Origin of the sequence: Aeromicrobium fastidiosum (assembly GCF_017876595.1) — a bacterium.
Taxonomy (GTDB): Bacteria; Actinomycetota; Actinomycetes; order Propionibacteriales; family Nocardioidaceae; genus Aeromicrobium; species Aeromicrobium fastidiosum.
The window spans coordinates 2,022,945-2,080,615 of the sequence record NZ_JAGIOG010000001.1; the positions used below are offsets into that span (position 1 = coordinate 2,022,945).

Below are 57,671 nucleotides of genomic sequence, written 5' to 3' on the forward strand. Positions count from 1 at the left end.
ATCGTCCGCGACATGGTCACGGGAGAGATCGAGACGCACACGGCCGACGCGGTCGTGCTGGCCACCGGCGGCTACGGCAACGTGTTCTTCCTGTCGACCAACGCCATGGGATCCAACACGACGGCCACGTGGCGCGCGCACCGCAAGGGCGCGTACTTCGCCAACCCCTGCTACACGCAGATCCACCCCACCTGCATCCCGGTGTCCGGTGACTACCAGAGCAAGCTGACGCTGATGAGCGAGTCGCTGCGCAACGACGGCCGCATCTGGGTGCCCAAGAAGATGAACGACGAGCGCCTGGCCAGCGAGATCCCCGAGGACGAGCGCGACTACTACCTCGAGCGCATCTACCCGGCGTTCGGCAACCTGGTGCCCCGCGACATCGCGTCGCGCGCCGCCAAGTACCAGTGCGACGCCGGCAAGGGCGTCGGTCCCGGCGGGCTCGGGGTCTACCTCGACTTCGCCGAGGCGATCGACCGTCTGGGCCGTCCGGCCGTCGAGGCCAAGTACGGCAACCTGTTCGACATGTACGCGCAGATCACCGGCGAGGACCCCTACTCCGAGCCCATGCGCATCTACCCGGCCGTGCACTACACGATGGGCGGACTGTGGGTCGACTACGACCTGCAGAGCAACCTGACGGGTCTGTTCGTGGCCGGCGAGGCCAACTTCTCCGAGCACGGTGCCAACCGGCTCGGCGCCTCGGCCCTCATGCAGGGCCTGGCCGACGGCTACTTCGTCCTGCCGAACACGCTGGCCAACTACCTGGCCGACGGCCCCTTCGAGAAGGTCGCCGACGACCACCCAGCGGTCGTCGAGGCCAAGCAGGCCGTCGAGCAGCGCATCGCGACGTTCCTCGGCATCAACGGCACCCGCACGGTCGACTCGTACCACAAGGAGCTCGGCCAGATCATGTGGGACTACTGCGGCATGGAGCGCACCGAGGAGGGCCTGACCAAGGCCATCGGCATGATCCGTGACCTCAAGACCGACTTCTGGGCCAACGTCAAGGTCACCGGAGTCAACGAGGAGCTCAACCAGACGCTCGAGCGGGCCGGCCGTGTCGCCGACTTCTTCGAGCTCGGCGAGCTCATGTGCATCGACGCGCTCAACCGCCGCGAGTCGTGCGGCGGCCACTTCCGCGCCGAGAGCCAGACCGAGGACGGCGAGGCGCTGCGTCACGACGACGAGTTCGCCTACGTGTCGGCCTGGGAGTACGGCGACAAGCAGCCCACGCTGCACAAGGAACCACTCGAATACGAGTACGTCGAGATGAAGTCGAGGAGCTACAAGTGAACATCACCGTGCGCGTCTGGCGCCAGAAGAACGCCGACGACAAGGGCAAGATGGTCACGTACGGCGTCGAGGACGTCAGTGAACACATGTCGTTCCTCGAGATGCTCGACGTCCTCAACGAGCAGCTGACGCTGAGCGGCGACGACCCGATCGCCTTCGACCACGACTGCCGCGAGGGCATCTGCGGTGCGTGCGGCGTCGTCATCAACGGTCAGGCCCACGGGCCGCAGACCACGACGACGTGCCAGCTGCACATGCGCAGCTTCGAGGACGGTGCCGTCATCGACATCGAGCCGTGGCGCGCCGGTGCGTTCCCGGTCGTCAAGGACCTCGTCGTCGACCGCGGCGCGTTCGACCGCATCATCCAGGCCGGTGGCTTCATCTCCGCGCCGACCGGATCGGCACCCGAGGCCAACAACCTTCCCGTCCGCAAGGAAGACGCCGACCACGCCTTCGAGTCGGCCGCCTGCATCGGCTGTGGTGCCTGCGTCGCGGCGTGCCCCAACGGCTCGGGCATGCTGTTCACGGCTGCCAAGATCACGCACCTGGGCCTGCTGCCGCAGGGTCAGCCGGAGCGCGACTCCCGCGTCATCGGCATGATCGAGCAGCACGACCACGAGGGCTTCGGCGGCTGCACCAACATCGGCGAGTGCACCTCGTCGTGCCCCAAGGGCATCCCGCTCGACACCATCAGCCGCCTCAACCGCGACCTCCTCGGAGCGCTCGCCAAGGGCAAGGCGTAGCGGCGCGCGGCTTCGCCGCATCCGCTGTTCGTCCCTCACAGCGGCCAGGCTTCGCCTGGGCGCCTGTCTTCGCTCGCTGCGCTCGCTCGACCCATGGTCGGGCGGGCGCAGCTGGCGTCTGACGCCTAGGCTTCGGGGATGAGTTCTGCTCCTACGTCCTCGCTGGATGGGTGGGTGGTGTCGTCGTTCACGGGCGGCGAGCTCACCCACGACTGCTACGAGAAGGGCAGCGGACCTGGTGTCGTCCTGATCCCCGAGATCCCCGGCATGACGCCCGAGGTGCTGGGCCTGGCCGATCACCTCGTCGACCAGGGCTTCACGGTCGTCGTGCCGTCGCCGTTCGGCACGCCCGGTCGTGGGATGTCGGCCGGCTACGCGGTCGGCGTGATGGCGCGCCTGTGCGTCTCGTCGGAGTTCCGGGCGTTCGCGACCCGGTCGGCTCGTCCGATCAGCGAGTTCCTGCGGGCGGTCGCCCGCGACCTCGACGCCCGCACGCCCGGAACCGGCGTCGGCGTCATCGGGATGTGCTTCACGGGCGGGTTCGCGCTCGCCGCAGCCGTCGACGACTCGGTAACGGCTCCGGTCATGAGCCAGCCGTCGGTGCCGTTCCCGATCGGCGGTGCCCGGCAGGCCGACGTGGGCCTGTCGCCGGACGAGCTCGCGACCGTCAAGCGGCGGGTCGTCGACGACGGACTCTGCGTGATGGGCCTACGGTTCAGCGAGGACAGGGCGGTCTCGCCCAAGCGGTTCGCCGCCCTCCGGGAGCACCTGGGGGACGCCTTCGAGGTCATCGAGCTCGACTCGTCGGAGGGCAACGCCGGCGGGTTCTCCAAGAGCGCCCACTCCGTCCTCACCCACGAGGTGCGCGAGGGCAACGAGGCCATGGCCGCCCGTGACCGCGTCGTCGCCTTCCTCCACGAACGCCTCACCCCTGCACCCCCCTCTCGCTGACGCGTGGGTTCCGCCCCGCCGACGCGTGGCTTTCGCCATGCGTCGGCGGGCGCGACCCACGCGTCAGGGAGGCGGAACCCGCGCCTCGACATGTGGTTAGCGTGGGTAATTTGTTATGCTAAGGATATGCCCACCGATGCTCATCAGCTCGCCCGGGCGGTGGCACGGCTCAACCGGCGCCTCCGCCAGGAGCGGCACAGCGACCTGACGCCCACCCAGCTGTCCGTGCTCGGCGCGATCCGTCAGCTGGGTCGCGCGACGCCGACCGCGATCGCCGCGCACGAGCGCGTCCAGCCCCCGTCGATCACCCGATCCCTCAACTGCCTCGTCGACGACGGGTACGCGATCCGCGAGCCCCACCCCGACGACGGCCGGCAGGTGCTCGTCTCGGTCTCCGAGCAGGGGGAGGCGGTGCTGGCGGAGGAGCGCGAACGCCGCGACCAGTGGCTCGCACACGGTCTGGCCGAGCTGACCGAGTCCGAGCGCGCCACCCTGGAGGAGGCTGCCGCGCTGCTGGAACGGCTGTCCGCCCGGTGAGCCCCACGTTCAGCGCGCTGGCGGTGCGCAACTACCGCATCTACATCCTCGGCGCGATCGTCTCCAACACCGGCACCTGGATGCAGCGCATCGGCCAGGACTGGCTCGTGCTGCAGCTCACGAACAGCGGCACGGCGCTCGGCATCACGACGGGGCTCCAGCTGCTGCCGGCGCTGCTGTTCTCGCCGATCGCCGGGGTCGTCGCCGACCGGGTGCCCAAGCGGACGATCCTGCGGTGCACGCAGATCGCGATGGCGGTGCCTGCCGCGCTGCTGGGCATCCTTGCCGTCACGGGCGTCGTGCAGGCGTGGCACGTCTACCTCCTGGCGTTCGTCTTCGGCATCGGGACGGCCTTCGACGCCCCCGCACGCCAGTCGTTCGTCGTCGAGATCGTCGGCCCCAAGGACCTCGCCAACGCCGTAGGCCTCAACTCGGCCTCGTTCAACCTGGCCCGCATGATCGGCCCCGCCGTCGCGGGCCTGTTGATCGCCGCGCTCGGCTCGGGCGTGCGCGCCGCCGGATGGGTCATCCTCGTCAACGCCGTGAGCTATCTCGCGGTGCTGACGTCGCTGCAGCTGCTCGACCCCCGCCACCTGACGCCGTCGGAGGTCACCGGCACGCGCAAGCACGCCGTCCGCGACGGCATCACGTACGTGCGGTCGCGCCCCGACCTCGTCCTGATCCTCACCTGCGTGTTCTTCGTCGGCACGTTCGGCATGAACTTCCAGATGACCAGCGCCCTCATGGCCACCCAGGTCTTCGGCAAGGGGGCGGGGGAGTACGGGCTGCTGGCCTCGATCATGGCGCTCGGCTCGCTCGCGGGTGCGCTGCTGGCCGCCCGTCGGGCGCGTCCCCGGCTTCGGTTCGTGGTGCTGGCCGGCGCAGCCTTCAGCGTCACCGAGATCGTCGCCGGACTGATGCCGACCTACGTCACCTTCGCCGCCGTGCTGCCGGTGCTGGGCCTGTGCGCCCTCACGATGGTGACGTCGGCCAATGCCACGATCCAGCTGACGTCCAGCCCCATGATGCGCGGACGCGTCGCAGCGCTCTACCTCATGGTGTTCATGGGAGGGACGCCCGTGGGGGCGCCGCTCGTGGGCTGGGTCGGCGAGACCTTCGGGGCCCGCTGGATGCTGCTGGGCGGCGGGGGCGTGACCCTCCTCGGCATCGCCGCGGCGACCGCCTGGTACTTCGGCACGCAGGACGCCCAGCGCGAGGAGTTGCGCCGCGGCCTGCGGGACCTACCGTGGAGTCATGCACGTCGAGCGCACCTTCACGGTGTCGAGATCCGTTGAGGACGTCTTCGACTACCTCAGCGACTTCGAGAACACCAACCACTGGGACCCCGGCACGATCCAGACGCGTCGCACGGGCGGTGACGGCGGCATCGGCACGACGTACGCCAACCGGTCGTCGTTCGCGGGCCGAGAGGTCGAGCTGACGTACGAGACGATCGGCTTCGACCGTCCGACGTTCTTCTCGGCGCGGGGCACCAACCGGCAGTCGACCGCGACCGACACCATGACGTTCACGCGCGACGGCGACCGCACCCAGATCCACTACCGGGCCGACTTCCAGTTCCGCGGCATCGTCAAGTACCTCGCCCCGCTCGTGGTCAAGCCGAAGCTCGCGGCGCTCGCCGACGAGACCGTCGAGCACATCCGCGGCGCGCTCGAGGGCGAGGGCGGGCTAGCCTGAGGGAATGTCCCCGTCCCTGGCCGAGTCGATCGCCCGCTCCATCGACGTGGTCACGCCCGACCTGATCGAGGTGCGCCGCGACCTGCACGCCTACCCGGAGCTGTCGTGGCACGAGGAGCGGACGACTGACATCGTGGCCGTCTGGATGGACAAGCTCGGGGTGTCGTACGAGCGCTTCGAGGGCACCGGCCTGATGGCCGAGATCGGACCCACGGAGGGTCCCATCGTGGCCCTGCGCGCCGACCTCGACGCGCTGCCCGTCATCGACACCTCGCAGGACCCCTGGAAGTCGACGGTTCCCGGCGTGTCCCACTCGTGCGGCCACGACGTCCACGTGTCGGCGCTGCTGGGTGCCGCGGTGGCGCTGGCGCACGTCCACGCCGAGCACGGTCTGCCGGTGCGGGTACGGCTGATCTTCCAGCCCGCCGAGGAGGTCATGCCCGGTGGCGCGCTCAAGCTGCTGGCCGCCGGTGCCCTCAAGGGCGTGTCGCGCATCTTCGCGCTGCACTGCGACCCGTCGCTCGACGTCGGGCAGGTCGGTCTGCGCGAGGGACCCATCACGGGCGCGTCCGACCACATCGTGGTGCACCTGAGCGGTCGCGGCGGGCACACGTCGCGCCCCCACCTGACCGAGGACCTCACGTACGCGCTCGGCAGCCTGCTGACCCAGCTGCCGGCCGTGCTCTCGCGACGGTTCGACCCCCGCGCCGGGGCCAGCATGGTGTGGGGCCAGATCCGCTCCGGCAACGCGGCCAACGTCATCCCGTCCACGGGCGAGCTCAGCGGCACGCTGCGCATGCTCGACGCGGCCGCCTGGCACCAGGCCGAGCACCTCGTCCGCGGCCTCATCAGCGACATCATCGAGCCGTTCGGGGTCAGCGCCGACGTCACGTACACGCGCGGCGTCCCGCCCGTCGTCAACGACTTCGGGGCCACCGAGATCCTGCGCCGCGCGGTCTCGCAGGCCGTCGGTCCCGCGGGTGTCGCGTCGACCGCCCAGAGCCTCGGCGGCGAGGACTTCGCGTGGTACGTCGAGGCGGTTCCCGGGTCGATGGGACGCCTCGGCACCCGCACCCCCGACGGGCCGACGTACGACCTGCACCAGGGCAACCTGCGGGTCGACGAACGGGCGATCGCGGTCGGCGCGAAGGTGCTGGCCATCGCCGCCGTCAGCTGATCGGTCCCTCCTGACGCTCGGCAGGTGAAGAAACGGTTACAGCGCCCGGCAATCCCTGCGAGGCCCTCCCGAACGACCCGCCCGGACACTAGGGTCGGTCACGAGTGCCGGGCTTCCCGGCTCCGTATCAAGGAGGAACTGTGCGTCGATTGACCAAGCTTTCCGCCGTCGCCGCCGTGGCCGCGCTCGCTCTCGCGGGCTGCGGAGGCAGCGACAGCAAGGGTGGCGGAGGCGACAAGCCCGCTGCCAGCGACGACGTCTGCAAGACCGCCGACGGTGACGGCCCGAAGATCGGCCTGGCGTACGACGTCGGCGGACGCGGCGACCAGTCGTTCAACGACTCGGCCTACGCGGGTCTCGAGAAGGCCGTCAGCGACTTCGACGCCACCTGCATCGAGGGCGAGGCGACCGACGGCGAGGCCGAGTCGGCCCGCGAGGACCGTCTGCGCAACATGGCCGAGAACGGTGCCACCGCGGTCGTCGGCGTGGGCTTCGCCTACAGCGAGTCGGTCAACGCCGTGGCCCCCGACTTCCCCGAGGTCAACTTCGCGGTCATCGACGGCTTCGACCCCGACGACAAGGCCAACGACAACGTGGCCTACCTCGGCTTCGCGGAGGAGCAGGGCTCGTACCTCGTCGGCGTCGCCGCCGCCGAGAAGAGCAAGACCGGCACGATCGGCTTCGTCGGTGGTGTCAACAACGAGCTGATCCAGAAGTTCGAGGCCGGCTACACCGCGGGCGCCAAGGCCGCCAAGCCCGACATCAAGGTCGAGGTCGCCTACATCCAGGAGTCCGACCTGTCGGGCTTCGGTGACCCCGCCGGCGGCAAGGCTGCTGCCACGGGCGAGTTCGACAAGGGTGCCGACGTGGTCTACCACGCGGCCGGTGGCTCGGGCTCGGGCGTCTTCGACGCCGCGGTCGAGGCCGGCGAGGGCAACTGGGCGATCGGTGTCGACTCCGACCAGTACCTCACGGCGACCGCTTCGCAGAAGCCGTTCATCCTGACGTCGATGCTCAAGCGCGTCGACACCGCGACCTACGACTTCGCCAAGTCGATCGACGCGGGCAAGCCGCTGGTCAGCTACACGGTCTATGACCTCAAGCAGGACGGCGTCGGCTACTCGACGTCCAACGAGTCGGCGATCAGCGACCTCACGGCCGGCATCGACGAGTACAAGGCCAAGATCATCTCCGGAGAGGTCACGGTCCCGACCAAGCCGTAGTGCACGGTCGACAGCAGCACAGCAGGATCAGCACCATCAGCACGTGACGACGAACCTGGGCTGGCGCGGTAGCGTTCAGCCCAGGTTCGTCGTCGTCCGAGCAGCAGCGAGTGCCCAGCCACCGACCTCGTCGAGGCCGGCCCAGAGAAGTCGTACGTAGGGAGTGTCCGTGCCGTCTGCAGTCGATGCAGTACAGCTGCGGGGGATCGGCAAGCGGTTCCCCGGAGTCATCGCCAACCATGATGTCGACGTCACGATCCGTCCCGGGACCGTCCACGCCCTGATCGGCGAGAACGGCGCCGGCAAGTCGACGCTGATGAAGATCCTCTACGGCGTCCAGCGTCCCGACGACGGCACCATCACGATCGAGGGCAAGCCGGTCGTCCTCAAGTCGCCGACCGAGGCCATCGAGGCCGGTGTCGGCATGGTGTTCCAGCACTTCATGCTGGCCGACAACCTCACGGTGCTCGAGAACATGGTTCTGGGTGCCGAGAAGCTGCACGGCATCGGCGACGGTGCGCGCACCGAGATCCGTCGCATCTCCGACCGGTTCGGCTTCGACCTCGACCCCGACGTGCTGGTCGAGAAGCTCGGCGTCGCGGCCCGGCAGCGCCTCGAGATCGCCAAGGTGCTCTACCGCGGCGCCCGCATCATCATCCTCGACGAGCCGACCGCCGTCCTGGTTCCGCAGGAGGTCGACGCCCTGTTCGTCAACCTCCGCGAGCTCAAGGCGGCCGGCAACTCGGTGCTGTTCATCTCGCACAAGCTCGACGAGGTGCTCGCGATCTCCGACGACATCACGGTCATGCGCCGTGGCACGACGGTCGGCACCGCCGATCCGGCGACCGCCACCAAGCACGAGCTGGCGGAGCTGATGGTCGGCTCCGAGCTGCCCTCGCCCGAGACCGAGGAGTCGACCGTCACCGACACCGTGCAGCTGTCGCTGTCCGGCGTCACCCTGACCGACGAGGCAGGCCGCAACCTGCTGACCGATCTGTCGCTGACGATCCGTCGCGGCGAGGTGCTCGGCATCGCAGGCGTCGAGGGCAACGGTCAGGCCGAGCTGGTCGAGACCATCATGGGCATGCGCATCCCCACCGCGGGCCGCATCATGCTGGGCGACGAGGACGTCACGCACTGGCACACGCGTCAGCTGCGCGAGGCCGGCATCGGCTACATCCCCGAGGACCGGCACCGCCACGGCCTGCTGCTCGACGCGCCGCTGTGGGAGAACCGCATCCTGGGTCACCAGACCCGGCCCCCCAGCTCGAAGGGCATGTGGATCAACCGCAAGGGTGCGCGCAAGGACACCGAGCGCATCGTCGCCGACTACGACGTCCGCGCCCCCGGCATCGACACGCCGTCGCGAGCGCTCTCGGGCGGCAACCAGCAAAAGCTCATCGTCGGCCGCGAGATGAGCGGCGACCCCGTGCTCCTGATCGCGTCGCACCCCACCCGCGGCGTCGACGTCGGCGCGCAGGCGGCGATCTGGGACCACATCAAGCGGGCCCGCCGGGCCGGCCTGGCGGTGCTGCTGATCTCGGCCGACCTCGACGAGCTGATCGGCCTGTCCGACACGATCCAGGTCATCCTGCGCGGACGCTTCGTGGGCACCTTCGACCCGGCGAGCGTGACCCCGCAGGACCTCGGCACGGCGATGACAGGAGGAGCGGCATGACGAGTCGCGTGAAGTCGATCGGCCTGGCGCTGCTGGCACCGGCCATCGCGGTGCTGCTCAGCATCCTGGTCACGACCCTGGTCATCGCGGCCGTCGGCAGCTCGCCGGGCGAGTTCTGGTCGACGATGTTCGAGGTGCCCAAGCCGCGCCTGCGCGTCGACATCGTCAATCAGACGGCGATGATCTACATCGCCGCGGTCGCCGCGGCGATCGGATTCCGGATGGGGCTGTTCAACATCGGCCTCGAGGGCCAGTACACGATCGCCTCGTTCGCCGCCGCCTCGTTCGCGGGTGCGGCCTATCTCGGCGGCTTCGCCAACGTCATCGCCTCGCTCGCCGTCGCGATGCTCGTGGGAGCGGCGTGGTCGGGCATCGCGGGCATCCTCAAGACGACCCGCGGGGTCAGCGAGGTCATCTCGACGATCATGCTCAACGCGATCGCCGTGACGCTCGTCGGCTACTTCCTCAACAACTACGGGGTCAAGGAGGGCAACAGCGTCCACACCAAGAACCTGCCCGACGGCACGACGCTCGGCGGCTGGTCGCCGTTCGAGGACCGTGACGGGGAGATCTGGGCCCTCGCGATCATCGCGGTGCTCGTCGGCGTGGGCTTCTGGGTGCTGCTCAACAAGACCCGCTTCGGCTTCGACCTGCGCGCCAGCGGACAGTCCGAGAGCGCCGCGCTGGCCAGCGGCATCAACCCCAAGCGGATGATCCTGATCTCGATGATGCTCTCGGGTGCCGTGGCGGGTCTCATCTGGATGCCGGCCCTGTTCGGCGGTGCGCGCAACTACGGCACGTCCTTCCAGGTCGGCCTCGGCTTCCTCGGCATCGCGGTGGCCCTGCTGGGCCGCAACCGTCCGGTGGGGATGCTGTTCGGCGCGCTGCTGTTCGCGTTCCTCTCGGTCAAGTCCAACGACCTGACGTTCGGCACCGACGTGTCGCCGAGCATCGTCCAGATCACCCAGGGAGTCGCCGTGCTGGCGGTCGTCGTCACCTACGAGGTCGTGCGCCGATGGCGCACCCGGCTCGAGCAGCGAGCCGTCAGCCGTGAGCTGACCGGCACGACGGGAGCGACCGCATGAGCACCGCGACCGCATCGCGCAGGAGCGCGATCGTCGAGCGGCTCACCAAGAGCTGGCTCTACATCGGCCTGATCGGCATCGGCGTCGTGTCGTTCGTCCGCATCATCACCGACACCAACGACCTCACGGGGGCCGGCACGATCCGCGCCGCGATCATCGCGACGTGCCCCATCCTCGCCGCGGCACTGGGCGGGCTGTGGGCCGAGCGCGCGGGCGTCGTCAACATCGGCCTCGAGGGGCAGATGATCCTCGGCACGTGGGGTGCGGCGTTCTTCACGTACCACTACGGGCCGTGGGTCGGCATCCTCGGCGCGGCGCTGCTGGGCCTGATCGGTGGCCTGCTGCACGCCATCGCGACGGTCACGTTCGGCGTCGACCACATCGTGTCGGGCGTCGCGATCAACCTGATCGGTGCGGGTGCGGCGACGTACCTCGCCGAGGCGATCTTCCCCGAGTACGAGGGGGGCGGCCCGCGTCAGCTCAACGGGCTGGAGGCGCCGGCCCAGGTCACGATCCCCGGGGTCTCCGACCTGGCCAACACGATCGCCGACACGCACTGGTTCTTCGTCTCCGACGTCGCCTCGGTCGTCCAGGCGCTGACGACCAACATCTCGACGCTCAGCCTGCTGATCTTCGCCCTCGTGATCGTCTCGGCCCTCGTGCTGTGGCGGACGTCGTTCGGCCTGCGACTCCGGTCGTGCGGCGAGAACCCGCAGGCCGCCGAGACGCTCGGCATCAACGTCTACCTCTACAAGTACGTTGCCGTGCTCATCTCGGGCGCGCTGGCCGGCATCGGTGGTGGCTTCCTGGCGCTCGTCGCGTCCAGCGGCTTCAGCAACGGGCAGACCGGCGGCCGCGGCTACATCGGCCTGGCGGCGATGATCTTCGGCAACTGGCGTCCCGGCGGTCTGCTGGCCGGCGCGCTGACGTTCGGCTACACCGACTCCCTGCGGCTGCGCGACACCCAGTCGGTGCACTCTCTGCTGCTGCTCGTCGCGATCGGCCTGCTGGCCTTCGCGGCGTGGCGTGCCTACCGCCGTCAGGTCAAGGGCGCGCTGGTCGTCGCGGCGGCCGGTGCGGTGGTGCTGGCCTGGTTCCTGCTCACCGACAGCGTGCCGCGCGAGTTCACCGTCATGACGCCGTACGTCACGACGATGTTCGTGCTGGCACTGGGATCACAACGACTGCGCATGCCGGCGGCAGACGGCAAGCCCTACCGACGAGGGAGTGCCGGCTGATGGCGCTGGGCATCAACGGACCGGACGACCCGATCGACTGGGCATCGCTGACGAAGTACGCCACCGAGGTCATGGGGCGCGCCTATGCGCCCTACTCGCACTACAAGGTCGGCGTAGCGGGTCTCGTCGACGACGGCCGGGTCGTGCTGGGCTGCAACGTCGAGAACGCCGCCTACGGCGTGGCGCTGTGCGCCGAGTGCGGCATGGTCTCGGCGCTGCACTCGACCGGCGGCGGACGACTCATCGCGGTCGCGTGCGTCGACTCGCGCGGTGTCGCGCTGATGCCGTGCGGACGCTGCCGCCAGCTGTTGTGGGAGAACGGCGGGCCCGACATGCAGCTCATGACCCCCAGCGGCGTCAAGACCATGAACGAGGTGCTCCCTGACGCCTTCGGTGCCGACGACCTCGCCGCCGGACGTCCGGGCACCGCCGACCCGGTCGCGGAGTGACGCGCTACGCCGTGCAGCTCGACCCCGGGTCGCCGGCCTTCATCGCCGATCCCTACCCGGTGCTGGCGTCGCTGCGCGCGAGCGGCCCCGTGCTGTGGCACGAGCCGATGGGCACGTGGCTCGCGACGACGCACGACGCCGTCAGCCAGGTGCTGCGCGACCGCTCGTTCGGCAGGCTCTGGACCGACTGGGAGCCGGCCTCGCAGATGGAGCCGTTCAACGCCCTGCACCGCAACCAGATGATGGAAAATGAAGGTCAGACACACCGTAGGTTGCGGGCGTTGGTCTCGAAGGCATTTGGTCGCGGCCACGTCGAGCGCATGCGGCCCCGGATCGAGGCGTTGGCGGCGTCGATGGTCGCCGACCTGCCCGATGGCGAGCCCTTCGACCTGCTCGGCGACTATGCCGAGCCCATGCCGGTCTACGTCATCGCCGATCTGCTGGGCGTGCCCCGCGACGACCACACGAAGCTGCGCGACTGGTCGCAGGCCATCGTCCACATGTACGAGCCGGGCGTCGGGGCGCTGACCAAGGCGGCCGCGATCGAGGCCAGCACGGCGTTCTCCGACTACGTGCGCGGCGTCGTCGAGCAGCGTCGGTCCTCGCCGGGCGACGACCTCATCACCGATCTCATCGCGGCACGCGATCATGGGCACAGTAGTGCCCGTGACGAGGGATCCAAGCTCAGCGACGACGAGCTCGTCGCCTCGGTCGTGCTGCTGCTCAACGCGGGCCACGAGGCGTCCGTCAACGTCTTCGGCAACGGGTTCCACGCCCTGCTCGAGCACCCCGAGCAGCTGCGGCGCATCGTCTCGGGAGAGGTGTCGGTCGAGACCGCGCTCGAGGAGCTCATCCGCTACGACGCACCCCTGCAGCTGTTCGAGCGCACCGCGACCGCCGACGTCGAGGTCGCCGGCCAGCTCGTGCGGTCGGGCCAGCGGATCGCGTGCCTGATGGGATCGGCCAACCGCGACGCCGAGGTGTTCGCCGACGCCGACGTGTTCGACGTCGGGCGCGACCCCAACCCCCACGTCGGCTTCGGCATGGGCCTGCACTTCTGCCTGGGCGCGCCGCTGGCCCGCCTCGAGCTGCAGATCAGCATCCGCGCCCTGCTCGACCGATTCCCCGAGCTGCGCCTCGCGGGGGAGTCCCCGCGTCGCCCCACCTGGGTGCTGCGCGGCTACCAGAGAATCCCCGTCTCATCCTGACCCCGGAGGTCCCCATGACAGGCTCCACCCGCACCGAGGCCTTCGACGCCGTCGAGGTCATCGCCGCCAAGCGCGACCGCCACGAGCTCACCGATCCGCAGATCGACTGGGTCGTCGACGCCTACACGCGCGGCATCGTCGCCGACGAGCAGATGGCGGCGCTCGCGATGGCGATCCTGCTCAACGGCATGAACCGTCGTGAGATCAGCCGGTGGACGAACGCCATGATCGACAGCGGCGAGCGCATGGACTTCTCGTCGCTGTCGTGGGCGACGTCCGACAAGCACTCGACCGGCGGCGTCGGCGACAAGATCACGCTGCCGCTGGCGCCGCTCGTGGCGGCGTGCGGCGTGGCCGTCCCGCAGCTGTCGGGCCGCGGGCTGGGGCACACCGGCGGCACGCTCGACAAGCTCGAGGCCATCCCCGGGTGGCGTGCGGCGCTGACCAACGACGAGATGATGGCGCAGCTCGAGGACGTCGGCGCGGTCATCTGCGCCGCTGGTGCGGGCCTGGCCCCGGCCGACAAGAAGCTCTACGCGCTGCGCGACGTCACGGGCACCGTCGAGGCGATCCCGTTGATCGCGAGCTCGATCATGAGCAAGAAGATCGCTGAGGGCACGGGCTCGCTGGTGCTCGACGTCAAGGCCGGCTCGGGTGCCTTCATGAAGGACCTCGACCAGGCCCGCGAGCTGGCCGAGACGATGGTCGCGCTCGGCACCGACGCGGGCGTGCGCACGGTCGCGCTGCTCACCGACATGTCGACCCCGCTCGGGCTCACGGCGGGCAATGCGTGCGAGGTCGCCGAGTCGGTCGAGGTGCTGGCGGGCGGCGGACCGGCTGACGTCGTCGAGCTGACGGTCGCCCTGGCCCGCGAGATGCTCAGCGCCGCGGGCAAGGACGACAAGGACCCGGCCGACGTCCTGGCCTCCGGCGCGGCGATGGACGTCTGGAAGCGGATGATCTCGGCGCAGGGCGGCGACCCCGACGCCGCTCTGCCGACCGCTCGCGAGACGCACGTCGTCACGGCACCCGAGTCGGGCACGCTGACCCGTCTCGACGCCATGGCGGTCGGCGTCGCCGCCTGGCGGCTCGGAGCGGGCCGCTCGCGACCGGGCGAGCAGGTACAGGCCGCCGCAGGTGTCGTGATGCACGCCAAGCCCGGCGACGCCGTCACGGCCGGTCAGCCGCTCATGACGCTGCACACCGACACGCCCGAGCGCTTCGACCGTGCGATCGCTGCGCTCACAGGCGGGTACGACATCGGTGCCGCCGGTGCGCGGACATCCAGCGTGGTCCTCGACCGGATCGGTTAGGTTCGCACGATGCGCATGTTCAACAACAGCAGTGAGATCGCAGCGGCCGCGGGCGAAGAGCTCGGCGTCAGCGAGTGGGTCGGCATCACGCAGGACCGCATCGACATGTTCGCCGACGCGACCGGTGACCGCCAGTGGATCCACGTCGACACCGAGCGCGCCGCGCAGGGCCCGTTCGGGGCGACGATCGCCCACGGCTACCTGACCCTGTCGCTCATCCCGTTCCTCGGGGCGCAGGTCTTCGCCTTCGCGGGCGACATGGCGCGGGTCAACTACGGACTCAACAAGGTGCGGTTCGTCTCGCCCGTCACGGTGAAGTCGAAGGTGCGCAGCAGCGTGTCGATGCTCGACGTCACCGACATCGAGAAGGGTCAGCAGGTCACGCTGCAGCACACCATCGAGATCCGCGGCAACGACAAGCCGGCCTGCGTCGCGGAGACCGTCACGCTGCTCATGGCGTCGTGACACGATGACCTGGTGACTGCCACCACCGAACAGATTCAGAAGGCCCCCAAGGTCGCGCTCCACGAGCACCTCGACGGCGGGGTCCGCCCTGCCACGATCGTCGAGATCGCCGCCGAGATCAGGCACGACCTGCCGGCCGAGGGTGCCGCGGCGCTCGGCACGTGGTTCGAGGAGGCGTCCAGCTCAGGCTCGCTGGTGCGCTACCTCGAGACCTTCGTGCACACCGTCGCGGTCATGCAGCGTCCCGAGGACCTCGCCCGTGTTGCCCGCGAGTCGGTCGTCGACCTGGCCACCGACGGATGCGTCTACGCCGAGCTGCGCTGGGCCCCCGAGCAGCACCAGTCGGCGGGACTCTCCCTGCACGAGGCCGTCGAGGCCGTGCAGGCCGGCATCGACGAGGGACGCGCCGAGGCCGAGTCGCTGGGGCACCCCATCGTGGTGGGTCAGCTGCTCACGGCGATGCGGCACGCCAAGCGCGGCATGGAGATCGCCGAGATCGCGGTCGAGTACCGCTCGCGGGGCGTCGCGGGCTTCGACATCGCGGGGGCCGAGGACGGCTTCCCGCCGATCCTGCACCTCGAGGCCTTCGAGTACCTGCGGCGCGAGAACGCGCACTTCACGATCCACGCGGGCGAGGCGTTCGGGCTGCCGTCCATCTGGCAGGCGATCCAGCGGTGCGGGGCCGAGCGCCTCGGCCACGGCGTCCGCATCGTCGACGACATCGACTGGGACGCCCCGGGCGGTCCCGTGCTGGGCGACCTCGCCGCCTACATCCGCGACCGGCGCATCCCGCTCGAGATGTGCCCGTCGTCCAACCTGCAGACCGATGCGGTCCCCGGCATGACCTCGATCGCCGACCACCCGATCGGCAGGCTCAAGGACCTCGGCTTCAGGGTCACGGTCAACTGCGACAACCGGCTCATGAGCGGCACGTCGATGACGCGGGAGTTCGAGCTGCTCGTCGACGCCTTCGGCTACGACCTCGACGACGTCCGCTGGTTCACGATCAACGCCATGAAGAGCGCCTTCCTGCCCTTCGACCAGCGGCTCGCGCTGATCAACGACGTCATCAAGCCGGGGTACGCGGCCCTCGCACGCTGAGCCTGACGTTCTGACCGACACGCCGACGGCGTGTCTGCAGAAACGTCAGGCCCAGCGGGGGTCAGGCCGCCTGCTCGCTGCGCTCGCTCGCCACGTCCTCCAGGGCGTAGGCCAGGATCTCGGCGACGTCGGCGACCGGCCGCACGTCGAGCTCGGCCAGCACCTCGTCCGGGACGTCGGCCAGATCGACCTCGTTGCGAGCGGGGATGAAGACGGTCTTCAGCCCGGCACGCTGCGCGGCCATGAGCTTCTGCTTGACGCCGCCGATCGGCAGCACCCGCCCGTTGAGCGTGACCTCGCCGGTCATGCCGACGTCGGCGCGCACGTTGCGCCCGAGGGCCAGTGACGTGAGCGCCGTGACCATCGTGACGCCCGCGGACGGTCCGTCCTTGGGCACCGCGCCGGCCGGCACGTGCAGGTGGATCGACCGCTCCAGCGTCGCCGGGTCGATGCCGATCGCCTCGGCGTGCGACCTGACGTAGGTCAGTGCGATGTGCGCCGACTCCTTCATGACGTCGCCGAGCTGACCCGTGATGGCCAGCGACCGCTCTCCCTCGAACGAGCTGGCCTCGATGAACAGCACGTCGCCGCCGAGACCCGTGACCGCCAGCCCGGTCGAGACGCCCGGGACCGCCGTGCGCTCCTCGACCTCGGGGACGAACCTCGGACGTCCGACGTAGTCGACGAGCGTCGACTCGTCGACCACGATGGGCTGGACGGTGTCGGGGCGGGTCAGCTGGGTCGTGACCTTGCGGAACACCTTGGCCAGCAGCCGCTCCATCTGCCGCACGCCGGCCTCGCGCGTGTACGACGCGGCGATGAGGCGCAGGGCCTCGTCGGTGACGGTCACCTCGTCGGCGGTCAGCGCCGCACGCTCGAGCTGGCGGGGTGCCAGGTACTGCTTCGCGATCTGCACCTTGTCGTCCTCGGTGTAGCCGTCGAGCTGCACGAGCTCCATGCGGTCGAGTAGGGCCTCGGGGATCTGCTCGACGACATTGGCCGTGGCCAGGAACAGCACGTCCGACAGGTCGAGGTCGAGATCGAGGTAGTGGTCGCGGAACGTGTGGTTCTGCGCCGGGTCGAGCACCTCGAGCAGTGCCGCCGCGGGGTCGCCGCGGTGGTCGGAGCCGACCTTGTCGATCTCGTCGAGCAGCACGACGGGGTTCATCGAGCCGGCCTCGCCGATCGCCCGCACCAGGCGTCCGGGCAGCGCCCCGACGTAGGTGCGACGGTGCCCGCGGATCTCGGCCTCGTCGCGCACGCCGCCCAGGGCGACGCGGACGAAGTTGCGTCCGAGGGCGCGCGCCACGCTCTCGCCCAGCGACGTCTTGCCGACGCCGGGAGGGCCGACGAGCGCCATGACGGCGCCCGAGCCGCGTCCGCCGACGACCTCGAGGCCGCGCTCCTGCCGACGGGCGCGCACCGCGAGGTACTCCACGATGCGGTCCTTGACGTCGTCGAGGCCGTGGTGGTCGGCGTCGAGCACCTCGCGTGCCGCCGCGATGTCGGTGCGGTCGTCGGTCGTGATGCCCCACGGCAGCTCGAGCACGGTGTCGAGCCACGTGCGGATGTAGCCCGCCTCGGGGTTCTGGTCGCTGCCGCGCTCGAGCTTGCCGACCTCGCGCAGCGCGGCCTTGCGGACTTCATCGGGCAGATCTGCCTCCTCGACGCGCTCGCGGTAGTCCTTCGTGTCCTCCGGCTCGTCGTCGCCGAGCTCCTTGCGGATCGCGGCGAGCTGCTGGCGCAGCACGAACTCCCGCTGGTTCTTGTCGATGCTCTCCTGCACCGACTCGGAGATCTTCTCGTTGACCTCGGCCTCGGCGAGGTAGTCGCGAGCCCAGCCGATCAGGACGGTCAGGCGCTCGCCGACGTCCTCGGTCTCGAGCAGTTGGCGCTTCTGCCCGTTCTCGAGGTACGAGGCGTAGCCCGCGGTGTCGGCGAGCTCGCCGGGATCGGACAGGCGCTGCACCGAGTCGATGACCTGCCACGCGTTGCGCTTCTGCAGGATCGCGACGAGCAGGCCCTTGTACTCCTGCGCGAGGTCGAGGACTGCCTCGGTCGGCTCGGCGTCGTCGACGAGCTCGGCCTCGACCCACAGCGCAGCGCCGGGGCCCGTGACGCCGCCCTGGATGTGGGCGCGCTGCTCGGCCCGGAGCACGGCCCCGGGACCGCCGCCGGGGAGCCGGCCGACCTGCTGGATCGTGGCGATGACGCCGTGCGTGGCATAGCGGTCCTCGAGCCTCGGGGCCACGAGAAGGCGGTCAGAGTTGCTGGTGCGGGCGGCGTCGACCGCGGCACGCGCGGCGTCGTCGAGCTCGATCGGGACGACCATCCCGGGGAGGACGACGACGTCCTCGAGGGCCAGGACGGGGAACTGCTGGAGTGTGCTCACAAGTGCTCCTACATGAGTTGAGTCTGTCGGGCTCAACTAGCCTGAGTCGGAGCTTGTTCCGTGGGGTGTTCACTGTTCGCTGAGGGCGGACGTCAGCCGGCCAGCAGCTCGCGGGCGCGCCGCGGCGACATCGGCGTGCACCCGTGGGCCACGGCCTCGGCGACGATGCGGGGCTCGTCCTGCATCAGCCGCCAACCACGCCGCACGAGCACCCACGGGGCCTTGCGGCCCTCCCTCAGGTCGCGGAACAGGCGCAGTGCGAACGTCACCAGGCGGTGCCGGTGCAGGCAGATCGCCCGGTCGAGCAGCCCGGCCTCACGGCAGGCGTCGACGATGACCGGGGCGAACAGCCCCTCGGCGATGAAGCGCCCGGACGGGGCCTCCAGCACCTGCGACCCCGTGCGCCGGCTCGTCGCGATGTCGTAGACCGGCACCTCTGCGGTGCCCGAGGCGCACAGCTCGGCGATCGCGCCGACCGCGGCGACGGCGTCCCACGAGTCGGGGTGGTCCCAGTCGACGATGCCGAGGCTCGAGCGGGGCATGCCGGGGGCGTCGACGTCGCGGTAGAAGTCGTCGAGGCGCAGCACCGACCACCCGAGGCGTGCCGCGAGGTGCGACTTGCCCGATCCCGAGGGCCCGGCGACGATCACGACTCCGGAGGATGCGGCCACCGCACGAGGATAGTCGGACGCCCCTCCTAGGATGGACCGCATGTCCTCGACCGTCACCGTCGCCGAGATCGCCGCGACCATCGACCACGCCATCCTCAAGCCCGAGCTGACCCGCGACGACGTCGACGAGCAGCTCGCCCTGGTCGCTCGCTACGGCGTCTTCAGCGCGTGCGTGCGACCCAGCGACGTCTCGCACGCCTACGAGGTGCTCGAGGGCAGCGGCGTCGCGGTCTGCGCGGTCATCGGCTTCCCGCACGGCACCACGAGCACGCAGGCCAAGGTGGCCGAAGCCGTCCAGGCGCTCGACGACGGGGCGCGCGAGCTCGACATGGTGCTCAACATCGGACGACTGCGCAGCGGCATGCTCGACGACGTCGAGGCCGACATCCGCGCGGTCGTCACGGTGGCCGGCGAGCACGTCGTCAAGGTCATCCTCGAGACCGCCTACCTGAACGACGATGAGATCGTCGCGGCCTGCCGGGCGTCCGAGCGCGCCGGTGCCGCGTTCGTCAAGACGTCGACGGGCTTCGCCGGGGGAGGGGCCACGGTCGAGCACCTGAGGCTCATGCGGTCCACGGTCTCCGACGCCGTCCAGGTCAAGGCGTCCGGTGGCGTGCGCGGGCTCGACACCCTGCTCGAGATGCGTGACCTCGGCGTCACCCGCTTCGGCACCAGCGCCACCGGCACGATCCTCGACGACGTGGCGGCCCGGGCGAGCGGCCTGGCAGCGTCCGGCGGCACCGACGAGACGTCGTACTGAACTTCACCGACTCGTCACCTGCAGTGCCCCGCAGATGCGTTGACATATCCGTCGCTCCGAGATGTGCTGTCGGGACGACTTCCTGAGACGACTCTCAGGCAGGCACACCATCGGGGGTGAGCCGTTGGACGGTGCCTCCGATCTCTCGGAGAGGCACCTGCGTGAAGCATCTGCCCCGCCGCCTGATGGCCGTCGCCACCGCGACGCTCCTCGGCGCACCGCTGCTGGCCGTGACCCCGGCCACCGCAGCCGACGACGTCACGATCAACCTGGTCGGCATCAACGACTTCCACGGCCGCATCGACTCGGCCACGGTGCAGTGGGCGGGCACGATCAAGCAGCTCGAGGCCGAGGCACCGGGCAACTCGCTGCTCGTCTCGGCGGGAGACAACATCGGTGCCTCCCTGTTCACGTCGGCCGTCGACGACGACAACCCCACGATCGACGTGCTCAACGCCGTGGGCCTCGACGCATCGGCGACCGGCAACCACGAGTTCGACAAGGGCTACGCCGACCTGGTCAACCGTGTCGTCCCGCGCGCGGACTTCCCGATCCTGGGCGCCAACGTGACGAAGAAGTCGGACGGGTCCGCGGCCCTTCCGGCGTCGAAGACCTTCACGATCGACGGGGTCAGGATCGCCGTCATCGGCGCGGTGACGCAGGAGACGTCGACCCTCGTGAGCCCCGACGGCATCGCGGACCTGACGTTCGGCGACCCCGTCGAGGGCATCAACGCCGAGGTCGACAGGCTCGAGGCCCTGGACGACTCGGAGCGACCCGACGTCATGGTCGCGTCGTTCCACGAGGGTGCTCCCGACGGGACGCTGACCCTGCCGCAGGCCGTCGCCGGCAGCTCGGTGTTCCGCCACCTCGTCGAGGACACGTCGCCCGACGTCGACGCGATCTTCATGGGCCACACGCACCAGAAGTACGCCTACGAGGCACCTGTGCCCGGTGCGTCGGGCAAGACCCGTCCGATCATCCAGACCGGCAACTACGGCGAGAACGTCGGCCAGATCAAGCTGCAGGTCAACCCCGACTCGGGCGAGGTCACGAGCTTCACGCTCAAGAACACCGCACGCCTCGCGGCGTCCGACGCCGACCTGATCAAGCTCTACCCCGACCTCGCGGAGGTCAAGTCGATCCGTGACGCGGCCGTCACCGCCGCCGACAAGGTCGGCAGCGTGCCGAAGGGCGAGATCACCGGCGACATCACCCGCGCCTTCACCGGCGGCACGACCGAGGACCGCGGGTCGGAGTCGACGGCCGGTGGCCTGGTCGCCGACGCGCTGCTCGAGACCGTCGCCGCCGAGCCCGCCGGCGCCGACATCGGCATCGTCAACCCGGGCGGCCTCCGTCCGCCCGACCTGACGTATGCCGGGGTGCCGGGCAGCACGACCAACACCGACGGCGTCGTGACGTTCGCCGAGCTCAACTCGGTGCTGCCGTTCGCCAACAACCTCAACTCGGTGCGCCTGTCGGGTGCCTCGCTCAAGAAGGTGCTCGAGCAGCAGTGGCAGCGCGACGCCTCCGGCAACGTCCCGACGCGCGCCTACCTGCAGCTCGGTGTGTCGAAGAACGTCCACTACACCTTCGACGCGACCCGTCCCGAGGGCAGCCGCATCACCTCGGTGACGATCGACGGCAAGCCGCTCGAGGCCGACCAGCAGTACAAGGTCGCGACGTTCTCGTTCCTGGCCACGGGAGGTGACAACTTCCGGGCCTTCAAGGAGGGCGTCAACACCGACACCGGCCTGGTCGACCGCGACGGCTGGGTCGCCTACTTCGAGAAGAACAGCCCGGTCTCGCCCGACTTCGCGAAGCGCTCGGTCGAGGTGCGCGGCGTCGCCGCCAAGTACGGCGTCGGCACGAAGGGCTCGGTCACGTTCCCGCGGCTCGACCTGACCTCGCTGGGCAGCCCGGCCAACACGCGCATCTACTCCAAGATCGTCTACGGCGACGGCGCGACGGCCTCGGTGCCGTCGCAGCCCGTGTCGTCCGGCGCGGCGACCGTCCCGTTCACGCTGCCCGAGGGCAGGAGCGGAGCCATGCGCCTCGAGTCCGAGGCGTTCCCGAGCCGCACCAAGATCGTCGTCCCGCTCGATGTCACGGGTGCGACGGTCACGGCGACGGCTCCGAAGGCGACGTTCGGCGATGACGTCCCGGTGGCGGTCACCGTCACGGGCCCGTCGGGCACCCCGGCCGGCGAGGTCACGCTGACGAACGGCGACACGAAGCTGGGCTCCGGCACGCTCAGCGACGGCGGGACGGCGACGATCCCCGTCGACAGCGAGGATCTCGGTGCCGGCACCACCACGGTCACTGCCACCTACGCCGGCGACGGCGCCGGCTACCCCGCGACGAGCGGCAGCGTCGACGTCGTGATCGCCAAGGCGGGCACGACCACGACGGCTCCCGATCCCGCGCCGACCAAGGTCAGCGATGACGCGAAGGTCGCCGTGACGGTCGAGTCGTCCACCGGCACCGAGCCCACGGGGGCTGTCACGGTCAGCGACGGCACCAGGGTCATCGGCTCGGCACAGCTCGCCGAGGGGTCGGCGAGCGTCAGCGCAGACCTGGCGGGCCTGTCCGTCGGCCCGCACGAGCTGACGGTCGCCTACGCCGGCGATGCCGACCACGAGGCCTCGACCACGACGGTCGACGTGGACGTCGTCAAGGGATCGGCCGGGCTGACGGCCACGGCCACCGGTTCGCCGTACGGGACGTCGACCGTCGTCCAGGTCGTCGGCGCTCCCGGTGCCACCGGCGTGGTCTACGTCGGCAACGGCTCGACCGTGGTCGGCATCGGCTTCCTGGTCGACGGCAAGGGCTCCGTGGCGCTGCCTGCGACGGCGCTGGTGCCGGGCACCTACGCCCTCGGGGTGTTCTTCGGCGGCAGCGACTCGTACGACGCGGTCGACACGACGGTCGGTGTCACGATCGCCAAGGGGGCGACGAGCACCCGCAAGGTCTCGGTCAGCCCGCGCACGATCGTCCGCAACCGCACCAAGCCGTTCGTGACCGTCACGGTCACGGGTGAGGGCTTCACGGTCGACGGCGGCACCGTCACGCTGCGGCAGGGCGGCAAGAGCTACCGGGGGACGGTCAAGGGCGGCAAGGCACGCATCCGTCTCGGCAAGATCACGTCGTCCGGCAAGGCCAAGAAGGTCACGGCGACGTACTCCGGCAACGGCGTCGCCAACGGCTCGTCGACGAGCTTCACGGTCAAGGTGCTCAAGAAGAAGTAGCCCAGCGCTGCCCGGGGCGGTCATCGGCCGCCCCGGGCACTGCGCCCGCACGTCCACGCGTGTGGACGCGTCACCGGATCCATCATCTGCAGGACCAGCATCGGGGAGCTCATGAACACGTCGATCATCACGCGAGGTGCGGCCGCAGCGGCCGTGGCCATCGCCTCACTCATCGCCCTGCCCGCCACTCCGGCCTCGGCCGCGGGGGCCGGGGTCGTCATCAACGAGATCTACCCCAACGGCGGCAGCGGTGGGGGCACGTACCAGGGCCGCTTCTACGAGCTGTACAACTCGACCGATCAGGCGGTCAGCGTCGACGGATGGTCGCTCCAGTACCGGTCGCCGCTCAACGTGACCTCCGACTTCGGCCAGGTCTCGGCGCTCGGCGACACGACGATTCCCGCGGGCGGATACCTGTTGATCGCCGGCCCGGGCAACGGGGCCAACGCCAAGCCGTTGCCGAAGGCCGATGTGACCAGCTCCATCACCGCGGGTGCCGGTGGCGGCCAGATCGCGCTCAGCACGTCGATCGATCCTCTGCCCGGCGACGACGTGCTGGGTGCGGACGACCTGGTGGATCTGGTGGGCTACGGCACCGCGAAGGTCTTCGAGGGCACCGCGGTGGCTCCTACGGGCAGCGCGACCAACGGCATCACGCGGGCGTCCACCCACGCCGACACCGACGACAACGCCGCCGACTTCTCGTCGGCGGAGGCCACCCCGTGCAGTCTGGCCGGGTGCGCCACGGTCACCCCGCCCGACCCGCCGGTCGCCACGACCATCGCCGAGGTGCAGGGCACCGGCTTCACGAGCCCGCTGGTCGGCACCAACGTCACCGTGAAGGGCGTCGTCACGGCGACGTACACGTCCGGTGCCTTCGACGGCGCGTACATCCAGACCGAGGGCACCGGCGACGTCGACCTCGCCGACCACAAGGCGTCCGACGGGGTGTTCGTCTCGTCGCTCGCGTTCGCCAAGGACGTCGAGAAGGGTGACTTCGTCTCGGTCACCGGCATCGTGTCGGAGTCGTTCGGTCTGACGCAGATCGCCACGCCCGATGGCGGGTGGTCGGTCATCGACAGCGAGCAGCACGATCCGGTCGAGCCCGCCGCCGTCACGTTCCCGCTGACGTCGGCCCAGCGGGAGTCGCTCGAGGGCATGTTGCTCGACGTCGAGGGCACCTACACCGTCACCAACAACTACACGACCGACCGCTTCGGCGACATCGGTCTGGTCGACGGCGACGAGCCGCTCGACCAGCCCACCAACGTCGTCGCACCCGGCGAGGCCGCCAAGGAGCTGCAGGCACGCAACGACGCTCGCCTCATCACGCTCGACGACGGGGCGGACATCGACCGCTTCACGACCGACAAGAACATCGCGTTGCCGTGGCTGACGAAGACCAACCAGCTGCGCGTGGGGGCCAAGGCCACGATCGACGAGCCCGTCATCCTCGACTACCGCCGCAGCCTGTGGCGGCTGCAGCCGACCGAGCGACTCGTGGCGGGCGAGGAGCCGGCGACGTTCACCAGCACGCGCTCCGCGAAGCCCGCGGCCGTCGGCGGCGACGTCACGATCGGCACGTTCAACGTGCTCAACTACTTCACGACGACGGGCCAGGCCTACGAGAAGCAGTCGGGCGAGAAGTGCGAGTTCTTCGCCGACCGGGCGGGTACGCCCATCGCGGTCGACGACTGCGGCGACGGTCCTCGCGGTGCCGCGACGTCGGAGAGCCTCGAGCGCCAGCAGGCCAAGATCGTGACCGCGATCAACACCCTGGGTGCCGATGTCGTGTCACTGGAGGAGATCGAGAACTCCGCGCGGCTCGGCCTGCCGCGCGACACCGCGCTGAGCGCGCTCGTGACGGCCCTCAACGCCAAGGCCGGAGACGGCACGTGGGCGTTCGTCCCGTCGCCGACCGCCGTGCCGACCGGTGAGGACGTCATCCGGACCGGGTTCATCTACAAGCCGGCAGCGGTCGAGACCGTCGGCGGCTCGACGATCCTCACGACCGCCTCCGCGTTCGACAACGCGAGGGAGCCCCTGGCGCAGACGTTCAAGGTCGCCGGTGGCACGGACGACTCGAGGTTCGCGGTCATCGTCAACCACTTCAAGTCCAAGGGATCCGGATCGGGCACCGACGCCGACAGCGGCGACGGGCAGGGTGGTTCGAACGCGTCGCGCACGGCGCAGGCCACGGCGCTGGTCGGATTCGCCCAGGACGTCGCGGACGATGCCGGCACCGATCGTGTCTTCCTGACCGGTGACTTCAACTCCTACAACAAGGAGGATCCGGTCGACATCATCGAGAAGGCGGGCTTCGTCAACGTCGCGGCCGAGCTGACCGACAAGGAGACGTACCAGTTCGAGGGACAGGTCGGATCGCTCGACCACGTCTTCGCCTCCGGCCCGGCCTTCGGTGACGTGACCGGTGCCGACATCTGGAACATCAACTCGTACGAGTCACCCGGTCGGGAGTACAGCCGCTACAACTACAACCTCGTCGACCTGTTCGACGGCACCACCCCGTTCCGCGCATCCGACCACGATCCCGAGCTGGTCGGCTTCGACGCCGAGAAGGTCGAGCGGGCGACCGTCGCGGTCGACGCGCCGGCGACGATCCGCGCGGGTCAGGCGTTGAGCCTCGGGGTGACGGTGTCGGGCGGCGACGCGACGCCCACCGGGACGGTCGCGGTCGTCGAGGGCGAGAAGGTCCTGGCGTCGGCATCGCTGAAGGGCGGTGCGGCCCAGCTCGCGGTGCCCGACCTGCCGATCGGCTCGCACGTGCTGTCAGTCCGCTACTCCGGCGACGAGGGGCATGCCGCGTCGAGTGCTTCGGTCTCCACGACGGTGCTCAAGACGGCCAGCACCCTCACCGCCTCGGCAGCATCCGGCACCTACGGAACGAGCGCCGTGCTGTCGGTCACGGGATCGCCGGGTGCCTCGGGTCTGGTCTACGTCGCGGCGGGTGACCAGCTCGTCGGCCTCGGCACGATGTCGGACGGTCGGGCCACGATCAACCTGTCGAGCACGTTGCCGGTCGGCACGACGCCCCTGACGGTCTTCTACGCCGGAGATGCGACGGTCGACCCGACGTCAACCACGACGACGGTGACCGTCGCCAAGGCCGCGACCCGGACGAGGGTGGGGTCGGTCAAGCCGACGCGCATCGTGCGCAACCGCACCAAGCCCTTCGTCGAGGTGCGCGTGACGGCCGACGGCTTCGTGGTCGATGGCGGCACCGTCACGCTTCGCTCGGGCGGCAAGATGTCAACCGCCACGGTCCGCAATGGCAAGGCGCGGGTGCGGCTCGGCACGTTCACGTCGTCCGGATCCGCCAAGAAGGTGCGGGTGACCTACTCGGGCAGCTCGGTGGCCGAGGGGTCGACCTCGACGTTCACCGTCAGGGTGCGGCGGAGGTAGCCGGTGACGCCCGAGCCGCCGTCCACCGCGGCTCGGGCGGACTACGACGGGGGCGTGATGTGATGACGCCATGACCGAGGTGCTCCACGTCGTCGCCGTCGTCCTGACGGGGCTGTCCGCCGGGTTGTTCGCGACCTTCTCGTACGTCGTGATGCCCGGCCTGCGGCGCGCCGACGACGCGACGTTCGTGCAGACCATGCGCTCGATCAACGTCGCGATCCTCAACCCCGTGTTCGCCGTGGTGTTCGGCGGCGCTGCGGTGGCCCTCGTGGCTGCGCTCGTCGCGACTTGGAGCATGGATGCCCGCCCGTGGCTGATCGTGGCGCTGCTGCTCTACGTTGCCGGTGCCTTCGTCGTGACGGGTGCCGTCAACATCCCGCTCAACGACGCGCTGGCATCCGGTGCCGGCGCGCCCGCGCCGCTGAGGCAGTCCTTCGAGGCGCGCTGGGTGCTCTTCAACCACGTGCGTGCGGTGCTGACGGTCGCGGCCTTCGCCTCCGCGACGATCGGCCTGGTTGTCTGAGCGGCGGCCGCGGTGGGAGCTGGTCGGAGCTTCTCAGGACCCGCTGCTCCTGCTGTTGATGCGCAGACGCCACTCCTCGCTCCGCTGTCGGGTCCACTCGGCGGAGGGGACGACCGCTGCGACGGGAATCGACGAGGTGAGATCACTCAGGAGGTCTGGGCTCAGCCGGACGCTCAAGCGGTCTCCTTCGTCGCTGAGGCTCGCAAGGAGCTTCATGTCCTCCGTCCAGGCGTCGGCGGCGAAGGCGTAGGGAGCGAAGGTCGTGAAGGCCGCCCAGGTCGCCTCATCGAAGTCTCGGACCCATCCGGTGAGCCTGTAGGTGTTCTTCGGCGACGCGTTCTCGGGGAGAGGAGCGAGGACGGCTGCCGCCTCGACGACGTCGTCAGGCCAGCCGTGCCGGTTGTCCCACGGCACGTCGCACTGGAATCTGTCGACGAAGGGACGGACCAGCCGCAGGACGTGTCGGCAGGCATCGACCTGTTGCTCGACCGTGAGCAGCGACGTGTCGATGCCGTACACGTCGTCGTGCCTCTTGCGGAACCACATCGGCCCATCCTCGCTGATTCTGCCCCGCCCACGCGTCGAATACGTCCCTACCGATTCCGGCCGCGATTCAAGCGGTTCCTGGAGGAATCTTCCAAGAGACCGAGGCCCGCGGTCAGCAGGAAGACAGGAGTGAAGATCTCCATGATCTGGTCGCGGCTGCCGACCTCCAGCGCCCACATGGCCAAGAGACCTCCGCACGCGAGGAGAAGCACCTTGCGTGTACGGAGTAGCGCCGAGTGCCGCTGCCGCTGATCCATGCGATGAGTCTGGCAGATCGTGGTTACCGACTCGGTGAGTCCGCCCGGACCTCTCGGGGCAGGCCTGTGGGCCGCCTGGCTCGTGGTCAGGCGGCTGGGGTGTAGTGGGTTCGTCGTCGGCGTCGGATGGGTCGGCCGTGGCGGGTGGTGAATTCGAATCCGGTGACGGCGTTGCCGGTGATGTGCAGGTTGCCGCGGTGGAGGAGGTGGTGGCAGCGGGTGCAGAGGCCGACGAGGAGATCGAGGTCGGTGGGCCCACCCTGTGACCACCAGACGGAGTGGTGGATCTCGAGGTGGGTGTGGTGGCAGCCGGGTGCGGCGCAGACCCCTTGTTGTCTGGCGATCACGGCACGGCGTTGCTTGAGGTTGGGTTGGTACTTCGCGGTGCCGATGTTGAGGACTTGGGCTTGCCTGCCGTGGCCGCCTTCGGACATGAGGAATGCGGTGGCCTCGGAGATGCACATGAAGTACATGAGCAGGTGTGGCCCGATCGGCCCGAACCCGGCCAGATGGGCGGGTTTCACGTCGGGCATCGGTGACGGGGTCCGCAACGGGTTTTCGTTGGTCTGGTGGACGTGGTCGGCGGCTGCGGCGACGGTCTCGGCGTCGACGAACACTGACACGTGGGGTTTGACGCCCTTGTCCGACGGCAGGCCGTTTCCGAGGATGTCGGTGAGCAGGTCGTCGATGCCTTGGACGCGGCGTTCGGAGCCGGTGCGGGTGTCGTCCTTGTCGGTGGGTGCGGAGATGGCGTCGAGGACTTTTTTGAGCTTGGCGCCGGTGATGGCGTTGAGGAACCCGGTGACGTGCCAGCCGTCGGGGACGGCGTTGACCTGGAAGTCTTGTTTGTCCATGCCGCGTAGGTGGGCGTCGTCGAGGTCTTCGGGGTGCTTGATGTCTTTGAGCTCGCGCAGGATCTGGAACAACGCACTGGGTTCGGTGGTCTCGGCGACGACCAGCAGTGGTTCTTGGAGGTCGAGCATGATGTCGAGGCCGAGGTGTTTGAGCCCGAACGCCAATGCGCGCAGGTGGTGGGCGTTGACCCGTCCGGCGGTGGCGGCGTCGGCGAACAGGGGCAGGTCGCGCAGCACGGCGGTGTTGCGGACCAGCATCGATGCGACACCGGCGTCGACGTGCAGCTGGGTGCGGACCCACGCGTTCAACGTGGAGGTGCCGTCGATCTCGTAGTCCTTGGACGCGTCGAGGTCGGCCAGCAGCGTCGAGATCGTCGCGTCCAAGGCGTCGCGGGCAGCCTGGGCTGCGTGCAATCGGGCGCGGACGTCACCGGACTCCAGGGCGTGCGCGGCTTCGCGCATCGCCTCGATCGCCGGTGCTGAGTTCATACCCCCAACCTAGTCGAACAGGTGTTCGAGCGACAGGGTACAAAGTCCTGCAATACCGGGACAATTCTCCTGTCGGTCCCGCCTGATTGGATGTCCTCGAGCAGGCCGAAATCACCCAGCAGCAGGCTTGCGCCGCAGCGCAGTCGTCAACGCCAGAGCACCTGCCACGACCACCAGCAGCAGGCCGACGACGCCGATCGTGACCCCCAGCAGGACGTAGCGCGCCAGTCGCGGGTTGTCGGCCTGACCGATCGTCAGCGGCGTCCCCGTCGAGCACGAGAGCTGGTGCTTCGAGCCAGCAGCACCCTTCACGAGGCCGACGCGCTCCCACGTCCGTCCGCCGTCCGTCACCGACATCGAGGTCGAGATGCTCGTCGAGAACGAGTCGCGCCCCGTCCCGACTTCCTCGGCCCCGCAGTAGGTCGTGGCCGTCGATGGGCTCACCCAGATCGCGAGCGCCCGATCGCCGACCGTCACGGTGGACGACCCGGGATCGTCGACAGGCGTGATCTCCTAGCCGGCCAGCGCCCGGGCGACGACGAGCCCGAAAACCGCCCCGAGCGCCACCGCCAGCACGACCATCCCGCCCGCGACGACGTAGCGACGGGTGGGGGAGGCCGCCATGCTCAGATGCCCAGTGCGTCAGCGAGGTCGGCCTTGATGCCCTCGATCTGCTCGTCGGCCGTGGCACGCGCCGACTCGATCGAGCCGCTGACCGGGATGACGACCTCGATGTAGCACTTGAGCTTGGGCTCGGTGCCCGACGGACGAGCGATGATGCGAGCGCCCCCGTCGAGGCCCAGCCGGATGCCGTCGGTGGGCGGCAGGCCGTGATATCCCTCGGCGAGGTCGTCGACCGAGGTCACGTCGAGCCCGCCCAGCACGGTCGGCGGCGAGGTGCGCAAGACGTCCATCGCGCGGCTGATGATCGTCAGGTCGTCGACGCGCACCGACAGCTGGCTCGTGCCGTGCAGGCCGTGCTCGCGGTAGATGTCGTCGAGCCGGTCGATCAGCGAGCGGCCGTCGGCCTTGAGCTCGGCGGCCATCTCGAGCACCGTGATGATCGCCGAGACGCCGTCCTTGTCGCGCGCGATGTCGGGCGCGACGCTGTAGCCCAGCGCCTCCTCGTAGCCGAAGACCAGCGTCGGGATCTTGCCGAGCCACTTGAATCCCGTCAGGGTCTGCTCCCACGGCTGGCCGAACGCGGCAGCCTGTCGTCCGAGCAGGTCGGACGACACGATCGACGACCCGTATGTGCCCTCGACCCCGCGACGCAGCAGGAAGTCGGCCAGCAGGACGCCGACCTGGTCGCCGGTCAGCATCCGGTACGACTCTCCCTCGCGGACGCCCACGGCGCAGCGGTCGGCGTCGGGGTCGTTGGCCACGATGACGTCGGCGCCGGCCTCGGAGGCGAGCTTGAGCGCGAGGTCCATCGCGCCCGGCTCCTCGGGGTTGGGGAACACGACGGTCGGGAAGTCGGGGTCGGGATCGCCCTGCTCGCGGACGACGTGCAGCGGCGGGAAGCCGGCCCGCGCGACGGCGTCGACGAGGGTGTCGCGACCGACGCCGTGCATCGGCGTGTAGACGGCGACGACCTCACGGGGCCCGTCGCCCGGCAGCGCGACGACGGCGTCGACGTACGCCCGCGCGACATCGTCGCCGAGGGTCTCGTAGTCGTCGCTCCGGGGCATCTCGTCGACCCGGCCGACGGCGTCGATGGCGTCGGAGATCTCGGCGTCGGCAGGCGGCACGATCTGGCTCGAGTCCTCGAGGTAGACCTTGTAGCCGTTGTCCTGCGGTGGGTTGTGCGACGCCGTCACCATGACGCCGGCGCTGCAGCCGAGGTGCCGGATCGCGAACGCGAGCACGGGGGTCGGCAGGTGCGTCGGCAGCAGGAAGGCGTGCACGCCGGCACCCTCCATGATCTCGGCGGTGTCGCGCGCGAACACGTCGGAGTTGTGGCGGGCGTCGTAGCCGACCACGACGCTGGGACGCGCGTCCGGGCCGGACGCGTGCTCGAGCAGGTAGGCCGCGAGACCCGCGGCAGCCTGCGCGACGATGACCCGGTTCATCCGGTTGGGCCCGGCACCGAGGGCACCGCGCAGGCCTGCGGTGCCGAACTGCAGCCGCTCGGCGAAGCGGTCCTGCAGCGCGTCGACGTCGTTCGCGTCGATCAGGGTCTGCAGCTCGTCGCGGGTGACGGGGTCGGGGTCTTGGCTCAGCCAGTCGTGCGCTCGGGCGATGAGGTCGGTGGTCACGGTGTGTCCCTTCAGAAGGCAGGTCGGACGAAGGCGGACGTCACGTGCGGTCCGCCGACGAAGGCGTTCTCCACGTCGTCCTCGGGGCGGAGGGGGATCGAGCCGGCGAAGCGCTCGGCATCGTCCTGCGGGTCGAAGCCGATCGCGCGGCCGGGCTCGAGATCCCACCAGCCCCGGGTGTTGGCGCTGACGCCGTGCACGACGGTGTACCCCGGAGCGGGCTGCCCGATCGCGGCGTCGACCATGCGCACGGCGTCGGCCGGCGACAACCACGTCGAGAGCTGTCGGACGGTCTCGGGTGCGTCGGCGAACGTCCCGATGCGCATCGCGACGGCGCTGACCGCGAACCGGTCGACGTAGAGGCTGAGCAGCGCCTCGGCGGCCACCTTGGCGGTGCCGTAGAACGTGTCGGGTCGGGGACGCACCGACGTCGTCAGTGGCGCGCCGCTCGGCGTCCGCCCCACCGCGTGGTTGCTGCTCGCGTAGGCCATGCGGTCGACGCCGTGGCGGAGCATGGCCTCCAGCAGGCTGGCCGTCGTGTGCGCGTGCGACTCGAGGGCGGCGGGCAGGGAGTCCTCGTCGGGGTTGCCGGCGAGGTGGACGACGGCGTCGACGCCGTGAACGGCACGATCCGCCGTCTCCTGGTCGAGGCAGTCGCCGACCATCCAGTCGTGCTCGTATCCTGCCGCGGGCTGCTCGACCAGGTCGAGACCCCGCAGGTCGTGGCCGAGATCGGCGAGGCCCCGGCCGAGCGCTCGTCCGATCGACCCGGCCGCGCCCGTGACGAGGACCTTCATCAGATGCGCGGCAGCACGTCGCCGAGCAGGGTGCCCATACGGGTCGCGGCGGCCTTGCCGGCGGCGAGCACCTCTTCGTGGTTGAGGGGCTCTCCCGTCATGCCTGCGGCGGCGTTGGTCACCAGCGAGATGCCGAGCACCTCGAGACCCGCGGCGCGGGCGGCGATCGCCTCGAGCGTCGTCGACATGCCGACCAGGTCGCCGCCGATCGCGCGGACCATGCCGATCTCGGCCGGTGTCTCGTAGTGCGGGCCGGGCAGCTGCACGTAGACGCCCTCGTCGAGGCTCGGATCGGCCTGCTTGCACAGGGCCCGCAGCCGGCTCGAGTAGAGATCGGTGAGATCGACGAAGTGGGCACCCTCGAGCGGCGAGGTCGCCGTCATGTTGATGTGGTCGCTGATCAGCACCGGCGTGCCGGGGGACCACGCGGGGTTGAGCCCGCCGCAGCCGTTGGTCAGCACCAGCGTCTTGACGCCCGCCGCCGCGGCGGTGCGGACGCCGTGCACGACGGCGGCGACGCCCTTGCCCTCGTAGAAGTGGGTGCGGCCGAGGAAGACCAGCAGGCGCTTGTCGCCCAGGCGCACCGATCGGACGGTGCCGCCGTGCCCCTCGACCGCCGGGGCGCTGAATCCGGGCAGCTCGGCGAGCGGCACCTCGTGCTCGGGTGTGCCGAGGGCGTCGGCGGCAGGCAGCCAGCCGGACCCCATGACGAGCGCGATGTCGTGGTCGCCTCCACCGGTGCGTTCGCGGAGCGCTTCGGCGGCCTGTCGGGCGAGTTCGGTGGAGGTCACCTGCCGTACATTACGACAATGCCGAAGATCATTGGTGGTTCGCTCGAGCAGCACCGCGAGCAGACCCGTCGCCGGGTCTTCGACGCCCTGTCGACGCTGTTGGGCCAGCGTTCGTTCGACGCCCTCTCGATGGCAGACCTGGCGGCCGAGGCAGGCATCGGCCGCACCGCGATCTACAACCACTTCGCCGACAAGGACGCCGTCGTGGTGGCCTTCGCGAGTGCCGAGACCGACCGCTACCTCGCCCGGCTGGATTCCGCGCTCGAGCGCGCCGACGGCCCGGCCGACGCGATGCGCATCTACGTCACCGAGCACATGGACTCGTCCGAGGAGTTCCACTTCGGCTTCGGCCCCGAGCTGTACGGGATGCTGTCGCGCGAGTCGGTCGCCGAGATCCGCGAGCACGTCGTCGCGGTCGAGTCGGTGCTGCGCGGCATCATCGACGACGGGGTGGCCGCGGGCGTCTTCACCGTTGACGACGTCACGTCGACGATGTCGCTGGTCCACTCGTGCCTGGCGACGCGCCGGGTCGCGCCGGGCGCCGTCGTGACGTTCGTGCTCCGCGCCCTCGGCACCTGACCCCCCGGGACCGCGAGTGGCGCAGTTCGGTGATTCTGGGACGGCGTGTCGCGCCGAACTGCGCCACTCGAACCCCGGTTTGCGCCACTCGGCGGACGTCGTGCGGACGCAGCTCGGCCCGGACACGATGATCGTGCCCGGGCCGAGATGGTGCGGTGCTACGTGACTACTTGGTGACCTTGAAGGTCCCGGCAGGCAGCGTCAGGGTGCGGGCGAAGCTCGCGTTGCCCAGGTACTTCACCGACACGGTCCACTTGCCCTTGGCGAGCTTGGGGATCGTGACGACGCGCGACCCGGTCGAGACGTAGGCCGTCTTGACCTTGGTCTTGTGGCCCTTCTGCTTGAAGGTGACCTTGACCTGGCCCGTGACAGCGGCACCGGTCGACGACGTGAGGGTGACCGTGGTCTTGCCGGTCTTCTTGGTCGTCGGCTTCGTGGTGCTGCCGCGCTTGATCGACGTGATCTTGGCAGGGGCGGCGGCGGGCTTCGGAGCAGTCTTGGCGATCGCCGTGGCGGTGAACGGTGACGGTGCCTTGTTGTCGTTGCTGTTCGACGTCTGGTAGAAGAACGCACCCACGCCGGCCGGCTTCAGGAAGGTGATGAAGGCCGGGTCCCAGCTCTTGCCCTCCGTCGGACGGTTGGCGGTCGTGCCGTAGCCGGCAGCGTCCGAAGCGGTGGTGTCGCTGAAGGGTGTCTGCACTCCGGCCCAGTTGGGCGTCCGCGTCAGCGAGCGCAGGTTGCCGCTGGTCGTCCAGTCGGCACCCGACGCTGCGGTGCTGAACGTCGTCAGGTTGACGCGCTGGGGTCCTCCCGCGGTGGGCGACGGAACGCTGAGGGTCCACGAGACGTCGGCGGAGATCGTTCCCTTGCCGGCCGCGTCGACCGACACCGTGGGCTTGGCGAGGGTGATCGTGTACTGGTCGTGGCCACCCATCGTGATGGATCCCTCGTACGTCACCGAGGCGATGCCGGTGGCCGGGTCGACCGAGCCGACGCCGTTCGGGAACGTCACGGTGCGATCGGTCTCGACCGCGCCGCCGGCGACCGAGTGGTCGGCCAGCTGGCCGGACTGACCCGTCGCGGCAGCGTAGGTGGAGATCTTCCAGGTCAGCGACGGGGACGCGACCTCAGCTGCCTGTGCGGGGGCAGCCAGGGCGAGCCCGGAGGTGACGACGGCCGCGGAGACGAGGCCGGCGGCGGCTCGCCGCGCGATGGTGATGGACATGTGGTGCCTTTCAGATGACCCGGCGGGGGACCGGGATGGGGGAAATCAGGAGGGCTCGAGCTACTTCGACTTGACCGTGTACGCCTTGGACGTCGCCGGGCTCTGGGTCGCGCTGCCGGCGTAGGAGACCTTGAGCTTCCAGGTGCCCTTCTTGAGCTTCGGCAGCTTGACCGTGGCCTTGCCGTTCTTGACGGTGACCGTGACGGTCTTCTTGGTCTTGCCCTTCGTGAGCGTGACCTTGGCCTTGCCGGACGGCTTGGCTCCCGGAGCGGCGGACGTCACGGTGATCGTCGCCTTGCCGGCCTTCTTGGTGGTCGGGCGCTTGGAGACCTTGACCGTCGGCTTCTTCGTGGACGCCTTCGCGGGGGCGGCCGGCGGCGCAGGCGCAGGCGCGGGCACCGGGACAGGAGCAGGCGTGACGACCGGGGCGGTGTCGACGGGCAGGACCTCGGGTGTACCGAACGTGAGCGCGACCGGACCGGCGGGCTTGGCCGCATCGCGCTGGCCGCCTGAGCTGTACCAGTAGGACGACTGGCCGGTCGCCTGCTGGAAGTCGACGAACTGCTGCGGGAACGAGCCCCAGCTGCTGCCGGTCTTGACCTGAGGCGTTGCGTAGCCGGTGTCGTCGATGTCGACGCCCGCGTACTGCGGTGCGGCCGTGAAACCGGTCGCCGTGATGTCCACCCCGGCGAAGCTGGCGATGACCTGGTCGTTCCTGGTCTGCAGCGGGGCCCACAACGAGGTGTCCGTCATCGACGCCCCATAGCCGCTGAGGTCGGCCGTGAGCGTCGCAACGCCGTCAGCAGCGACCGTCAGGGTGGGGTCGGTGGCGGTCCAGTAGGTCATGCCGCCGTAGAACGCCGACGTGAAGGAGCCGGTCCAGCTGATCGTGCCGGAGCCGTCGGCCGCGTACGAACCTTCGCCGGCGGAGAGACGAACCCGGTTCTCGGTCGTGGAGGCGGCGCTGGACGCCGTGACTGTCTTGCCGCTCCGGTCGATGCACCGGGTCTCCCAGATCGGGGTGACCCACGGGGTGGTGCGTCCGGGCTTCTCGATGCGGACGTTGCCCGCGATCGGCGTGTACTCGGTCTTGGTCCATGCGCGGCTGCTGCCTGTGTCGCCGGCCTTGCCCGCGGACAGGAAGTTGCACGAGCCGTTGAACGCTCCGCCGCCCTGCTCGTCGTTGAGGTTCCAGGTCAGGGATGCGTTCGTGACGGGCGTGACGTCCGGATCGGCTTGCGACGGCGAGGCGAGGCCCAGGAGACCGCCTGCGGCCAGCGCCGTCGCGAGGGTGCCGGCGAGCCCACGACGGGCTCGGGTGGTGAGAGACATGACTACCTTTCGGTTCGTGTGGCGGAGTAGATGAGCGGGGTGAGGGTGACGAGCGCGGCGGCTCCGAGCAGGACGCCGCCGAGGATCCAGACGCCCTCCGCGCCGGTCCGGCCGACGGGTGCTGCGGAAGCCCCGGTGACGGTCGAGACGGGGCGCGTCTGTGCGTACGTCGTGCCCGCGACCTGGGCGTCGGCCGGTGCCGTCAGCGGTGCGGTGACCGCGGGGAGGCCGGCTGGGACCGATGCCGGAGGGGCGACGGCCTTGTTGCGCGGCGCGTCGTTCTTGGCTGACTTCTTCTTGGCCTTGGCGGGTGCCTTGACGGCGACGGGCGACCCGGCGGCGTAGGAGATCGTCACGGGCTTGGCCACCTTGTGCGCGTCCGCGGCACCGCCGCTGGAGTACCAGTACGAGCCCGTGCCGGACGAGGTCTGGTAGTCGATGAACGACTGCGGGAACGAGCCCCAGCTGTCACCGGAGCGCACCTGCGCGTCACCCGGCACGGTGACGGCGACGCCCTTGTAGGCAGGTGTCGCCGTGAAGCCGAGGTCCTTCGCGAGGTCGACGGCACCGAGATCGGCCAGGACGACGTTCGGGACCGGCGCGACAGGCTTCCACTGCGTCAGGTCGTCCATCGACGAGCCGAAGCCGCTCAGGGTCGCGGTGAGCCGGCCGACACCACCGGTCACGGTGAGCTTCGGGTCGGTGACGTAGAAGAAGCTGTAGCCCGAGTAGTACAGCACCGTGAACGAGCCGTTCCACTGGATCGACGCCGTGCCGCTCGTCGGATCGACCGTGCCGGTGCCGCCGCCGATGACGACTTCGTGCCCGCTGAACGGCCCGTTGGTGCCGGGGATGCTCTTGCCGTCGGTGTCGGTGCGCAGCCCCTCCCAGGTCGCGGACGTCCAGGAGCCGTTGAGGTACTTCTGGATCGAGACCTGGCCGTCGGCCTGCTTCCAGCCCGCCTGCGTCAGCTGCGTGTTTCCCCTGCCGGGATCGGCGATCTTGCCGGCGGAGAAGAAGTTGAACGTGCCGGGGGCGAAGGCCCGGTTGTTCGACTCGTCGTTGATGCCCCAGCGCACCTGGGCGTCCGTCACGGTGAAGGCCCCGGTCGGGACTGGCGCGGCGGTCGGGCTGGGCGCGGGGGTCGGCGTCGGCGAGGGGTCGGTCGGCGTCGGTGTGGGAGAAGAATCGGTCGGCTCCGGCGTCGGCGACGACTCCGTCGGCCCGGGGGGCGGCGACGACTCGGTCGGCGAAGGCGAGGGCGAAGGCGTCGACGTCGCCGCTGCCGGCTCGGGCACGACATCGTCCCCCTCGGCGGCCAGCGCCATCGTGGCCGATCCGAGCAGGACGGCCGTGGTCGCGAGCACTGCGAACGCGGTGCGGATCTCAGAGCGCATGCGCGGCCTCCCCGGTGGCGGGTGCTGCGGCGGAGGCCTTGCGACGTCGGTGGATCGTGCGGAAGCGGACCGTCGCGAACGTCACGGCCCCGAGCAGGGCAACGAGGGTGAGGCCCAGGAACGCGTACGGCAGCCAGTCGGGTGCGCCAGTCGAGTCATCGGCGGCAGTAGGGACGCTCGACCGGTCGGCCGCCACCGGGAAGTTGACGGTGGGCGTGGCACCCGAGGCGGCCCCCATGAGCTTGAGCACGTGGGTGCCGGCGCTGGTGCCCTCGGGCAGCTGGAGCACACCGGCGATCTCACCGGACGGTCCGGCGCTGAGCGGGCCGACGGCGGCGCGCCCGTCGTCGAGCGTCGCCACGACCTGTTCGCCGGGGGTGAAGCCGCTGCCCGTGAACGACAGCACCCGGCCGACGACGGCGGTGCTGGGATCGACCACTGCGGCGGGCGGAGCGGCCGGAGCCGAAGGAGCGGCGGACGCGGTCGGTGACTCCGGCGCGACGGGCGCGGCACCCGAGCCGGCACCGGCGGCTGGGTCCGGCGAGGTCGCCGACGCCGCAGGCGCCTTCGTCCCGGCTCCCGCCGCGAACGAGAGCGGCGTGAACGTCTCGTTGCTGCCGTTCTTGACGCCGTGCGCACCGATCGTGATGACGCCGCAGGTCACGGCCGTGCAGTCGACCGTGACGGTCTTGCCGGCCCGGTCGACGGTCTTGAACGTCGCACCGGGGACCGTCAGCTGCGTCGACCAGGTGCCGTCGGCCTTGATCGTCCCGCCGTTGGCCGATGAAGCGGTGTCGCTGCCCGGGAAGGCCACGAACCGCTGGAAGCCCTGGTTGTTCTTGCTCTCGCTGTCGGGCACGTAGCGGTAGTTGGTGCCCACCTGGCCGCCCTTGCTGGGACGCCACGTGCCGCTGACCGTGCCGAAGAAGACGTAGATGCCGCCATGGCCGCCCTTGATCGACTGGAAGCCCGAACCGCTGACCTCGAGCGTCGTGGCGTAGGTCGGATCGGCCTTCGCGGCACCCTGGCCGTTGTCGATGCTGACCCGCGCGGCAGCCTGGGCCGGTGACGGGATCAGCAGCGCGCTCGCGCAGAGCGTCGTGATGGTCAGGAGAGCACGGACGCGCATGGGTCCTCCTCGGTGAGGGCGATCAGGTGGGGGAGGACGACGAGGCGTCCGTGGTGGTCGACGACGTCGACGGGATGTCCGTAGACCTCGCCGAGCACGTCGGGCGTCATGACCTCGCGGGGTGGGCCGTCGGCGCGCAGGCGTCCGTCGGCGAGCATGCAGATGCGGTCGGCGTGCGCCGCGGCGACCGTGAGGTCGTGCAGCACCGCCACGACGGCGTGACCGTCGGCCGCCAGCCGGCGCGCCTCCGAGAGCACCTGCTCCTGGTGGCGGATGTCGAGGGCCGCGGTCGGCTCGTCGAGCAGCACGACCGAGGTCTGCTGCGCGAGCACCCGGGCGAACGACGTGCGGGCCTTCTCGCCGCCCGACAGGGTCGGGAACGACCGGTCGGCCAGGCCCAGCACGTCGGTGCGCTGCATCGCCTCGGCGACCACGAGGTCGTCGAGGTCCTCCTCGGGCAGCCGTGCCCAGGGAGCGCGCCCCATGCGGACGACGTCGACCGCGCGGAACCCGAAGGCGAGCCGCTGCTCCTGGGGCAGCACCGCACGCTGGCGGGCCAGGGCGGCGACCTTCCAGCGGTGCAGCTCGACGCCGTCGAGGGTGGCCTGACCCGAGGTCGGCGTGATGTCGCCCGACATGACGCTGAGCAGCGTCGTCTTGCCGGCGCCGTTGGGGCCGACGAGGGCGACGAGCTCGCCGGGGACGACCTCGAGGCTGACGCCGTGCAGGATCGGGTGTCCACCCAGGTCGGCCGAGACGTCGGTCAACGCGAGAGTCATGCCCAGCCTCCCGCCGTCTTGCGGGTGCGCCGCAGCAGCCAGAAGAAGAACGGGCCGCCGACCAACGAAGTGAGCATGCCGATCGGCAGGTCGGCCCCGGTGACGGCCGTGCGGGCGATCAGGTCGGCGCCCAGCAGCAGGACCGAGCCCGCGAGGGCGCTGGCCGGCACGAGCACGCGGTGACCGGGTCCGACGAGCATCCGGATGAGGTGCGGCACGACGAGGCCGACGAAGGCGATGATGCCGGCGAACGACACCGCCGCCGCCGTGAGCAGGGCGACCAGGACGATCGCGACGAGGCGCAGCCGCTCGACGTCGATGCCGACGTGCCGTGCTGCCCGGTCGCCAAGCGCCAGCACGTCGAGCCGGCGGGCCATCAGCATCGATCCCACCAGGCCCACCGCGACGAGCGGGGCGACGACACCGACGTACTCCCACCTGCTGCCGTTGAGGCTGCCGAGCTGCCAGAACACGATCTGCTCGCGCTCCTGGGTGTCGCCGAGGAAGATCATCAGCGCCAGCCCCGACGCGCACACCGCATTGACCGCGATGCCGGTCAGCACCAGCGTCACGACCTCGGTGCGTCCATCGGCCCGGGAGAGGGCGTAGACCAGCAGGGTCGTCACGAGGCCGCCGACGAAGGCGAACAGCGCCGTCGTCCACGACCCGATCAGCTGGATCTGGAAGACGATCACGATCGCGGCGGCGAAGGCGGCACCCGTCGACACGCCGACGACGCTGGGCTCGGCCAGCGGGTTGCCGAAGATGCCCTGCATCAGCGCGCCGGCCGTCGACAGGGCGGCACCGACGATGATCGCGAGCGCGATGCGCGGGAACCGCACCTGCCACAGCGTGTTGTCGCCCTGGGGGTGCGTCGGCATCGTCCCCCAGTCGAGCCCCACGCGGTGCATCAGGGAGCCCCAGACCTCGCTCGCCGGGATCGCCAGCTGACCGCGTCCGGCGGCGTAGACCGTGAGCACGGCGAGCGCGACGCCGAGCACGACGAACAGCGCCGTCGCGCGGGCACCGTGACGGCGGGGGAGCGGCGGAGTCGTGTCGGCGACCGGCGCGGCCCGTGGGGGCAGCGTGGCTGTCACTGGGCCGACTCCGGGGCGTAGATCGCGACGGCGAGCGAGTTGAGCACCTCGGCCGTCCGCGGTCCGAAGCTCAGCACCTGGCTGTCCTGCATGTCGACGATGCGCCGGTTCTGACCGGCCGGGGTGTTGGCGATCGCGGGCAGGCGGTCGAGCAGCCCGTCGACGCCGCCGACCGACTCGAGCCCCTTGCTCATCATGATGATGAGATCGGGCTGCGCCGCGATGATGGCCTCGTCGTTGACGGGCTTCATGCCGTTCCAGCCGATCTCGCGGGTCACGTCGTAGCCGCCGACCGCATCGATCAGGCCGTCGGCCCCGGAGCCCTCGCCGAACATGTAGTAGACGCCGGCCTGGCCGCGCACGTACAGGAAGACCATCCGCAGCTTGTCCTGGACGGCCGTGGGTGCGACCTTCGCGATCGCGGCCTTTGTGGCGGCGACCTCCTTCTCGATCCGCTGGCCCAGCTGCTTGCCCTCGGCGGGGACGCCCAGGGCGTCTGCGACCTCCTGCGTCAGCGACGAGACGTTGTCGAGGCTGCGCTGGGAGTCGGTCACGACGACGGGGATGCCCGAGTCACGCATCTGCAGGATGACGTCCCACGGACCCAGCGACGTGTCGGTGAGGATCACGGTGGGGTCGAGCTCGAGGATCGACTCGGCGTTGAGGTCGTGGCCGTTGCTCGTCACGAGCGGGAGCTTCTTGGCCTCGTCGAACTGGGTCGAGACGTCACGGCCCACGACTTGGTCCCCGAGCCCGAGCTCGAACACGGTCTGCGAGAGCGTGCCGTAGATGTCGAGCGCGAGGATGCGGCTCGTGTCGGTGATCGTCACCTTGGTGCCCTGGGCGTCGGTCACCGTGACGGGGAGGGTCTGCTGCGGCGAGGTCGTGACGGGCGTGATGGAGCTGCCGGCCAGCGAGGCGTGTGTCTCGCCGGAGTACGACTTCGGGTCGTCGAGCACCGTTGCCGAGGCGAGGTCGACGGCGGCGCGGTCGGTGCCACCGTGCGCCGTGCCGCCACCCGAGCCGGCCCCGCAGGCGGCGACGACGGAGACCGACAGGAGGACGGCCGCGAGACGGCGGGCCGCGGAGAAGACAGGGCGGGGCACGGTAATCCTTCGGGTTAGGTGAGGGTAGGCTAACAGTTCTCAGGGTTGCCTATCCAAAGTGTGACATGGATCATGACATCTTGTCAGAACAAGATGACCGTGTGTCATAATCTTTGGCACACCCGCCGCCCGTCCCAGGAGCACGCCATGACCATCACCGCCGAGAGCCCCGCGCCCTCGCTGTCAGCCCTGCTCCGCACTGGATCGCAGGCGGAGCACACCGCCGCCGAGGGATCGAGTTTCATGTCCGAGCTGCTCGCCGGGCGCATCAACGAGGCCGGCTACGCGCACTTCCTCGGTCTGCTGCGCCGGGTGTACGAAGCCCTCGAGGGCACCGCCGCCGAGCTGGCGTCCGACCCCGTCGCCTCGGCCGTCATCGACCCGGCCATCGAGCGGCTCGCCGCGATCGACGCGGATCTCGACCACTGGGGACGCGTCGACGTCGACAGCCCGGCCACCGACGCCTACGTCGCGCGCATCCGGGAGTCCGCGTCGTGGGGCGGCCTGTTCGTGGCGCACCACTACACGCGCTACCTCGGCGACCTCTCGGGCGGACAGGCGATCGGCCGCATCATCAGCCGCGAGTTCGGGCTCGACGGCGTCGGCACGGCGTTCTACGCCTTCGACGAGGTGCCCAAGCCCAAGCTCTACAAGGACGCCTACCGGGCGCGCCTCGACGCCCTGCCCCTCGACGACGCCGACCGCCAGCGCGTCCTCGACGAGGTCAAGGCCGTCTTCAGCCTGAATGGCGGCATCTTCGCCGAGATGACGACCCACCTCGACAGGTACTCCCGCCCCTGACGCCTCAGCGGATTGGCTTCGGGCAGCGTGAGTGCGCGACAATGTGGGCGTGGCTCATGTGACGATCGTCGGCGGCGGACCTGGTGGCTACGAGGCGGCGCTGGTCGCCTCCCGACTGGGGGCGCAGGTCACCCTGATCGAGCGTGACGGCATCGGCGGCTCGACGGTCCTGACCGACTGCGTGCCCAGCAAGACGCTGATCGCGACCTCCGACCTGCTCACCGACGTCAGCACGGCCGGCGAGCTGGGCGTCAAGGTGCCGGCCTCGATCCGCGCCGATCTCGCCGCCGTCGACTCCCGTGTGCTGGCCCTCGCGCAGGCGCAGTCCGACGACATCGCCCACCGCCTCGCCGCCAGCGACGTCGTCATGGTCGCCGGCACCGCGACGATCGAGACCGCGGGCTCGGTGCGGGTCGAGACCGCCGACGGCGAGCAGGTCATCGAGACCGATGCGATCCTCGTGGCCACCGGCGCTCATCCTCGCGTCAGCCCCACGGCCCAGCCCGACGGCGAGCGCATCCTCACCTGGGAGCAGGTGTACTCGCTGCAGGAGCTGCCCGAGCACATGATCGTTGTCGGCTCGGGTGTCACGGGTGCGGAGTTCGCGAGCGCCTACAACGGGCTCGGTGCGTCGGTGACGCTCGTGTCGAGCCGCGACCGGGTGCTGCCCGGCGAGGACGTCGACGCCGCCAACGTCATCGAGGACGTCTTCACGCGGCGCGGCATGACGGTCATGGGCAACTCGCGCATGGCCTCGGTCGAGCGCACAGACGCCGGCGTGCTGGTGACGCTGACGGACGGGCGCACGGTCGAGGGCTCCCACTGCCTGCTGGCGCTCGGCTCGATCCCCAACACCGCCGGCCTGGGCCTCGAGGAGGTCGGGGTCGTGCTCGACGACGGCGGCTTCATCAAGGTCGACCGCGTCTCGCGCACCAGCGTGCGGGGCATCTACTCGGCCGGTGACTGCACCGGCGTGCTGATGCTGGCGTCGGTCGCCGCGCAGCAGGGACGCATCGCGATGTCGCACCTGCTGGGCGACGCGGTGCACCCGCTCGACCTCGGCAAGGTCTCGAGCAACGTGTTCACCTCGCCCGAGATCGCGACGGTCGGCATGTCGCAGAAGCAGGTCGAGGAGAGCGATCTGCAGATCGACGTCGCGATGCTGCCGCTGGCGTCCAACGCCCGCGCCAAGATGCAGGGCGTCCACGACGGCTTCGTCAAGATCTTCTGCCGCCGGGGCATGGGCGTCGTGGTGGGCGGCGTCGTCGTCGGTCCGCGAGCCAGCGAGCTCATCCACGCCCTGTCGCTGGCGGTCTCGGCCTCGCTGACGGTCGACCAGGTCGCGGACGCCTTCACGGTCTACCCGTCGATGTCCGGCTCGGTCGCCGAGGCGGCCCGCCGTCTGCACCACATCGGCTGACAGCTTGTCCCCGGCCTGACGGCCCGCTCCCTGCAACCGCAGGAATGACACGCGTGTAGTTCGCGGGATTGTCATTTTTCGGTCGCATTTCGGGAAAAGTTATGGGCATAATCAGTCGGCGACCACTCTGGTCACACCAGTCACATCAGTCACAGGAATGGACTTCCCCCATGCTTTCCTGGCGCACGGCTCGACGCATGTCCGGCACTGGCCTCACGATCGCCCTCGTGGTGGGTGCTGGCGTGCTCGCACCCGTCCCCGCGCAGGCCGCGGGCACGCAGGTCACGGGCGCTGCGCCCGGAGCCGTCGCGGCACCCGCGCCGGTCGAGGCGCCTCCGGTCGACGTCACGACGACCGCCGTCCCCTCTGTCCCCGTCGCGCCTGAGCGCCCGTCGAGCAGCGACCTCGTCGCCGAGCTGCCCAAGACCGCGACGTCCGACTTCAGGATGGTCGGCGTCACGTGGACCAGCGGCCCGTCGACGGGCGTCAAGGTCGAGGTGCGCACCCGCACGGCCGGCGCGTGGTCGGCATGGACGACGCTCGACGTCGAGGTGCAGGCCGGCGAGGGTGGAGAGCCCGGCACCGAGCCGCTGTGGGTCGGCGACGCCGACGGCGTGGCGGCGCGTGTCACCAGCGACGGCGACCCGCTCGAGGGCGTCCGCATCGCCACGATCGACCCGGGCCAGGACGACGCCGTCGCCGAGCCGGGCGCGACGGGTGCCGCCTTCAGGACCGCCGCCGCAGACGGCGCACCCGGCTACACGCCGCAGCCCGCGATCATCTCGCGCGCGGCCTGGGGTGCGTCCGCCGGGACGCCGTGCGACTCGCCCGCGGCCGGTGACCAGACCCGCGGCGTCGTCGTCCACCACACGGCCGGCACCAACTCGTACACGCAGGCCCAGTCGGCACAGATCGTGCGTGCCACCCAGGCGTTCCACATGAAGTCACGCAAGTGGTGCGACCTCGGCTACAACTTCCTGGTCGACAAGTACGGGCAGATCTTCGAGGGCCGCCGCGGTGGCATCGACCGTGCCGTCCGCGCCGCGCACTCGGGCAACGCCGCGGTCAACATGTACGCCATGGGCGTCTCGATGATGGGCAACTACGACGAGGTCAAGCCGAGCGCGGCGCTCAAGGACGCCATGGTGCGGCTGATCGGCTGGCGGCTCGGCACCAACTACCTCCCGGCCAAGGGCACGTACTCCCTGGGCGGCAAGACGCTCAACATGATCGCGGGCCACCGCGACGTCCTCAGCACTGCCTGCCCGGGTCGCTACGGCTACGCGTGGCTGTCGGAGGCCGGCGGCCTGCGCGACCGCGTCGAGGCGTACATCGCGGCCTACTCCAGCCCGGTCAAGTCGCTCTACCGCGCCCTCGGCGCAGCCGCGACCGGCCCGATCTTCATCGGCGAGGCGCAGGGTGCCGATGGCAGCCGCCTGCGGGCCAAGCTCGTCGACATCTACTCCAAGGGCACCGCAGGACCCGCGTTCACGGTCGGCGGCACCATCCGCGCCGAGTACGACCGGGTCGGCTCGCGCGCCGGGGTGCTCGGCTACCCGAAGGCGAACGCCGCGGCGGCGGCCGGCGGCACGCGCCAGGAGTTCGACGGCGGCTACATCACGACGACCGCTGCCGGCAGGGCCACGGCCTACACGAGCGCCGGTGCCGTCATCCCCGGAGGATCCGCGGCTCCGTCCGCTCCGGCTCCCGCGGTCAAGCCCGCAACCGTCAGCAAGGTCAGCGTCAAGGCCGGGGCGCGGTCCGCCCGCCTGACCTGGCCCGCGGTCGCCGGGGCGACGAGCTACGACGTCTGCCTCTACGCCAACAAGAACGTCAAGAAGGTGTGCAACCGGTCGGCGTACGGCGTGTCCGGGACGACGGCCCTGGTCGCCAAGCTGAAGCCCACGAACGGCACCGACTGGTACGCCAAGGTGCGCGCCGTCAACGGCTCGCTGAAGGGTGGCTACTCGTCGCTCAAGGGGTTCAACCTCTCGTCGGTCGCCGCCAAGGCTGCTTCCGCGGCATCGGCTCCGGCGGCCGCCGCAGAGCCCGCCGCCGTGTCATCGGCCGCGACGGTGCCCCCGTCCGCCGAGGCACCCGGTGTCGACACCGTGACGGTGCCCGCGTCCGGCGCGATCGCGATCTCCGGTCACGGCTACGGCCACGGCATCGGGATGAGCCAGTACGGTGCCCAGGGTGCCGCGCTGGCCGGTGTCACGTACGACCGCATCCTCGCCTCGTACTACCCGGGTACGTCGTTGGGCACCCAGGGCGGGTCGATCCGCGTGCTCATCTCGCAGGACACCAGCGACGCGGTCGACGTGCGTGCCGCGTCCGGACTCGTGTTCCGCAAGGTCTCGGGATCGTTCAAGAAGTCCCTGCCCACGACGGTCGGCGGCCGCAAGGTCACGACCTGGCGCATCGTGCGCGTCTCGTCGAAGAAGACGCAGTCGACCCTGCAGTACCGCACCAGCGGGCGCAGCTACCGCACGTACAAGGGCATCCGGTGGACCGGTGACGGGCAGTTCCAGGGCCCGAGCCGCATCGGGCTCGTGCTGCCGGGCGGCTCGACCGTCTCCTACCGCGGTGCCATCAGGTCGGCGGTCCCGTCGAAGGGCTCGACCGCCCGCGACACCGTCAACGTCCTGCCGCTCGAGCACTACGTGCGGGGTGTCATCGCGGCCGAGATGCCCGCCAAGTGGGCACCCGAGGCGCTGAAGGCACAGGCCGTCGCGGCCCGTACCTACGGCGTCCGCAGCATCAACGCCGCGCGCTACTACGACATCTGCAGCACCACGGCGTGCCAGGTGTACGGAGGTGCGTCGCGGGAGACCGCGACGACCGATGCCGCTGCTCGCGCCACGAGCGGCCAGTACGTGTCCTACAACGGTGTGCCGGCGTTGACGCAGTTCTCGTCATCCTCGGGCGGGCGCACCTCGGTCGGCTCGCAGCCCTATCTCGTGGCGGGGGACGACCCGTACGACGGATGGGCCGGCAATGCCAACCATGCCTGGACCACGACGGTCCCGGCAGCACGCATCCAGAAGGCGTACCCCACCATCGGAACGCTGCGGTCGCTCGCGATCACGCGTCGCGCCGGCGGCGGGTCGTGGGGTGGCCGTGTCAGCAGCATCACGCTGGTGGGGACGAGCGCGAACGTCTCCATCTCGGGCAACGACGCCCGGTGGGCCTTCGGGCTCAAGTCCAACTGGTTCAGCTTCGGAAGTTAGGGTCTTGTTCATGCGTTTCATCTCGGGGGCGATCGTCGGAGCCGTGCTGGCCACGTCGATGACATTCGTCTCGTCCAGTGCCCATGCCGACGACGTCGTGGCGCCTCCTGCCGACGCCGTCGCCGCGCCCACCGACCCGGTCGACGTGTCGACGACGACCGTCCCGGCGGTGTCGCAGGGCCTGTCGGCTGCCACGGCCGACGGCGGCGACCTCGTGGCCGAGCTGCCGGCCCGCAAGACCGACGACTTCGGCCTCGTCGGCGTCACGTGGGACCGCGGCTTCGACGCGACGGGCCTGCTCGTCGAGGTGCGGCTGCGCACCGCGGGAGCCTGGGGCGAGTGGCAGGAGCTGCACGTCGAGGGCGATGACGGTTCCGAGGGCGGCCAGGACGGCACCGAGCCCCTCTGGGTCGGCTCCGCCGATGGCATCTCGGTGCGGGTGACCAGCCCGACCGGTCAGCGTCCCGCAGGCCTCAAGGTCGCCACGATCGATCCCGGCACGACGCCGGCAGCCGGGCAGGCATCCGCCCCGGCCGCCGCGCCCGCGTCGTCGGTCAGCCCCGCGGTCTACCGCACGTCGTCGGCCTCGGCCGTCACGGTCGCGAGCGGCGCGACCGCCCCGATGCCCCCGATCATCCTGCGCTCGGCGTGGGGCGCGGCCCCCAACACCTCGTGCAGCAGTCCCAACGTCAGCCCCGGCGGCATCAAGGGCGCGGTCATCCACCACACCGCCGGCACCAACACGTACACCGCCGCCCAGTCGGCGCAGATCGTGCGCGCCACGCAGGCGTATCACATGAAGTCGCGCAAGTGGTGCGACATCGGCTACAACTTCTTGGTCGACAAGTACGGCCAGATCTTCGAGGGCCGCAACGGTGGTATCGACCGCGCCGTGCGCGCCGCGCACTCGGGCAACGCCGCGGTCAACGAGAACACGATGGGCGTCTCGATGATGGGCACGTTCTCGACCATGGCTCCGACGCAGGCCACCAAGGACGCCGTCACCAAGCTCGTCGCGTGGCGCTTCAGCCTCGTGGGCCTGCCCGCCTCGGGCACCTACTCGCTGGGTGGCAAGACGCTCAACCGCATCGCGGGCCACCGCGACGTCGTCGGCACCGAGTGCCCCGGCGCGGCCGCTTACGCCTGGCTCAGCGCGCCCGGCGGACTGCGCGACAGCGTCGCGGGCTACACCGCGAGCGTCGCCACGCCGATCGCGCAGCGGGTCGCCAAGCTCGGCGCAGGCGCGACGGGTGCCCTCGTGCAGGCCGAGTACCCGTTCTACACGGCCCCCGGCGGCACCAAGGCCCGCTACAAGAAGATCGACATCATCTCGTCGCCGCTCGGCACCTTCTCGCTCGGCGACGTCGTCCGCTCGCGGTACAACTCGCTGAAGGGGCAGTCGGGTGCGCTCGGCGTCCCGACGGGGATCATCGTCACGACCGCCCGGTCGCAGGTGCGCATGCAGCGCTTCCACCACGGGACGATCTACCGGGTCAAGCGCAAGAACAAGAAGGTCGCGGCCTACGCGCTCTACGGCAAGGTCGAGAACAAGTACCGATCCCTGCGCGAGGCCAGCGGCAAGCTCGGCGTGCCGACCAAGACGCAGACCAAGATCTCGGGCGGACGCGAGCGGGCCTACTTCTCGAAGGGAACCCTGACGCTCCAGTCGAACGGACGCGTCACGGTGTCGGTGAAGTGACGATCGGTCCCGACCTGGCCAAGTCGGTCGCGATCTCGGCGGCTGCCAATGCGTTCTCGCTGGCCTTCGCGGCGTGGGTGTTCGACCGGTTCAACATCCGGTTCGGCTGGTTCGTCGTCGCGGTCGTGCTGTTCACGGTGCTGACGGTGGCCCTGCGGGGCATCGTCGTCGGCACCGTGAACCGCTTCGCCCGTGGCTACACGATCGCCGGAGGGCTCGTGCTGACGTTGCTGGTGCTGGTCCTCACGGAGGTGGTGGTGCCCGAGGACGGCTTCTCGATCGACGGCTGGGGCACCTGGGTCGGCGTGACGCTGATCGTCTGGGCCGCAGGCGTCGCCTTCGGCGAGGTCGACAAGGCCCCGCCGCCGAAGCGCCTGACCACTCGCTGACGGCGCCGGTCTCGCCGTGTTGACCGGCCGTTCACGAACGGCCGGTCAACACACCGCTACTCGGCCGGTGCCGCGTCTTTGATCTCCGCGACGACCTGACCGGACGTCACTCCGCCACCGACCTCGACGGCCAGACCCGTCACGATGCCGGCCTTGTGGGCGTTGATCGGCTGCTCCATCTTCATGGCCTCGACGACGACGATCTGGTCGCCCGCGGCGACCTCCTGGCCCTCGGTGACCGTGACCTTGACGACGGTGCCCTGCATGGGCGCGACGAGCGAGTCGCCCGAGGCGGCCGCTCCCGCTGCCTTGCCGGCCTTGCGCTTGGCCTTCTTGGCACCGCCGGCCGCGGCAGCGGATGCTCCGAGGCCGCCGGGCAGGACGACCTCGACACGCTTGCCGCCGACCTCGACCGTGACGCGCTCGCGCGACTCGGGCTCGTCGGCGTCCGCGGAGGCACCCGAGTAGGGCTCGAGCTGGTTGTCGTAGTCGGTCTCGATCCAGGTCGTGTAGACGTCGAACGAGCCGTCTTCGGCGGTGAAGGCCGGGTCGTCGACGACCGAGCGGTGGAACGGGATGACCGTGGGCATGCCGTCGACGACGAACTCGTCGAGCGCGCGGCGCGAACGGGCCAGCACCTGCTCGCGGCTGGTGCCGGTGATGACGAGCTTGGCGATGAGGGAGTCGAACGATCCGGGGATCGTCTCGCCCTCCTCGTAGCCGCCGTCGAGGCGGACGCCGGGTCCGGACGGGGGCGACCACTTGGTCAGGGTGCCGGGCGCGGGCAGGAAGCCGCGGCCGCCGTCTTCGGCGTTGATGCGGAACTCCATCGAGTGACCGCGGATCTCGGGGTCGCCGTAGCCGAGCTCCTCGCCCGCTGCGATGCGGAACATCTCGCGCACCAGGTCGATGCCCGTGACCTCCTCGGAGACGCAGTGCTCGACCTGCAGGCGGGTGTTGACCTCGAGGAAGCTGATCGTGCCGTCGGCCGCGACGAGGAACTCGCACGTGCCGGCACCGACGTAGCTGGCCTCCTTGAGGATGGCCTTGGAGGAGGTGTAGAGGCGCTCGATCTGGTCGTCGGTCAGGAACGGCGCGGGGGCCTCCTCGACGAGCTTCTGGTGGCGGCGCTGCAGCGAGCAGTCGCGGGTCGAGATGACCACGACGTTGCCGTGGCTGTCGGCGAGGCACTGGGTCTCGACGTGGCGCGGCTTGTCGAGGAACTTCTCGACCAGGCACTCGCCGCGGCCGAAGGCGCTGACGGCCTCGCGGACGGCCGACTCGTAGAGCTCGGGGATCTCCTCGAGGGTGCGGGCGACCTTGAGTCCACGGCCGCCTCCGCCGAAGACGGCCTTGATCGCGACGGGCAGGCCGTTCTCCCGGGCGAACGCGACGACTTCGTCGGCGTCCTTGACGGCGTCCTTGGTGCCCGGAGCGAGGGGCGCGTTGGCCTTGAGCGCGATCTGCTTGGCCTTGGCCTTGTCGCCGAGGCTCTCGATGGCAGCTGGCGGGGGACCGATCCAGATCAGCCCGGCGTCGATGACGGCCTGGGCGAACTCGGCGTTCTCGGCCAGGAAGCCGTAGCCGGGGTGCACGCTGTCGGCGCCGGAGCGCTTCGCGACGGCGATGATCTTCTCGATCGACAGGTAGGAGTCGGCTGGCGTCGAACCGTCCAACGAGTACGCCTCGTCGGCGAGGCGTACGAACACCGCGTCGCGGTCGGGCTCGGCGTAGACCGCGACGCTGCCGATGCCGGAGTCCTTGCAGGCTCGGATGACGCGGACGGCGATCTCACCGCGGTTGGCGATCAGGACCTTGGCCAGGGGCTTGCTCACTGAGTCTTCTCCTTGTGCGACGGATGCCTGCCGCAGTCTAGGGCGTCGGATAGTTGGACGTCATATGAGGTACGTCTCGCCGGAGGGCGCGTTTGTCGGTCCAGGTTAATGGTTGTTAACATGGCGGCCATGACCTTCGCCCTGTCCCGTGAGCACGAGTCCTTCCGCCGCACCGTCCGCGAGTTCGCCGCGGCCGAGGTGGCACCGCACGTCGCGGAGTGGGACAAGGCGCACCACTTCCCGGTCGACCTCGTGCAGAAGATGGGCGACCTGGGGCTGTTCGGGCTGACCGCCCCGGAGGAGTTCGGCGGGGCCGACGGCGACTTCACCTCGCTGTGCGTCGCGATCGAGGAGCTCGGTCGGGTCGACCAGTCGATCGGCATCACGCTGCAGGCCGGCGTCGGGCTCGGCATCACGCCGATCCTCGAGTACGGCACGCCCGAGCAGAAGGAGCGGTGGCTGCCCGACCTCGTGGCGGGTCGCAGGCTCGCCGGCTTCGGCCTGACCGAGCCCGGTGCCGGATCGGACGCCTCGGCGACCAAGACCCGGGCCGTCCTCGACGGCGACTCGTGGGTCGTCGACGGCTCGAAGCAGTTCATCACGAACTCCGGCAGCGACATCACCTCGCTCGTCACCGTGACGGCGCGCACCGGCACGCGCGTCGACGGTAGGCCCGAGATCTCGGCGATCATGCTGCCGGCGGACACGCCGGGCTTCGTGGCCGAGGCCCCGTACGACAAGCTCGGCTGGCACATCTCCGACACGCATCCGCTGTCGTTCACGGCGGCACGGGTCCCCGCCGATCACCTGCTCGGCGAGCGCGGACGTGGCTACGCGCAGTTCCTCGCGACGCTCGACGACGGCCGTGTCGCCATCTCGGCCCTGGCGGTCGGCTGCATGCAGGCGTGCCTCGACCTGTGCGTGCAGTACGCGGGGGAGCGCACGACGTTCGGCGTGCCGATCGGCACCAAGCAGGGCGTGGCCTTCCAGATCGCCGACATCGCGACGATGGTGCGGGCCGGTCGGGCGCTGACCTACCAGGCCGCGGCGCTGAAGGACGGCGGCGCGTCGGCGCAGGAGTTCAAGCAGGCCGCGTCGATCGCCAAGCTCTACACCTCGGAGTCGGCCGTCACCGCGACGCGCATCGCGACCCAGGTGTTCGGCGGCTACGGCTTCATGGAGGAGTACCCGGTCGCCCGCTTCTACCGCGACGCCAAGATCCTCGAGATCGGCGAGGGCACCTCCGAGGTGCAGCGCATGCTGATCGCCCGCGGCCTGGGCCTCCCAGTCGAGTAAGCGGGGCCGGTGCGCTGGCGTCCACCTCCTCGCGGCAGCGGTGCGCTGGCGTCCACCGAGTCCGTCGCGGTGGACGCTGGCGCACCGCCCGGCCGTCGTGGCGGTGCCTGCGGCTCCTCGGCATCAATGGCTGCGAGGTCGCTACTGCGGACGGACGCCGAACGGGACGGAGCGGGCCGCGCATGCCTCGACCAGGGCGCTCTCGAGGCACCTGAGCTCCGAAGGTAGCGACGCAAGGACGGTGGGGAACATGCCGCGCACGTCCCAGACGTCGGTCGACGAGGCCAGGACGTAGGGGAAGTCGGCGTCGTCGGACAGGACGTCGAACGTGGTGCGAAGCAGACCGCTGCCGCGGACCAGCTCGATCGACGCGATGGCGTCCCACGGCATCTCGGTCAACGTTCTCGAGCGTGACCGCACGGCGAGGTGAGTGTCGGAGACGGCGATGACGCGGCGCGCCGTGAATCGCGTCCACGTGATGGTGCGCCCGATGATGATGCAGACCGCGATCACGGCCGCGACCGTCACGGCGGTCGAGAGTGGAAAGAAGATCGTTCCCAGCCATCCGGTGATCGTCGCCGAGACGACGAAGCCGGGCAGGCTGAGTGCGACCGTCAGCGCGGCGCGCTCAGGTGCCCAGATCGTCCGGTAACCGACATCCGGTGGCTGCGCACCTGGTACGTCGCTGCTCATCGCCTCAGCCTAGGTCGTGGCGGTGCCTGAGTCGCCCGTCCCAGGCGTCGATGGGCGACCCCGCCACCGGGCACGCGGGTGATGGGAGACCCGGTCACCGGTCGCGCGGGTGATGGGCGACCAGGTCACCGCCCCGCGTGGAGCACGTCACACGGGTGTTCACTACGCCATCACGTCATAGGTGACCGTCAGCCAACTCTGATGAGGTGAGCGGCAAGGGATCGCTCGTCCACGAGTGGTCGGAGGCTGTTGTGTCGTGTCGTCTGTGCGGGTCCTCCCGCCTCCGGAGCGTCCTCGACCTCGGTGCCACCCCGCCGTGCGAGCTGTTCCTCACCGAGGAGGGCCGCGACCTCCCCGAGCCGACCTACCCGCTCCACCTGCGCCTGTGCGAGGAGTGCCTGCTGCTGCAGATCCCGGCGCTGATCCTGCCCGAGGAGACGTTCGTCGACTACGCCTACTACTCCTCGTTCTCCGACTCGTGGGTCGAGCACGCCAAGACGTTCGTGCACGATGCGATCGAGCGCCTGGGCCTGACGTCCGAGAGCTCGGTCATCGAGGTCGCCAGCAACGACGGCTACCTGCTGCAGCACGTCGTCGCGGCGGGCATCCCGTGCCTCGGCATCGAGCCCTCGGTCAACGTCGGCGAGGCCGCCCGCGAGCGGGGCGTTCCCACGCTGACGACGTTCCTCGACGAGCAGGTCGCCGATGACGTCGTGGCCGAGCGCGGCTCCGCATCGCTCGTCGTGGCCAACAACGTCTACGCGCACATCCCCGACCTGCTCGGGTTCAGCCGGGCGCTGCGCACGCTGACCGCCGATGACGGCTGGGTCAGCATCGAGGTGCACCACGCGCTCAACCTCGTGGCCCTGGGCCAGTTCGACACCGTTTACCACGAGCACTTCCAGTACTACACGGTCCTGTCGATCAGCCGTGCCCTTGCGACGGCCGGCCTGACGGTCGTCGACGTCGACCTCGTGCCGACCCATGGCGGTTCCATCCGCGTGTGGGCGCAGCCGGTGGAGGTCGCCGGCGAGCCGAGCCAGGCCGTCGCCGACGCGCTCGCCGCGGAGGAGCGGGCCGGCCTGCACGCCGTCGAGGGCTACCTCGAGCTCGAGCCCCGCTCGCAGTCGGTGCGCCAGGAGCTCCTGCGCTTCCTGCTCGACGCCAAGGCCGACGGCAAGCGGGTCGTCGGCTACGGCGCCCCGGGCAAGGGCAACACGCTGCTCAACTACTGCGGCATCCGCTCCGACCTGCTGGAGTACACGGTCGACCGCAACCCCTACAAGCACGGCCGGTTCACCCCCGGCACGCGCATCCCGATCCACGCGCCCGAGCGCATCGCGGCCGACCGGCCCGACGTCGTCCTGGTGCTGCCGTGGAACCTCGAGACCGAGATCGCCGCACAGCTGTCGTACGTCCGCGAGTGGGGCGGCGAGATCGTCGTTCCCCTGCCGACCGTCCACACCGTCCCGGCCCCCGCGGCCGCCACTCCCACGGAGGTCCTGTCATGAAGGTCGTGCTCTTCTGCGGCGGCTACGGCATGCGCATGCGCAACGGCGACGCCGACGTCATCCCCAAGCCGTTGCAGATGGTCGGTCCGCGGCCGCTCATCTGGCACGTCATGCGCTACTACGCGCACTTCGGCCACACCGAGTTCGTGCTGTGCCTCGGCTACGGGGCCAAGCAGATCAAGGAGTTCTTCACGACGTACTCCGAGACCGAGTCGAACGACTTCGTGCTGCGCGACGGCAAGGTCGAGCTGCTGTCGACCGACATCAGCGACTGGTCGATCACGTTCGTCGACACGGGGCTCGAGACGCCGATCGGCGAGCGTCTGCGCCGCGTGCGACCGCACCTCCAGGGCGACGAGTTCTTCCTGGCCAACTACGCCGACGTGCTGTGCGACGCACCGCTGGACGCCATGATCAAGGAGTTCCACGACTTCGGCGCTGCGGCCTCGATGATCGTCGTCCCGCCGCAGTCGTCGTTCCACATCGTCGACGTGGCGGACGGCGGCGGCGTCACGGGCATCAGCCCCGTCAGCGACCTGCCGCTCGGCGAGAACGGCGGCTATTTCGTCCTGTCGCAGGAGGTGTTCGACCACCTGCCCGAGAACGGCGATCTCGTGGCCGATGCGTGCACGGCGCTCGCGGCGCAGGGCAAGCTCTACGGCTACCGCTACGACGGCTTCTGGAAGCCCGCCGACACGTTCAAGGAGCGCGCCGAGCTCGACGCGGCCTACTCCGACGGCAGCCGCCCGTGGGCCGTGTGGGAGGACCGCGGTGTGACCGCATGATCCATCTCGCGCTCGAGGACGTCCGCGAGGTCGCCCTGCTGGCGGCGCACTGCGACGACCTCGCGATCGGCATGGGCGGCACGCTCCTGACGCTCAAGCGGTCGTACCCCGACGTCCGGGTGCGGGCACTCGTGCTCGGCGGTGCCGGAACTCCCCGCGAGGCCGAGGAGCGCGAGGCGCTGGCCGCCCTGGCCGGCGAGGTCGACCTGACGATCCTCGACCTGCCCGACGGCCGTGCGCCCGCGCACTGGGACCGCATCAAGGACGCGATGGGCGAGTTCGCCCGCGGCGGCGACGCCGACCTCGTGTTCGCCCCGCAGCGGCACGACGCGCACCAGGACCACCGGCTCGTCGCCGAGCTGGCGCCGACGGAGTTTCGCGACCACCTGATCCTCGGCTACGAGATCCTCAAGTGGGAGACCGACACCCCGCAGCCCGTGCTGATGCACCCGCTGACGCCCGACGTCGCGGCCGAGAAGCTGCGCGTCCTGATGTCGTCGTACCCCTCGCAGCAGTCGAAGGACTGGTACGACGAGTCCGCCTTCGCCGCACTCATGCGCCTGCGCGGCGTGCAGTGCCACCAGCAGCACGCCGAGGCCTTCGTCGTCGAGAAGGCAGTCCTGACCCTCGCCCCCCTCGCCCCCGAACACCATCGCACCCCAGCACAGGAGACCCGCTGACATGAAGGTCCTTCTCACCGGACACCAGGGATATCTCGGCACCGTCATGGCACCGCTGCTGGCCGAGGCCGGCCACGACGTCACGGGCCTCGACACGGGCCTGTTCGCCGACAGCATCCTCGGCCCGGCCCCCCACGACCCGGAGACCCTCGCGGTCGACCTGCGGGACGTCACCGCCCGGCACCTCGCGGGGTTCGACGCGGTCATCCACCTCGCGGCACTGTCGAACGACCCGCTCGGCGCACTGGCGCCCGAGATCACCTACGACATCAACCACGCCGCGTCGGTGCGCCTCGCGCGTGCCGCGAAAGAGGCGGGCGTGTCCCGCTTCCTGTACGCGTCGACGTGCTCGGTCTACGGCTCCGCCGGCGAGGACCTCGTGACGGAGGACGCGCCGCTGCGCCCGCTGACCCCCTACGCCGAGAGCAAGGTGCGGGTCGAGGCCGACGTCAGCGCGATGGCAGACGACTCGTTCAGCCCGTCGTACCTGCGCAACGCCACGGCCTTCGGCTTCTCGCCCCGGCTGCGGGCCGACATCGTGCTCAACAACCTCGTGGGGCACGCCGTGCTGACCGGCGAGGTCAAGGTGCTGTCGGACGGCACGCCGTGGCGTCCGCTGGTGCACGCGCGTGACATCGCGACGGCGTTCATCCGGACGCTCGAGGCACCGACGGCCGACATCCACGACCGCGCCTTCAACGTCGGCACCGAGGCCAACAACGTCACGGTCGCCGAGATCGCCCAGGCCGTCGCCGACACCGTCCCGGGCTCACGACTGTCGATCACCGGCGAGACCGGTGCAGACCCCCGGTCGTACCGCGTCGACTTCTCGCTGATCCGCAAGCTGCTGCCGGGTTACGACGCGACGTGGTCGATCGCCGACGGCGCCGTCGAGCTGCACGACGCCTACACGCGTCACGGACTCACGCAGACCGCCTTCGACCAGAGCTTCACCCGCCTGGCGGTGCTCAAGCGCCGTCAGGTCGAGGGCACCCTCGACGCCTCCATGAGGCCGCAGGTCCCATGACGACGGGCAGCGCGAGGTCAGACCAGCGTGGCCCGCAGGGTCGCCCACGAGCCGGCCGATCGGTCGCGGTCCGACACGACCGTCACGGGCTCCGGCCACGCGATTGCGAGGTCGGGGTCGTCGTACGCGACCCCGATGTCCTCGCCGGGCTCGTGCGGGCGGTCGATGCGGTAGCAGACGTCGGCCTGCTCGCTCGTCACCTGGAACCCGTGCAGGAAGCCGGGCGGGACGTACAGGTGCGCGTGGCGTTCGTCGTCGAGCTCAAACGACGCCTGCTGGCCGAATGTCGCGGAAGTGGGGCGGATGTCGACCAGCACGTCGAGCACCGATCCCCGCGCGCAGCGCACCAGCTTGGCCTCGCCGCGGCCGCCACGGCCGTGCATGCCCCTCACGACGCCGCGACGCGACCGCGACTGCGAGTCCTGGGTGAAGTCTCCCGACCTGACGTCGATGCCCAGGTCGGCGGCCGCGCGGTCGAAGATCGCGGTGT

49 protein-coding genes (2 of these 49 cut by a window edge) are annotated in these 57,671 nt (G+C 70.2%); 31 read left to right on the forward strand and 18 right to left on the reverse strand.

What is annotated here, in order from left to right:
* The 16 genes from JOF40_RS10050 to JOF40_RS10125 all read left to right on the forward strand — a co-directional run.
* Positions 1 to 1,296, forward strand: partial view of a fumarate reductase/succinate dehydrogenase flavoprotein subunit gene (locus tag JOF40_RS10050; RefSeq protein ID WP_129185780.1) — the 3' portion only. The gene continues 669 nt to the left of window position 1, outside the view; the window shows 1,296 of its 1,965 coding nt (coding positions 670–1,965); its start codon lies beyond the left edge, outside the window; it ends in the stop codon at positions 1,294 to 1,296.
* Complete coding sequence (locus JOF40_RS10055; protein ID WP_129185781.1) at positions 1,293 to 2,039, forward strand: succinate dehydrogenase/fumarate reductase iron-sulfur subunit; 747 nt, start codon at positions 1,293 to 1,295, stop codon at positions 2,037 to 2,039. Before JOF40_RS10050 ends, JOF40_RS10055 begins: the two co-directional genes overlap by 4 nt.
* 138 nt (positions 2,040 to 2,177) lie before the next feature.
* A complete protein-coding gene (locus tag JOF40_RS10060) occupies positions 2,178 to 2,990 on the forward strand; it encodes a dienelactone hydrolase family protein (RefSeq protein WP_129185782.1) in 813 nt (270 codons plus the stop codon).
* A gap of 126 nt (positions 2,991 to 3,116) precedes the next feature.
* Positions 3,117 to 3,527, forward strand: a complete 411-nt coding sequence (locus JOF40_RS10065) for a MarR family winged helix-turn-helix transcriptional regulator (protein WP_129185783.1) — start codon at positions 3,117 to 3,119, stop codon at positions 3,525 to 3,527.
* Entirely contained in the window at positions 3,524 to 4,822 is a 1,299-nt protein-coding gene (locus JOF40_RS10070) for an MFS transporter (protein ID WP_129185784.1), read from the forward strand. The genes JOF40_RS10065 and JOF40_RS10070 overlap by 4 nt, the downstream gene beginning before the upstream one ends.
* Complete coding sequence (locus JOF40_RS10075; RefSeq protein WP_129185785.1) at positions 4,782 to 5,225, forward strand: SRPBCC family protein; 444 nt, start codon at positions 4,782 to 4,784, stop codon at positions 5,223 to 5,225. Before JOF40_RS10070 ends, JOF40_RS10075 begins: the two co-directional genes overlap by 41 nt.
* 4 nt (positions 5,226 to 5,229) lie before the next feature.
* The gene (locus JOF40_RS10080) at positions 5,230 to 6,402 is read left to right on the forward strand and encodes an amidohydrolase (protein ID WP_129185786.1); all 1,173 of its coding nucleotides are present in this window, start codon (positions 5,230 to 5,232) and stop codon (positions 6,400 to 6,402) included.
* Between the two features lie 140 nt (positions 6,403 to 6,542).
* On the forward strand, positions 6,543 to 7,625 hold the full coding sequence (locus JOF40_RS10085; protein ID WP_129185787.1) for a BMP family lipoprotein: 1,083 nt from the start codon (positions 6,543 to 6,545) through the stop codon (positions 7,623 to 7,625).
* A gap of 169 nt (positions 7,626 to 7,794) precedes the next feature.
* Positions 7,795 to 9,303, forward strand: coding sequence for an ABC transporter ATP-binding protein (locus JOF40_RS10090; protein ID WP_209674498.1), 1,509 nt, complete (start codon positions 7,795 to 7,797; stop codon positions 9,301 to 9,303).
* A complete protein-coding gene (locus JOF40_RS10095) occupies positions 9,300 to 10,388 on the forward strand; it encodes an ABC transporter permease (protein ID WP_129185789.1) in 1,089 nt (362 codons plus the stop codon). Before JOF40_RS10090 ends, JOF40_RS10095 begins: the two co-directional genes overlap by 4 nt.
* Positions 10,385 to 11,626, forward strand: a complete 1,242-nt coding sequence (locus JOF40_RS10100) for an ABC transporter permease (RefSeq protein WP_129185790.1) — start codon at positions 10,385 to 10,387, stop codon at positions 11,624 to 11,626. The genes JOF40_RS10095 and JOF40_RS10100 overlap by 4 nt, the downstream gene beginning before the upstream one ends.
* The gene (locus tag JOF40_RS10105) at positions 11,626 to 12,075 is read left to right on the forward strand and encodes a cytidine deaminase (protein WP_129185791.1); all 450 of its coding nucleotides are present in this window, start codon (positions 11,626 to 11,628) and stop codon (positions 12,073 to 12,075) included. The genes JOF40_RS10100 and JOF40_RS10105 overlap by 1 nt, the downstream gene beginning before the upstream one ends.
* Positions 12,072 to 13,283 (forward strand): cytochrome P450, encoded by a 1,212-nt coding sequence (locus JOF40_RS10110; protein ID WP_209674500.1) that lies wholly within the window; start codon positions 12,072 to 12,074, stop codon positions 13,281 to 13,283. The genes JOF40_RS10105 and JOF40_RS10110 overlap by 4 nt, the downstream gene beginning before the upstream one ends.
* A gap of 14 nt (positions 13,284 to 13,297) precedes the next feature.
* Positions 13,298 to 14,596 carry a thymidine phosphorylase gene (locus tag JOF40_RS10115; protein WP_129185792.1) on the forward strand — a complete coding sequence of 433 codons (1,299 nt, stop codon included), beginning with the start codon at positions 13,298 to 13,300 and terminating at the stop codon, positions 14,594 to 14,596.
* Between the two features lie 9 nt (positions 14,597 to 14,605).
* Positions 14,606 to 15,061, forward strand: a complete 456-nt coding sequence (locus JOF40_RS10120; protein ID WP_129185793.1) for a MaoC family dehydratase — start codon at positions 14,606 to 14,608, stop codon at positions 15,059 to 15,061.
* 12 nt (positions 15,062 to 15,073) lie between these two features.
* Entirely contained in the window at positions 15,074 to 16,162 is a 1,089-nt protein-coding gene (locus JOF40_RS10125) for an adenosine deaminase (RefSeq protein ID WP_209674502.1), read from the forward strand.
* A gap of 61 nt (positions 16,163 to 16,223) precedes the next feature.
* On the opposite strand, the gene lon is transcribed toward JOF40_RS10125, so the two are convergent.
* Both lon and JOF40_RS10135 read right to left on the reverse strand, forming a co-directional pair.
* Entirely contained in the window at positions 16,224 to 18,554 is a 2,331-nt protein-coding gene (gene lon / locus JOF40_RS10130; RefSeq protein ID WP_129185795.1) for an endopeptidase La, read from the reverse strand.
* Between the two features lie 92 nt (positions 18,555 to 18,646).
* On the reverse strand, positions 18,647 to 19,225 hold the full coding sequence (locus tag JOF40_RS10135) for a uridine kinase family protein (RefSeq protein ID WP_246152872.1): 579 nt from the start codon (positions 19,223 to 19,225) through the stop codon (positions 18,647 to 18,649).
* Between the two features lie 40 nt (positions 19,226 to 19,265).
* Between JOF40_RS10135 and deoC the strand changes: the two genes are divergently transcribed.
* The 4 genes from deoC (at position 19,266) to JOF40_RS10155 (ending at position 27,179) form a co-directional block, all read left to right on the forward strand.
* Entirely contained in the window at positions 19,266 to 19,985 is a 720-nt protein-coding gene (gene deoC / locus JOF40_RS10140; protein WP_129185797.1) for a deoxyribose-phosphate aldolase, read from the forward strand.
* Between the two features lie 161 nt (positions 19,986 to 20,146).
* Positions 20,147 to 23,233 carry a 5'-nucleotidase C-terminal domain-containing protein gene (locus JOF40_RS10145; RefSeq protein WP_129185798.1) on the forward strand — a complete coding sequence of 1,029 codons (3,087 nt, stop codon included), beginning with the start codon at positions 20,147 to 20,149 and terminating at the stop codon, positions 23,231 to 23,233.
* Between the two features lie 111 nt (positions 23,234 to 23,344).
* Positions 23,345 to 26,656 (forward strand): ExeM/NucH family extracellular endonuclease, encoded by a 3,312-nt coding sequence (locus JOF40_RS10150; protein WP_129185799.1) that lies wholly within the window; start codon positions 23,345 to 23,347, stop codon positions 26,654 to 26,656.
* 70 nt (positions 26,657 to 26,726) lie between these two features.
* The gene (locus JOF40_RS10155) at positions 26,727 to 27,179 is read left to right on the forward strand and encodes an anthrone oxygenase family protein (RefSeq protein ID WP_129185800.1); all 453 of its coding nucleotides are present in this window, start codon (positions 26,727 to 26,729) and stop codon (positions 27,177 to 27,179) included.
* Positions 27,180 to 27,212: 33 nt separating this feature from the next.
* Here JOF40_RS10155 and JOF40_RS10160 read toward each other — a convergent pair whose 3' ends face one another.
* The 6 genes from JOF40_RS10160 to JOF40_RS10185 all read right to left on the reverse strand — a co-directional run bounded on the left by JOF40_RS10160 (position 27,213) and on the right by JOF40_RS10185 (position 33,171).
* The gene (locus tag JOF40_RS10160) at positions 27,213 to 27,725 is read right to left on the reverse strand and encodes a hypothetical protein (RefSeq protein WP_129185801.1); all 513 of its coding nucleotides are present in this window, start codon (positions 27,723 to 27,725) and stop codon (positions 27,213 to 27,215) included.
* Positions 27,726 to 28,068: 343 nt separating this feature from the next.
* A complete protein-coding gene (locus JOF40_RS10165) occupies positions 28,069 to 29,325 on the reverse strand; it encodes an HNH endonuclease (RefSeq protein WP_209674504.1) in 1,257 nt (418 codons plus the stop codon).
* A gap of 111 nt (positions 29,326 to 29,436) precedes the next feature.
* Positions 29,437 to 29,802, reverse strand: a complete 366-nt coding sequence (locus JOF40_RS10170) for a hypothetical protein (protein WP_129185351.1) — start codon at positions 29,800 to 29,802, stop codon at positions 29,437 to 29,439.
* Positions 29,803 to 29,951: 149 nt separating this feature from the next.
* Positions 29,952 to 31,583 carry a phospho-sugar mutase gene (locus JOF40_RS10175; protein WP_129185350.1) on the reverse strand — a complete coding sequence of 544 codons (1,632 nt, stop codon included), beginning with the start codon at positions 31,581 to 31,583 and terminating at the stop codon, positions 29,952 to 29,954.
* 11 nt (positions 31,584 to 31,594) lie between these two features.
* A complete protein-coding gene (locus JOF40_RS10180) occupies positions 31,595 to 32,380 on the reverse strand; it encodes an NAD-dependent epimerase/dehydratase family protein (RefSeq protein WP_129185349.1) in 786 nt (261 codons plus the stop codon).
* Complete coding sequence (locus JOF40_RS10185) at positions 32,380 to 33,171, reverse strand: purine-nucleoside phosphorylase (protein WP_129185348.1); 792 nt, start codon at positions 33,169 to 33,171, stop codon at positions 32,380 to 32,382. The genes JOF40_RS10180 and JOF40_RS10185 overlap by 1 nt, the downstream gene beginning before the upstream one ends.
* An 18-nt stretch (positions 33,172 to 33,189) precedes the next feature.
* On the opposite strand from JOF40_RS10185, the gene JOF40_RS10190 reads away from it, so the two are divergent.
* Positions 33,190 to 33,750 (forward strand): TetR/AcrR family transcriptional regulator, encoded by a 561-nt coding sequence (locus JOF40_RS10190; protein ID WP_129185347.1) that lies wholly within the window; start codon positions 33,190 to 33,192, stop codon positions 33,748 to 33,750.
* 166 nt (positions 33,751 to 33,916) lie between these two features.
* Here the strand turns inward: JOF40_RS10190 and JOF40_RS10195 are convergent, their stop codons facing one another.
* The 7 genes from JOF40_RS10195 to JOF40_RS10225 are packed head-to-tail and all read right to left on the reverse strand — an operon-like array spanning position 33,917 to position 41,815.
* Complete coding sequence (locus tag JOF40_RS10195) at positions 33,917 to 34,975, reverse strand: HtaA domain-containing protein (protein ID WP_129185346.1); 1,059 nt, start codon at positions 34,973 to 34,975, stop codon at positions 33,917 to 33,919.
* Positions 34,976 to 35,035: 60 nt separating this feature from the next.
* Entirely contained in the window at positions 35,036 to 36,307 is a 1,272-nt protein-coding gene (locus JOF40_RS10200) for an Ig-like domain repeat protein (RefSeq protein ID WP_129185345.1), read from the reverse strand.
* A gap of 2 nt (positions 36,308 to 36,309) precedes the next feature.
* Positions 36,310 to 37,704 carry a hypothetical protein gene (locus JOF40_RS10205; protein WP_129185344.1) on the reverse strand — a complete coding sequence of 465 codons (1,395 nt, stop codon included), beginning with the start codon at positions 37,702 to 37,704 and terminating at the stop codon, positions 36,310 to 36,312.
* Positions 37,694 to 38,833 carry a hypothetical protein gene (locus tag JOF40_RS10210; RefSeq protein ID WP_129185343.1) on the reverse strand — a complete coding sequence of 380 codons (1,140 nt, stop codon included), beginning with the start codon at positions 38,831 to 38,833 and terminating at the stop codon, positions 37,694 to 37,696. The genes JOF40_RS10205 and JOF40_RS10210 overlap by 11 nt, the downstream gene beginning before the upstream one ends.
* Positions 38,812 to 39,612 (reverse strand): heme ABC transporter ATP-binding protein, encoded by an 801-nt coding sequence (locus JOF40_RS10215; protein ID WP_129185342.1) that lies wholly within the window; start codon positions 39,610 to 39,612, stop codon positions 38,812 to 38,814. The genes JOF40_RS10210 and JOF40_RS10215 overlap by 22 nt, the downstream gene beginning before the upstream one ends.
* Positions 39,609 to 40,709, reverse strand: coding sequence for a FecCD family ABC transporter permease (locus JOF40_RS10220; RefSeq protein WP_188111927.1), 1,101 nt, complete (start codon positions 40,707 to 40,709; stop codon positions 39,609 to 39,611). The genes JOF40_RS10215 and JOF40_RS10220 overlap by 4 nt, the downstream gene beginning before the upstream one ends.
* A complete protein-coding gene (locus JOF40_RS10225; RefSeq protein ID WP_129185341.1) occupies positions 40,706 to 41,815 on the reverse strand; it encodes a heme/hemin ABC transporter substrate-binding protein in 1,110 nt (369 codons plus the stop codon). The genes JOF40_RS10220 and JOF40_RS10225 overlap by 4 nt, the downstream gene beginning before the upstream one ends.
* A gap of 147 nt (positions 41,816 to 41,962) precedes the next feature.
* Between JOF40_RS10225 and JOF40_RS10230 the strand changes: the two genes are divergently transcribed.
* From JOF40_RS10230 to JOF40_RS10250, 5 genes are all read left to right on the forward strand, one after another.
* The gene (locus JOF40_RS10230; protein ID WP_129185340.1) at positions 41,963 to 42,616 is read left to right on the forward strand and encodes a biliverdin-producing heme oxygenase; all 654 of its coding nucleotides are present in this window, start codon (positions 41,963 to 41,965) and stop codon (positions 42,614 to 42,616) included.
* Between the two features lie 49 nt (positions 42,617 to 42,665).
* Positions 42,666 to 44,036: an NAD(P)H-quinone dehydrogenase gene (locus tag JOF40_RS10235; protein ID WP_129185339.1), complete on the forward strand. Its 1,371-nt coding sequence runs from the start codon at positions 42,666 to 42,668 to the stop codon at positions 44,034 to 44,036.
* Positions 44,037 to 44,233: 197 nt separating this feature from the next.
* Positions 44,234 to 47,266 carry a SpoIID/LytB domain-containing protein gene (locus tag JOF40_RS10240; RefSeq protein ID WP_188111928.1) on the forward strand — a complete coding sequence of 1,011 codons (3,033 nt, stop codon included), beginning with the start codon at positions 44,234 to 44,236 and terminating at the stop codon, positions 47,264 to 47,266.
* A 10-nt stretch (positions 47,267 to 47,276) separates the two neighbouring features.
* Positions 47,277 to 48,965 (forward strand): peptidoglycan recognition protein family protein, encoded by a 1,689-nt coding sequence (locus tag JOF40_RS10245; RefSeq protein ID WP_129185337.1) that lies wholly within the window; start codon positions 47,277 to 47,279, stop codon positions 48,963 to 48,965.
* Entirely contained in the window at positions 48,962 to 49,354 is a 393-nt protein-coding gene (locus JOF40_RS10250; protein ID WP_129185336.1) for a phage holin family protein, read from the forward strand. The genes JOF40_RS10245 and JOF40_RS10250 overlap by 4 nt, the downstream gene beginning before the upstream one ends.
* Positions 49,355 to 49,410: 56 nt before the next feature.
* Here the strand turns inward: JOF40_RS10250 and JOF40_RS10255 are convergent, their stop codons facing one another.
* Entirely contained in the window at positions 49,411 to 51,189 is a 1,779-nt protein-coding gene (locus tag JOF40_RS10255) for an acetyl/propionyl/methylcrotonyl-CoA carboxylase subunit alpha (RefSeq protein ID WP_223148492.1), read from the reverse strand.
* A 129-nt stretch (positions 51,190 to 51,318) separates the two neighbouring features.
* On the opposite strand from JOF40_RS10255, the gene JOF40_RS10260 reads away from it, so the two are divergent.
* Positions 51,319 to 52,485, forward strand: coding sequence for an acyl-CoA dehydrogenase family protein (locus JOF40_RS10260; protein ID WP_129185335.1), 1,167 nt, complete (start codon positions 51,319 to 51,321; stop codon positions 52,483 to 52,485).
* Between the two features lie 141 nt (positions 52,486 to 52,626).
* Here the strand turns inward: JOF40_RS10260 and JOF40_RS10265 are convergent, their stop codons facing one another.
* A complete protein-coding gene (locus JOF40_RS10265) occupies positions 52,627 to 53,178 on the reverse strand; it encodes a hypothetical protein (RefSeq protein ID WP_129185334.1) in 552 nt (183 codons plus the stop codon).
* 206 nt (positions 53,179 to 53,384) lie between these two features.
* Between JOF40_RS10265 and JOF40_RS10270 the strand changes: the two genes are divergently transcribed.
* From JOF40_RS10270 to JOF40_RS10285, 4 genes are read left to right on the forward strand one after another with little or no spacing between them, the layout of a single operon-like run.
* Positions 53,385 to 54,689: a class I SAM-dependent methyltransferase gene (locus JOF40_RS10270; protein WP_209674506.1), complete on the forward strand. Its 1,305-nt coding sequence runs from the start codon at positions 53,385 to 53,387 to the stop codon at positions 54,687 to 54,689.
* Complete coding sequence (locus tag JOF40_RS10275) at positions 54,686 to 55,474, forward strand: glycosyltransferase family protein (protein ID WP_129185333.1); 789 nt, start codon at positions 54,686 to 54,688, stop codon at positions 55,472 to 55,474. The genes JOF40_RS10270 and JOF40_RS10275 overlap by 4 nt, the downstream gene beginning before the upstream one ends.
* Entirely contained in the window at positions 55,471 to 56,154 is a 684-nt protein-coding gene (locus tag JOF40_RS10280) for a PIG-L deacetylase family protein (RefSeq protein WP_129185332.1), read from the forward strand. Before JOF40_RS10275 ends, JOF40_RS10280 begins: the two co-directional genes overlap by 4 nt.
* A gap of 1 nt (position 56,155) precedes the next feature.
* Positions 56,156 to 57,181 carry an NAD-dependent epimerase/dehydratase family protein gene (locus tag JOF40_RS10285; RefSeq protein ID WP_129185331.1) on the forward strand — a complete coding sequence of 342 codons (1,026 nt, stop codon included), beginning with the start codon at positions 56,156 to 56,158 and terminating at the stop codon, positions 57,179 to 57,181.
* A 17-nt stretch (positions 57,182 to 57,198) separates the two neighbouring features.
* On the opposite strand, the gene JOF40_RS10290 is transcribed toward JOF40_RS10285, so the two are convergent.
* On the reverse strand, positions 57,199 to 57,671 hold the 3' portion of the coding sequence (locus tag JOF40_RS10290; protein WP_129185330.1) for a dTDP-4-dehydrorhamnose 3,5-epimerase family protein. 91 nt of this gene lie beyond the right edge of the window; 473 of the gene's 564 nt are visible here — the last part of the coding sequence; its start codon lies off the right edge, out of view; it ends in the stop codon at positions 57,199 to 57,201.

Excerpts from the sequence above, each read along its gene's own strand:
- JOF40_RS10080 (WP_129185786.1), top strand. The coding sequence starts at position 5,230 with ATGTCCCCGTCCCTGGCCGAGTCGATCGCCCGCTCCATCGACGTGGTC.
- JOF40_RS10190 (WP_129185347.1), top strand. The coding sequence starts at position 33,190 with ATGCCGAAGATCATTGGTGGTTCGCTCGAGCAGCACCGCGAGCAGACC.
- JOF40_RS10245 (WP_129185337.1), top strand. The coding sequence starts at position 47,277 with ATGCGTTTCATCTCGGGGGCGATCGTCGGAGCCGTGCTGGCCACGTCG.
- JOF40_RS10210 (WP_129185343.1), bottom strand. The coding sequence starts at position 38,833 with ATGCGCGTCCGTGCTCTCCTGACCATCACGACGCTCTGCGCGAGCGCG.
- JOF40_RS10230 (WP_129185340.1), top strand. The coding sequence starts at position 41,963 with ATGACCATCACCGCCGAGAGCCCCGCGCCCTCGCTGTCAGCCCTGCTC.
- JOF40_RS10100 (WP_129185790.1), top strand. The coding sequence starts at position 10,385 with ATGAGCACCGCGACCGCATCGCGCAGGAGCGCGATCGTCGAGCGGCTC.
- JOF40_RS10200 (WP_129185345.1), bottom strand. The coding sequence starts at position 36,307 with ATGTCTCTCACCACCCGAGCCCGTCGTGGGCTCGCCGGCACCCTCGCG.
- JOF40_RS10260 (WP_129185335.1), top strand. The coding sequence starts at position 51,319 with ATGACCTTCGCCCTGTCCCGTGAGCACGAGTCCTTCCGCCGCACCGTC.
- JOF40_RS10265 (WP_129185334.1), bottom strand. The coding sequence starts at position 53,178 with ATGAGCAGCGACGTACCAGGTGCGCAGCCACCGGATGTCGGTTACCGG.
- deoC (WP_129185797.1), top strand. The coding sequence starts at position 19,266 with ATGTCCTCGACCGTCACCGTCGCCGAGATCGCCGCGACCATCGACCAC.
- JOF40_RS10075 (WP_129185785.1), top strand. The coding sequence starts at position 4,782 with ATGCACGTCGAGCGCACCTTCACGGTGTCGAGATCCGTTGAGGACGTC.
- JOF40_RS10095 (WP_129185789.1), top strand. The coding sequence starts at position 9,300 with ATGACGAGTCGCGTGAAGTCGATCGGCCTGGCGCTGCTGGCACCGGCC.
- JOF40_RS10150 (WP_129185799.1), top strand. The coding sequence starts at position 23,345 with ATGAACACGTCGATCATCACGCGAGGTGCGGCCGCAGCGGCCGTGGCC.
- JOF40_RS10275 (WP_129185333.1), top strand. The coding sequence starts at position 54,686 with ATGAAGGTCGTGCTCTTCTGCGGCGGCTACGGCATGCGCATGCGCAAC.
- JOF40_RS10280 (WP_129185332.1), top strand. The coding sequence starts at position 55,471 with ATGATCCATCTCGCGCTCGAGGACGTCCGCGAGGTCGCCCTGCTGGCG.
- JOF40_RS10120 (WP_129185793.1), top strand. The coding sequence starts at position 14,606 with ATGCGCATGTTCAACAACAGCAGTGAGATCGCAGCGGCCGCGGGCGAA.
- JOF40_RS10105 (WP_129185791.1), top strand. The coding sequence starts at position 11,626 with ATGGCGCTGGGCATCAACGGACCGGACGACCCGATCGACTGGGCATCG.
- JOF40_RS10060 (WP_129185782.1), top strand. The coding sequence starts at position 2,178 with ATGAGTTCTGCTCCTACGTCCTCGCTGGATGGGTGGGTGGTGTCGTCG.
- JOF40_RS10160 (WP_129185801.1), bottom strand. The coding sequence starts at position 27,725 with ATGTGGTTCCGCAAGAGGCACGACGACGTGTACGGCATCGACACGTCG.
- JOF40_RS10195 (WP_129185346.1), bottom strand. The coding sequence starts at position 34,975 with ATGTCCATCACCATCGCGCGGCGAGCCGCCGCCGGCCTCGTCTCCGCG.
- JOF40_RS10180 (WP_129185349.1), bottom strand. The coding sequence starts at position 32,380 with ATGAAGGTCCTCGTCACGGGCGCGGCCGGGTCGATCGGACGAGCGCTC.
- JOF40_RS10205 (WP_129185344.1), bottom strand. The coding sequence starts at position 37,704 with ATGCGCTCTGAGATCCGCACCGCGTTCGCAGTGCTCGCGACCACGGCC.
- JOF40_RS10240 (WP_188111928.1), top strand. The coding sequence starts at position 44,234 with ATGTCCGGCACTGGCCTCACGATCGCCCTCGTGGTGGGTGCTGGCGTG.
- JOF40_RS10165 (WP_209674504.1), bottom strand. The coding sequence starts at position 29,325 with ATGAACTCAGCACCGGCGATCGAGGCGATGCGCGAAGCCGCGCACGCC.
- JOF40_RS10155 (WP_129185800.1), top strand. The coding sequence starts at position 26,727 with ATGACCGAGGTGCTCCACGTCGTCGCCGTCGTCCTGACGGGGCTGTCC.
- JOF40_RS10115 (WP_129185792.1), top strand. The coding sequence starts at position 13,298 with ATGACAGGCTCCACCCGCACCGAGGCCTTCGACGCCGTCGAGGTCATC.
- JOF40_RS10065 (WP_129185783.1), top strand. The coding sequence starts at position 3,117 with ATGCCCACCGATGCTCATCAGCTCGCCCGGGCGGTGGCACGGCTCAAC.
- JOF40_RS10215 (WP_129185342.1), bottom strand. The coding sequence starts at position 39,612 with ATGACTCTCGCGTTGACCGACGTCTCGGCCGACCTGGGTGGACACCCG.
- JOF40_RS10285 (WP_129185331.1), top strand. The coding sequence starts at position 56,156 with ATGAAGGTCCTTCTCACCGGACACCAGGGATATCTCGGCACCGTCATG.